Source organism: Halomonas sp. MMSF_3323 (genome assembly GCF_030733595.1).
Classification (GTDB): Bacteria; Pseudomonadota; Gammaproteobacteria; order Pseudomonadales; family Halomonadaceae; genus Halomonas; species Halomonas litopenaei.
The window spans coordinates 1-57,671 of record NZ_JASHIT010000006.1 but is presented as its reverse complement, the minus strand read 5'-3'; the positions used below and the strand labels follow the sequence as shown (position 1 = coordinate 57,671).

General features: G+C 63.9%; 41 protein-coding genes (1 of these 41 running past the window's edge). 19 read left to right on the top strand and 22 right to left on the bottom strand.

Annotation, left to right across the window (positions count from 1 at the left end):
* Window positions 1–2,451, bottom strand: the start of a protein-coding gene (locus RBB39_RS04320; RefSeq protein ID WP_306168852.1) for an Ig-like domain-containing protein. The gene continues 2,505 nt to the left of window position 1, outside the view; the window shows 2,451 of its 4,956 coding nt (coding positions 1–2,451); its start codon is at window positions 2,449–2,451; its stop codon lies off the left edge, out of view.
* A 709-nt stretch (window positions 2,452–3,160) separates the two neighbouring features.
* On the opposite strand from RBB39_RS04320, the gene rraA reads away from it, so the two are divergent.
* Complete coding sequence (rraA, locus tag RBB39_RS04315) at window positions 3,161–3,646, top strand: ribonuclease E activity regulator RraA (RefSeq protein ID WP_045994927.1); 486 nt, start codon at window positions 3,161–3,163, stop codon at window positions 3,644–3,646.
* A 141-nt stretch (window positions 3,647–3,787) separates the two neighbouring features.
* Complete coding sequence (locus tag RBB39_RS04310; protein ID WP_045994926.1) at window positions 3,788–5,662, top strand: glycerophosphodiester phosphodiesterase family protein; 1,875 nt, start codon at window positions 3,788–3,790, stop codon at window positions 5,660–5,662.
* Between the two features lie 70 nt (window positions 5,663–5,732).
* Here the strand turns inward: RBB39_RS04310 and ggt are convergent, their stop codons facing one another.
* From ggt to ppsA, 3 genes are all read right to left on the bottom strand, one after another.
* The gene (ggt, locus tag RBB39_RS04305; protein ID WP_045994925.1) at window positions 5,733–7,571 is read right to left on the bottom strand and encodes a gamma-glutamyltransferase; all 1,839 of its coding nucleotides are present in this window, start codon (window positions 7,569–7,571) and stop codon (window positions 5,733–5,735) included.
* Between the two features lie 142 nt (window positions 7,572–7,713).
* A complete protein-coding gene (locus tag RBB39_RS04300; RefSeq protein WP_157033136.1) occupies window positions 7,714–8,265 on the bottom strand; it encodes a hypothetical protein in 552 nt (183 codons plus the stop codon).
* Between the two features lie 172 nt (window positions 8,266–8,437).
* Entirely contained in the window at window positions 8,438–10,810 is a 2,373-nt protein-coding gene (gene ppsA / locus RBB39_RS04295; protein WP_213230706.1) for a phosphoenolpyruvate synthase, read from the bottom strand.
* A gap of 417 nt (window positions 10,811–11,227) precedes the next feature.
* Here ppsA and RBB39_RS04290 point away from each other — a divergent pair, with 417 nt between their 5' ends.
* The 5 genes from RBB39_RS04290 to RBB39_RS04270 all read left to right on the top strand — a co-directional run bounded on the left by RBB39_RS04290 (window position 11,228) and on the right by RBB39_RS04270 (window position 17,417).
* Window positions 11,228–12,061 carry a pyruvate, water dikinase regulatory protein gene (locus RBB39_RS04290; RefSeq protein ID WP_045994921.1) on the top strand — a complete coding sequence of 278 codons (834 nt, stop codon included), beginning with the start codon at window positions 11,228–11,230 and terminating at the stop codon, window positions 12,059–12,061.
* Window positions 12,062–12,340: 279 nt separating this feature from the next.
* On the top strand, window positions 12,341–13,621 hold the full coding sequence (locus RBB39_RS04285; protein ID WP_045994920.1) for an imelysin family protein: 1,281 nt from the start codon (window positions 12,341–12,343) through the stop codon (window positions 13,619–13,621).
* A 127-nt stretch (window positions 13,622–13,748) separates the two neighbouring features.
* A complete protein-coding gene (locus RBB39_RS04280) occupies window positions 13,749–15,188 on the top strand; it encodes a di-heme oxidoredictase family protein (RefSeq protein WP_306168851.1) in 1,440 nt (479 codons plus the stop codon).
* On the top strand, window positions 15,185–16,303 hold the full coding sequence (locus RBB39_RS04275) for an imelysin family protein (protein WP_306168850.1): 1,119 nt from the start codon (window positions 15,185–15,187) through the stop codon (window positions 16,301–16,303). Before RBB39_RS04280 ends, RBB39_RS04275 begins: the two co-directional genes overlap by 4 nt.
* A gap of 4 nt (window positions 16,304–16,307) precedes the next feature.
* Window positions 16,308–17,417 carry a DUF1513 domain-containing protein gene (locus RBB39_RS04270; RefSeq protein WP_306168849.1) on the top strand — a complete coding sequence of 370 codons (1,110 nt, stop codon included), beginning with the start codon at window positions 16,308–16,310 and terminating at the stop codon, window positions 17,415–17,417.
* 128 nt (window positions 17,418–17,545) lie between these two features.
* On the opposite strand, the gene RBB39_RS04265 is transcribed toward RBB39_RS04270, so the two are convergent.
* The 5 genes from RBB39_RS04265 to RBB39_RS04245 form a co-directional block, all read right to left on the bottom strand.
* Window positions 17,546–18,835, bottom strand: a complete 1,290-nt coding sequence (locus tag RBB39_RS04265) for a CaiB/BaiF CoA-transferase family protein (RefSeq protein WP_306168848.1) — start codon at window positions 18,833–18,835, stop codon at window positions 17,546–17,548.
* On the bottom strand, window positions 18,832–20,013 hold the full coding sequence (locus RBB39_RS04260; RefSeq protein WP_306168847.1) for an acyl-CoA dehydrogenase: 1,182 nt from the start codon (window positions 20,011–20,013) through the stop codon (window positions 18,832–18,834). Before RBB39_RS04260 ends, RBB39_RS04265 begins: the two co-directional genes overlap by 4 nt.
* A 137-nt stretch (window positions 20,014–20,150) precedes the next feature.
* The gene (mmsB, locus tag RBB39_RS04255) at window positions 20,151–21,059 is read right to left on the bottom strand and encodes a 3-hydroxyisobutyrate dehydrogenase (protein WP_045994917.1); all 909 of its coding nucleotides are present in this window, start codon (window positions 21,057–21,059) and stop codon (window positions 20,151–20,153) included.
* Window positions 21,060–21,118: 59 nt separating this feature from the next.
* A complete protein-coding gene (locus RBB39_RS04250; protein ID WP_306168846.1) occupies window positions 21,119–22,246 on the bottom strand; it encodes an enoyl-CoA hydratase/isomerase family protein in 1,128 nt (375 codons plus the stop codon).
* 49 nt (window positions 22,247–22,295) lie between these two features.
* Window positions 22,296–23,462 carry an acyl-CoA dehydrogenase family protein gene (locus RBB39_RS04245; RefSeq protein ID WP_213230695.1) on the bottom strand — a complete coding sequence of 389 codons (1,167 nt, stop codon included), beginning with the start codon at window positions 23,460–23,462 and terminating at the stop codon, window positions 22,296–22,298.
* 317 nt (window positions 23,463–23,779) lie between these two features.
* Between RBB39_RS04245 and RBB39_RS04240 the strand changes: the two genes are divergently transcribed.
* Both RBB39_RS04240 and RBB39_RS04235 read left to right on the top strand, forming a co-directional pair.
* The gene (locus RBB39_RS04240; protein ID WP_083970354.1) at window positions 23,780–24,235 is read left to right on the top strand and encodes a MerR family DNA-binding transcriptional regulator; all 456 of its coding nucleotides are present in this window, start codon (window positions 23,780–23,782) and stop codon (window positions 24,233–24,235) included.
* A 126-nt stretch (window positions 24,236–24,361) separates the two neighbouring features.
* Window positions 24,362–26,098, top strand: a complete 1,737-nt coding sequence (locus RBB39_RS04235) for an AMP-binding protein (RefSeq protein WP_306168845.1) — start codon at window positions 24,362–24,364, stop codon at window positions 26,096–26,098.
* Window positions 26,099–26,357: 259 nt separating this feature from the next.
* Here RBB39_RS04235 and RBB39_RS04230 read toward each other — a convergent pair whose 3' ends face one another.
* Window positions 26,358–26,936 carry a hypoxanthine-guanine phosphoribosyltransferase gene (locus tag RBB39_RS04230; protein ID WP_045992365.1) on the bottom strand — a complete coding sequence of 193 codons (579 nt, stop codon included), beginning with the start codon at window positions 26,934–26,936 and terminating at the stop codon, window positions 26,358–26,360.
* A gap of 22 nt (window positions 26,937–26,958) precedes the next feature.
* Window positions 26,959–27,972 carry a beta-N-acetylhexosaminidase gene (nagZ, locus tag RBB39_RS04225; RefSeq protein ID WP_108133799.1) on the bottom strand — a complete coding sequence of 338 codons (1,014 nt, stop codon included), beginning with the start codon at window positions 27,970–27,972 and terminating at the stop codon, window positions 26,959–26,961.
* Between the two features lie 199 nt (window positions 27,973–28,171).
* Here nagZ and RBB39_RS04220 point away from each other — a divergent pair, with 199 nt between their 5' ends.
* The 4 genes from RBB39_RS04220 to RBB39_RS04205 all read left to right on the top strand — a co-directional run bounded on the left by RBB39_RS04220 (window position 28,172) and on the right by RBB39_RS04205 (window position 30,988).
* Complete coding sequence (locus RBB39_RS04220; RefSeq protein WP_249743029.1) at window positions 28,172–29,029, top strand: A24 family peptidase; 858 nt, start codon at window positions 28,172–28,174, stop codon at window positions 29,027–29,029.
* 179 nt (window positions 29,030–29,208) lie between these two features.
* Entirely contained in the window at window positions 29,209–29,814 is a 606-nt protein-coding gene (coaE, locus tag RBB39_RS04215) for a dephospho-CoA kinase (RefSeq protein ID WP_045992368.1), read from the top strand.
* Window positions 29,815–29,863: 49 nt separating this feature from the next.
* Window positions 29,864–30,100: a DNA gyrase inhibitor YacG gene (gene yacG / locus RBB39_RS04210; protein WP_045992369.1), complete on the top strand. Its 237-nt coding sequence runs from the start codon at window positions 29,864–29,866 to the stop codon at window positions 30,098–30,100.
* Between the two features lie 3 nt (window positions 30,101–30,103).
* A complete protein-coding gene (locus RBB39_RS04205) occupies window positions 30,104–30,988 on the top strand; it encodes a DNA replication terminus site-binding protein (RefSeq protein WP_306168844.1) in 885 nt (294 codons plus the stop codon).
* A gap of 291 nt (window positions 30,989–31,279) precedes the next feature.
* On the opposite strand, the gene RBB39_RS04200 is transcribed toward RBB39_RS04205, so the two are convergent.
* Entirely contained in the window at window positions 31,280–31,576 is a 297-nt protein-coding gene (locus tag RBB39_RS04200) for a hypothetical protein (protein ID WP_045992371.1), read from the bottom strand.
* A gap of 361 nt (window positions 31,577–31,937) precedes the next feature.
* On the opposite strand from RBB39_RS04200, the gene RBB39_RS04195 reads away from it, so the two are divergent.
* Entirely contained in the window at window positions 31,938–32,744 is an 807-nt protein-coding gene (locus tag RBB39_RS04195; protein WP_045992373.1) for a helix-turn-helix transcriptional regulator, read from the top strand.
* A 424-nt stretch (window positions 32,745–33,168) separates the two neighbouring features.
* Here RBB39_RS04195 and RBB39_RS04190 read toward each other — a convergent pair whose 3' ends face one another.
* The 8 genes from RBB39_RS04190 to RBB39_RS04155 all read right to left on the bottom strand — a co-directional run bounded on the left by RBB39_RS04190 (window position 33,169) and on the right by RBB39_RS04155 (window position 44,514).
* A complete protein-coding gene (locus RBB39_RS04190; RefSeq protein ID WP_306168843.1) occupies window positions 33,169–33,549 on the bottom strand; it encodes a histone-like nucleoid-structuring protein, MvaT/MvaU family in 381 nt (126 codons plus the stop codon).
* Window positions 33,550–33,892: 343 nt separating this feature from the next.
* Window positions 33,893–35,569 (bottom strand): 30S ribosomal protein S1, encoded by a 1,677-nt coding sequence (gene rpsA, locus RBB39_RS04185; protein WP_253028711.1) that lies wholly within the window; start codon window positions 35,567–35,569, stop codon window positions 33,893–33,895.
* 176 nt (window positions 35,570–35,745) lie between these two features.
* Window positions 35,746–36,447 carry a (d)CMP kinase gene (gene cmk, locus RBB39_RS04180; protein ID WP_306168842.1) on the bottom strand — a complete coding sequence of 234 codons (702 nt, stop codon included), beginning with the start codon at window positions 36,445–36,447 and terminating at the stop codon, window positions 35,746–35,748.
* Window positions 36,444–38,747, bottom strand: coding sequence for a bifunctional prephenate dehydrogenase/3-phosphoshikimate 1-carboxyvinyltransferase (locus tag RBB39_RS04175; protein ID WP_306168854.1), 2,304 nt, complete (start codon window positions 38,745–38,747; stop codon window positions 36,444–36,446). The genes cmk and RBB39_RS04175 overlap by 4 nt, the downstream gene beginning before the upstream one ends.
* A gap of 47 nt (window positions 38,748–38,794) precedes the next feature.
* On the bottom strand, window positions 38,795–39,889 hold the full coding sequence (pheA, locus tag RBB39_RS04170) for a prephenate dehydratase (protein ID WP_045994814.1): 1,095 nt from the start codon (window positions 39,887–39,889) through the stop codon (window positions 38,795–38,797).
* Window positions 39,890–39,991: 102 nt separating this feature from the next.
* On the bottom strand, window positions 39,992–41,095 hold the full coding sequence (serC, locus tag RBB39_RS04165; RefSeq protein ID WP_306168841.1) for a 3-phosphoserine/phosphohydroxythreonine transaminase: 1,104 nt from the start codon (window positions 41,093–41,095) through the stop codon (window positions 39,992–39,994).
* A 103-nt stretch (window positions 41,096–41,198) separates the two neighbouring features.
* Window positions 41,199–43,952, bottom strand: a complete 2,754-nt coding sequence (gyrA, locus tag RBB39_RS04160; protein ID WP_222569874.1) for a DNA gyrase subunit A — start codon at window positions 43,950–43,952, stop codon at window positions 41,199–41,201.
* 142 nt (window positions 43,953–44,094) lie between these two features.
* On the bottom strand, window positions 44,095–44,514 hold the full coding sequence (locus tag RBB39_RS04155; RefSeq protein WP_108133793.1) for a thioesterase family protein: 420 nt from the start codon (window positions 44,512–44,514) through the stop codon (window positions 44,095–44,097).
* Between the two features lie 208 nt (window positions 44,515–44,722).
* Here RBB39_RS04155 and RBB39_RS04150 point away from each other — a divergent pair, with 208 nt between their 5' ends.
* From RBB39_RS04150 to RBB39_RS04130, 5 genes are read left to right on the top strand one after another with little or no spacing between them, the layout of a single operon-like run.
* Window positions 44,723–45,673: a recombination-associated protein RdgC gene (locus tag RBB39_RS04150; protein WP_108133792.1), complete on the top strand. Its 951-nt coding sequence runs from the start codon at window positions 44,723–44,725 to the stop codon at window positions 45,671–45,673.
* Window positions 45,670–46,839, top strand: coding sequence for a 1-acyl-sn-glycerol-3-phosphate acyltransferase (locus tag RBB39_RS04145; protein WP_045994810.1), 1,170 nt, complete (start codon window positions 45,670–45,672; stop codon window positions 46,837–46,839). Before RBB39_RS04150 ends, RBB39_RS04145 begins: the two co-directional genes overlap by 4 nt.
* Window positions 46,836–48,011, top strand: a complete 1,176-nt coding sequence (locus RBB39_RS04140) for a cation diffusion facilitator family transporter (RefSeq protein WP_108133790.1) — start codon at window positions 46,836–46,838, stop codon at window positions 48,009–48,011. The genes RBB39_RS04145 and RBB39_RS04140 overlap by 4 nt, the downstream gene beginning before the upstream one ends.
* A 24-nt stretch (window positions 48,012–48,035) precedes the next feature.
* Window positions 48,036–48,746, top strand: coding sequence for a transglutaminase-like cysteine peptidase (locus tag RBB39_RS04135; RefSeq protein WP_213230663.1), 711 nt, complete (start codon window positions 48,036–48,038; stop codon window positions 48,744–48,746).
* A gap of 33 nt (window positions 48,747–48,779) precedes the next feature.
* Window positions 48,780–50,708, top strand: coding sequence for a LapD/MoxY N-terminal periplasmic domain-containing protein (locus tag RBB39_RS04130; protein WP_287164447.1), 1,929 nt, complete (start codon window positions 48,780–48,782; stop codon window positions 50,706–50,708).
* A 103-nt stretch (window positions 50,709–50,811) separates the two neighbouring features.
* On the opposite strand, the gene RBB39_RS04125 is transcribed toward RBB39_RS04130, so the two are convergent.
* The gene (locus tag RBB39_RS04125) at window positions 50,812–51,141 is read right to left on the bottom strand and encodes a hypothetical protein (RefSeq protein ID WP_045994806.1); all 330 of its coding nucleotides are present in this window, start codon (window positions 51,139–51,141) and stop codon (window positions 50,812–50,814) included.
* A gap of 123 nt (window positions 51,142–51,264) precedes the next feature.
* A partial coding sequence (locus tag RBB39_RS04120; protein WP_306168840.1) for an Ig-like domain-containing protein occupies window positions 51,265–57,671 on the bottom strand: 6,407 nt, incomplete at its 5' end.

The following is a 57,671-nucleotide window of genomic DNA, read 5'->3' as shown; positions in this document are numbered from 1 at the left end:
GACCGGCATGCCCCCGGAGGTCAGCCCACTCGGACTCGGGGCCAACCAGCGGAAGTCGCCGGCGCCGTCCGTGCCGGCATCGTAGCCAAGCACTCCGGCCACCTGAGTCGCTTCACCCGCGACATCGTCGATACCCCCCGCGATACCTCCCGCCAGGCCATCCTCATCGACCACTGCCACGGGCACGTCATCACCACTCGGCGTCGTCGGGGTACCGTCGGCGTCCACGATGATTGTCCACTCGGCAAAGCGAGGGTCGCCATCGCCGTCGGTCAGGGTGTAACGCACGGTGGCCACACCACTCTGGCCGGGGTCGGGGGTAAAGGTCAGGGTGCCGTCCTGGTTGAGCACTACCGAGCCGGTAACCTCGCTGTCTCCCACCACATTGGCGGCTGTCACGCGGCCACCGTCGGCGCCGACGGCATCATTGGCCAGCACGTCCAGGGTCACCGCAGCACCATTGTCGGATACCGAGCTGTCATCCTCGGTCTCTGCGGTGTCGTCATCGATGAGCAGCTCGAGCTGCCCCTGAGCGGTGTCACCGTCGGCGTCGGTGACCGTGTAGGACAGACCAAGGAAGATATTGTCCTCGCTGAACGGCCGCAGATGATCGATGGGTCGATGCAGAACGGCGCGAGCCACGTCCGAGCCGTCTTCCAGACTCACCGTAATGACACTCTCGCCTGCCTCGTTGCGGCCGATCAGGCCACGCCCCCCATCGACCACCTCAAAGCTCACCTCGCTACCCTGGGAGGTGAGGCCATCGAGATCACTGCGAGGATTGTCGTCGGTAGGGCTCTGGGGGCCTGCGGTCAGCGCGATGTCCGCACTCCAGGCGAAGCCGCCTCCCGCCGCCGGTCCATCGGCACCAAAGTCAATCTGGAGGTCCCTCACGGCGCTGAACGGCTCACCGACCACGTCGCCATTGCCGCCGGCATTACCCCCTGGCAATCCATCCTCATCGAGCACGATGCGATGCACATCACTGGTCACCGGCTTGCCATCGGTGTCCTCGACCTTGACGGTCCAGTGGCCGACCATCGGGTCTCCGTCGCAGTCCAGCACCTTGTACTTGATGCGGGCGGTGCCGCTGAAATCATCAGCGGGGGTGAAGGTCAGCGTCTGGTCGTCATTGATCACCACCTGCCCCTGGCCCGATACCACTTCGGCACTGACCAGGTGCCCCAGATCTGCGCCCGGGCTGTCATTGGCCAGCACATCCGCGTTCACCGACTCGCCGGACCCGGCGCTGGAATAGTCGTCGACGACCACTGGGGTGTCGTCGTCGACGGTGACCGCCAGATAGCCCTTGGCCTCGCTGCCATCGGCATCCTTCACCACGTAGCCGAAAGACAGATCGATGTCGTCCTCGGTGCCGGTGGCGAAGTGATCCAGCGGGCGCAGCAGGGACACCGTTACCAGATCCGAGTCATCTGCGCGCACCACCGTGAACACGGCCTCGCCGCTCACCTCGTCACGGCCGGTCAGGCTGAGGCCGTCGGCCGACACCTCGTAGACGACGGCGCTGCCCTGGCTCTGCAGATTGGTCGGCAGGCCGTCCGTGGTCCAGTAGAAGGCCCCGCTGGCGGCAGGTCCATCGGCACCAAAGTCATAGCCAAGCCGCGCGCTGGCGCTGGTGGCCTCACCGGCCACGTCCTCAGGGCCTCCGGGGTTGCCCCCAGCCAGGCCGTCCTCGTCGACCACCACCGAGGGAGACCGGGTGTAGGGGTCATCATCGCTCGTTGGCGTCGTGGGGACATTGGCGTCGGTGATCTCTACCGTGACCTTCGCCCGTCCGCGGTCCCCATCGTTATCGATGGGCCTGAGGGTGAACTCGAGCTCCGGATGGGTGGTCTGGTCGAGCCCGTCCCTGGCCTCGAACTCCCAGCTACCGTCGGAGTTCACGATCAGGGTGCCCACCGACAACTCGATGGGTGTGTCCAGACGGTAGAAGCCGATCTCCTCCGACACGTAGACGCGCATTTCACGCAGACCATCGGCGCCAGCATTGACCGACCAGGTACCGCGCGCCACCTCCCCTTCGGCCACCGAGCTCGGTGCCGTGGCGGTGGCATCGGGCACGTCATCCTTGACGAAAATCCGCAGATTGTCGGTCTGCACCCCTTGGCTTCCGCCGTTCACTTCCACCTTGAACGGATCGTTGATGCCCTCGTCGCCGCGCCCCTGGGAACGGTGATCGTCAGAGTTGTCGGTCAACTGGTAGTCCCAGCGATAGTTGCCCTGGGCGTCCACCGCCACCGTCAGGGTGCCAAAGGCACCGCTGAGGCTGCCGCCACCGGTCAGGTCGACACCGTTGACGACAAAGCCCTCGATCTGTCCTCCGGGCGGCCGCTCATAGACGCCCCCTACCGAGGTCGCAACGGATCCCGCCCGGGTGCCGTCATCCAGCCCCGCCTCATCCACCCTGAAATCACTGCTCTGGTTCGCCATGACGCCATCCCCTGTGTCGATGCCAAGAAGGAAAGACGCCGGGTCCGCGGCTTGCACGATCAACGCACGACTGGAGCTTGGCCGAGTGACGCCTTTCACCTGGCCAAAGATATGCGGACGGCTGGCATTGCGACGACCGAACTTGGTCATCGCCGATGGCTTATGCGGAAATCGGCAATGACCTCAAGATCCCCTTATCCGCAACGGATCTTTGGATTCAAGGGGCGAGTCTGGCGACACCGCTCTCGCGCTGGCATCTCCGGCTTCCCCCGCGGCTTACAGCGCTGCATAGTACCGGCCTTGCACGACCGACCCTCGGCCCGGCCCGCTATCGATTCGCCAGCATCACGAAAGATCAGCGCCGGTCTGATGCCGGAATCATGAGAGCAACTCACCACCAACGAATGGAGGCCAACGACATGCACTCGCACTCGGGTGCCAGGCAAGTCATCGTACCTTCAGTGGAAAAAGGATCAGGCGGATTGCCAGGGCGCTTCGCCAAGGCATCGATCACATCTCTGGGCTGAACGTGGACAAGCCGGTGAAACGACGCCACTTTTCAACGACCGATTTGACGACTCGCGCACAATTTATCAGAGATCACCGAAATCCATTCCCACGCTCGACCTCCTCAGCCCGTCATCCCCCGGGGGCTGGATAACATCGACACCTGTGGCATCATGCCAGGACTAGCCACGGAGACGCTCCAATGACCCAGATTGTCACGCCCGATATCTGCGACGCCTACCCAGAGGTGGCGGTGTGCGACCCGATCTTCGTCAACTACGGGGGCCAGGAGGCCTTCTTCGGCCCGGTGAAAACGGTCAAGTGCTTCGAAGACAACTCGCTGGTCAAGCAGGCGGTCGCCGAACCAGGAGACGGCGCAGTGCTGGTGGTGGACGCAGGCGGGTCAACCCGCTGCGCCATGCTCGGCGACATGCTCGCGGAACAGGCGGCCGGCAATGGCTGGGCCGGGGTGATCATGTATGGCTGCGTGCGCGACGTGGACATCCTGGCGGAGACCGATCTGGGCATCCAGGCCCTCGGCGCCCACCCACGCAAGAGCGAGAAGCGCGGCGAAGGCCAGCGTGATGTTCCCGTCGCCTTCGCCGGTGTCGACTTCGCACCGGGCCAATGGGTCTACGCCGACAACAACGGCATTCTGGTCGCCGAGTCCCGCCTCGAACTCGATTGACGGGCCATCGCTCTTCCTTGGTCCACCGACCGCCGGGGGTCCTGTGACCCCCACCACTGACGCCATTGCTCACTCGGTGGGTCCTCGGCGCGCAGCGCCCCCTGCTCCTGCTACCCACGTCCAACGGCACACTTTAGACTCATGACGCTTGCCAGGGATGTCTACACCAGCCTGCATGATCACCTGCGTCCTCTGCTGGCCTACCATCTGCTGTTCACGCTGTTCGCCTCGGCTGCACTGCTGCCGGCCATGGGCTGGCTGCTGGCCGGCTGGCTTTCCCGGGTTGGCCGCCCCCTGGTCACCACGGTGGATGCGGTCGAGCTGCTGCTGTCCCCACTGGGCTTCAGCTGGATCCTCGCCTTTGCCGTCATCCTGCTGACGCTGCTTTACCTGCAGCAGGCCGGGATGATGCTGGTGGCGGTGGAGCGCCAGGGCTCCCACGCGCGCCAGGCCTTGATCGCCCTGTGGCAGAGCCTGCATCGTCTTCCCAGGCTGTTGGGCCTCGCCAGCCTGCAGGTGTCGATTCACCTGCTGGCCCTGACCCTCGTCGCCGCCTGTGCCAGCCTGGTCCACGATTCCCTGCTCGGTCACCTGGATCCCTACTATGTGCGGCGGGTGCGCCCACCGGCCTTCTGGCTCTACACCTCGACCCTGCTTCCGCTGGTCGGACTCTGGGCAGCGCTGGCGGCGCGACTCTACATCCGATGGTGGCTGGCGCTGCCCTGCGTGGTACTGGAGGGTCTCTCGCCTGTCGCAGCGATGCGCCGCAGCTACCAGTTGACCCGGCACCGCCAGGGGGGACTTGCGCGGGTCATCTTTTCGATGCTGGCGGTACTGCTGGTGCTGCCGTCGGCGGTGTCGATCGCCTTCAGCGCCTGGGTCGCCCCCCTCTTGTCGACACTGCCCGAGATCGGCGCGGTGGTCATCACAACCATGCTGCTGGTGGTCACCGCCGCGACCCTGCTGACGCTCAGTGTCGCCTTCGCGGTGATCGTGCTCAACGCCCTGCTGGCGACCTGCCTGTACCTGCGCCGCGCCCATCGACTGCCGCGCCCCGATCCCCCACCGGCTGACGCCCACCCGGGGCGGTTGGCCTGGGCGGTGGAGGTTGGCATCCTGGTATTCGCCGTCTCCCAGGCGTGGCTGATGGTGGAGCGACAGGAGCTCAATGACGAGGTCGAGGTGATCGCCCACCGGGGTAGTTCGGAGGTAGCGCCGGAAAACAGCCTGTCGGCCATCCGCCAGGCCCTGGAAGACGGCGCCGATCAGATCGAAATCGATGTGCGTCTGAGTGCCGACGGCAACGTGGTGCTGAGCCACGATGCCACGCTGCAGCGTCTTGCGGGAGACCCGCGGCGGGTCACCGACCTGAACTGGCAGGAGTTGGCAACGCTGGATGTCGGATCAGGCTTCGGTCATGCCTTCGCCGGCGAACGCCTGGCCAGGCTCGACCAGGCTTTGGCTGCGGTGCGTGGCCGCGCCGACCTGATCATCGAGCTCAAGCCGAGCCGTGGCAAGGAACAGGCGCTGATCGAGGCGGTCGTGGCAGAGCTCGACGCCGAACGCCGCTGGCGCCTGCACTGCCGAGACCAGGCAGAAGACCGCCTGGCGCGCATGATCTGTGGCGATCCCAGGCTATTCGAGACCACTTGGCTTGCGTCCTTGTCGTACCGTCAGATCCACCTGATCGACGCCCAGGAGCCTCGCGCCAGGACACTGCTGCTGGCAGAGTGGGCCCTGCCCGGCAGCCTGCCGCAGCGTCGCTTCGACGGGCTCGGCCTGCGCAACAGCCAGATCGACGATGATCAACTGCGACGCGCCCACCTCAACCAGACGCCGCTCTACGCCTGGACGGTCAACGATCCTGGCCGCATGGCCAGACTTATCGACATGGGCGTGGACGGCATCATCACCGACCGCCCTGAAAGACTCAGCGCGCTGCTGCGCGAACGACGCAGGATGAGCGACGCCGAGCTACTGCTGACCAAGCTGCGCCACTGGCTGGCCGACGACTGAACGAAGAACCCCCGCCCCGGCGGTAGCCGGGAGCGGGGGCAACATCAGTCCGCGGAGCGAATGGCGCGCTTCAATCGCCCATCACGACGCCTTCACGGCGGGGGTCAGCACCCCCATAGAAGCCGTCTTCGGTGACCTTCAGCGCCTGCAGACCGCTGGTCAACTCGCGGGTCTCGACCTCGTGACCAAGTCCCCGCAGATCGCTCAGCGTGGCCTCGGGGAAGCGCCCCTGCTCCAGATAGACGGTGCCACCGGTGGTGATCGCATGGGGCAGATCGAGCGCCTGCTGGGCGTCCACACCACGCGTAAGCATGGCATCCAGCGTCTGGGCGGTGTAGTGGATGATCGCGGCGCCTCCGGGAGACCCGAGGCTCGCTACCAGCTCGCCGCTCTCACGCTCGAACACCAGCGTCGGACTCATGCTCGAACGCGGCCGCTTGCCGGGCTGCACCCGGTTGGCGATCGGTGTGCCCTGCTCATCCGTCGGCGTGAAGGAAAAGTCGGTCAACTCATTGTTGAGCAGATAGCCGCCATCAAGCTCGCCGCCACCGTTGGCCATGATGCGCGAACCAAACGCCTGCTCGATGCTCGAGGTCATGGCGACCGCCTGACCCCGGGGGTCGACGATGCTGATATGGCTGGTGCCGTGCTCGGGCTGCTGGGGCTGAGAGGCGTAGGCGGTCTCCAGCGAACCGGGGTTGCCGGGGCGCGCCTCGCCGCTTCCCATGCTCTGCTGCTTGATCAGCTCGGCGCGCTTGGCCAGATAGTCCGGTGCCAGCAGCGTGTTCCAGTCACCGCCGGGGGGTTCGACGAAATCGCTGTCACCGATATAGCGGCCGCGATCGGCAAAGGCCAGGCGCGAGGCCTCGAGAAACGGATGCAGCCAATCCACCGTGGGCACACCCTCGTGGATGGCGGTCTCGATCTCCGGCAAGGCCTCCATCATGCCGAGTATCTGCATCACGGTCAGGTGTCCCGATGAGGGTGGCGGGAAACCGCAGACCTCCCAGTCACGCCAGGGGGTGCACAGCGGCTCACGCTCGAGTGCTGCGTAACCCGCCATGTCCTCGAGACTCAGGGTACCGGGCAGCTCCGGGTGATTCCGCACCCGGGACACCAGATCCTCGGCAAACTCGCCGGTGTGCAACGCAGAGCTGCCCTCCTCGGCCACCTTGGTCAGAATCGCCGCCAGGGCGGGATTGCGCAGGGTCGCTCCCACCTCAAGCGGCTCGCCCTGGTCATCGAAGAAGTAGGCCCCGGCGATCTCGTCCTCGGCAAGGCTTGGAGTCGACTCCAGGCTCTGATGCAGACGCGGGCTGATCTCGAAACCCTCCGTGGCCAGAGTGATGGCCGGCGCAAACAGTGACTTCCACGGCAGCTCGCCGTATTCGTCGTGCGCCAGCTCCAGCATCCTCAAGGTACCGGGCACCCCCACCGAACGCCCGCTCTCGACCGCGGTCATGAAGTCGATCGGATCGCCGTCGGCATTCAGAAACAGGGACTCGTCGGCGCCCAACGGGGCCTTTTCACGGCCATCGAAGGCGTGGACATCTTCCCCGTCGAACAGCATCAGAAAGGAACCACCGCCGATGCCGCTGGACTGGGGTTCCACCAGCGTCAGCACCATCTGCACCGCGATGGCGGCATCGATGGCCGAGCCTCCGGCCTTGATCACCTGATAGCCGGCGTCGGTGGCCAGAGGGTTCGCGGCCGCCACCGCAAAGGACGAGGTCGACCAGCCGGGCTTCTCCTGATAGCCGGAACTCGATTCCGGCGAGATGTCCGGATGAGCGTATTCAAACCCCTCCTGGGCAAGTGCCGGTGTCGTCAGCAGGCCGGCCAGCAGCAGATTGCCGCAAACGATGGAAGACGCCAGACGCGCCAACCGTGGCGAAGTACGCGATGTCATCACCGCTCCTTTTGTGATGAGTAATACGGGAGAGTCTTTATTGCTTGATTCAGCATAGGCCCTGAGCGTCGAGACGGCACGCAGGCTCGCTGTCATGTGCGTGTTTCACCGGCATCGTGTACCACCGACGAGCAGCGCTAATTTATTGCCGGCGCTCGTAGCGATCGACACGCCAGCGGCAGAACCGCGAGACCAGTGCCAGCGCCAGCAGCGCCACGGCGGTCACACCGAGCACCGACACCAACTGGTGATAGCCCTCAGGGGTGCTTTCGGCCCTGGCCGCCATGCCCTTCTCGGCCAGGCGTACCACACCGTATATCAACGCCATCAGCAGGCCCAGCGGCAGCGCCGAGCCAAAGCGTGACAGGCCCCGAGTCAATGCCCAGGGAGGCGTAGGCTCCTTGTTCTTGACCGCCTTTGACGAAGCAGCCTTGCCCCGTGAGGCCCTGGGCTCCTGGCTGGGTTCTGACTTGGCCTGGGCCTTGTTCGCGGCCTTGCTCGAGGCCTTGGTCGGGGAATCGCTGCGACTGCGGGCCCTGGGTCCTGGCTTCGCCTTTTGTGTTGCCGTGCCCGATGACTGACGCCCCCCTGGCAGCAGCCGCCCGAGAGCCCAGCGCCCCAGCGACCAGCAGGCCCAGCCCAGGCACACCCCGATGGACAGCAGCACGCTGCCCATGACCAACAGATACGCCATCACAAGATCCTGAAAAGAAAAGCTTCCCATGGTGCCAAGTTAGCGGGCACTTGGGGAGCCCCTCGAGGCGATTGAGCGAGTTTCGCACACCCGCACAACGCAACGACGCCGCGGAAGGTCCGCGGCGTCGACAGGCGGGCGATCGCGTCGCCGTCTCACAGCATGGTGATGCTCAGCCGATGGTCTCGCCGGCCAGCATGAACCAGGTCTCCAGCACCGCGTCCGGGTTCAGTGACACCGAGTCGATGCCCTGTTCCATCAGCCACTTGGCCAGTTCCGGATGGTCAGACGGCCCCTGGCCGCAGATCCCGACGTACTTGCCCTTGGCCTTGCAGGCCTGGATCGCCATGGCCAGCAGCTTCTTGACCGCCGGGTTCCGCTCATCGAACAGGTGCGCGACGATACCGGAATCGCGATCGAGACCGAGGGTCAACTGGGTCAGATCGTTGGAGCCAATGGAGAAGCCGTCGAAGTACTCGAGGAACTCATCGGCTAGCAGGGCGTTGGCCGGCAGCTCGCACATCATGATGACCTTGAGCCCGTTATCGCCTCGCTTGAGGCCATTGGCCGCCAGCAGGTCGACCACTTCACTGGCTTCTTCGGTGGTACGCACGAAGGGAATCATCAGCTCGACGTTGTCGAGGCCCATCTCGTCGCGCACCCGCTTCATCGCCCGACACTCAAGCTCGAAGCACGGCCGGAAGTTCTCGGAGATGTAGCGCGAGGCGCCGCGGAAACCGAGCATCGGGTTCTCTTCACCGGGCTCGTAGAGCTTGCCGCCGATCAGGTTCTCGTACTCGTTGGACTTGAAGTCCGACATTCGCACGATGACCCGCTCCGGATAGAAGGCCGCCGCCAGGGTCGAGATACCCTCCACCAGCTTGTCGACGTAGAAGCTGACCGGATCATCGTAGCCGGCGATACGCAGATCGATGGTCTGCTGCAGTTCGCTGGGCAGGGTGTCGTATTCCAGCAGCGCCTTGGGGTGAACGCCGATCATGCGGTTGATGATGAACTCCAGACGCGCCAGGCCGACACCGGCGTTGGGCAGGGTGGAGAAGCTGAAGGCGCGATCCGGGTTGCCCACGTTCATCATGATCTTGAACGGGATGTCCGGCATGGCATCGACGCTGGTGACGTTGCGGTCGAACTCCAGCAGACCATCGTAGACGTGGCCGGCATCGCCCTCGGCGCAGGACACGGTGACTTCACGGCCATCGCGCAGCACGTCGGTGGCGTCACCACAGCCCACCACCGCCGGGATACCCAGTTCGCGGGCGATGATCGCCGCGTGACAGGTGCGCCCGCCACGGTTGGTGACGATGGCAGAAGCGCGCTTCATGATCGGTTCCCAGTCCGGGTCGGTCATGTCGGTGACCAGCACGTCCCCGGCGTTGACCTTGTCCATCTCGTCCGGGCTGAGGATGACCTTGACCGCACCGCGACCGATGCGCTGACCGATGGCGCGACCGGTGACCAGGGTGCGCCCCTTCTCCTTGAGCTGGAAGCGCTCCAGCGAGCCGCCCTCCTGCTGGGACACCACGGTCTCGGGACGCGCCTGAACGATGTAGAGCTGTTGATCGTCACCGTCCAGCGCCCACTCGATGTCCATGGGACGGCCGTAGTGCTCTTCGATGGTCATCGCCTGACGCGCCAGCGCCATCACCTGTTCGTCGTTGATGCTGAAACGGCCACGATCGGACAGCGGCACATCCACGGTCTCCACCGACTTGCCGGCGCTGGCATCACCGGTGTAGACCATCTTGATCAGCTTGGAGCCGAGGTTACGCCGCAGCACCGCCGGGCGGCCTGCCGCCAGGGTGGTCTTGTGGACGTAGAACTCGTCAGGGTTCACCGCGCCCTGCACCACGGTCTCGCCGAGGCCCCACGACGAGGTCACGAATACGGCATCACGGAAGCCGGACTCGGTGTCCAGGGTGAACATCACGCCGCTGGCCCCGGTCTCGGAGCGCACCATCTTCTGCACGCCGGCGGACAGCGCCACGTTCTCGTGGGCATAGCCACGGTGCACCCGGTAGGAAATCGCGCGGTCGTTGAACAAGGAGGCGAACACCTCGTGCACCGCCCGCTTGATGTTGTCGTAGCCTTCGATATTGAGGAAGGTTTCCTGCTGGCCGGCGAAGGACGCGTCGGGAAGATCCTCGGCGGTAGCGGAGCTGCGCACCGCCACCTTGAGGTTGGGATGCTTGCCGAGCATCAGCTCGTAGGCTTCACGCAGGGCGGCCTCGAAGGCCGGCGGCAGCGGGGTATCGATGACCCACTGGCGAATCTTGCTGCCGGCCTCGGCAAGGGCATTGACGTCATCGACGTCGAGACGCGCAAGCTCCTGGTTGATTCGATCGTTGAGCCCCTCGTGGGAGAGGAACTCGCGATAGGCCTCGGCGGTGGTGGCGAAACCGCCAGGCACCGTGACGCCGGCGCCGGACAGGTTGGAAATCATCTCGCCCAGGGAAGCATTCTTGCCCCCGACTCGCTCGACGTCGTTCATGCCCAGCTGATCAAACCACAGAATGTACTTGTCCACGTGACCCCCTTGGATGTCGACGACCTCGTCCGTGACGCGCCGTCATGACTGGATGCTGGCGACTCTATCAGCGCCTCGCCATATTCGCCATTGGTCTAAGAGCGAAGTCACTGGAGGATTTTTACAACACCCGGGGGAAATCGACGATTCCTGTAGTCAGCGCCCTGACGCCGCTATCGAGGTCTCCGCCAGGGCGTGCAAATCATGACGTCGGATGCTGGCGTCAAAGTATCTGAAAGGCGCGCGAATGCTTGGCTCGGCCCCGCCGCCAGGACTTTTTTCAGAGGCTGATCGAAAGCCAGCCTATCTTGTAGTCGGGCACGCCTGTGCCGCCTTAGGTTTACTTTGGAACAGCGACAACTTGTCTCACCGCAGCGGTAAACGGACAATGCCATCACTGTCTTCAAGGGAATCGTCATGACCCGAACCGCCTTCTTCATTTCCGACGGCACCGGCATCACCGCCGAGAGCCTGGGCCGCAGCCTGCTGGCCCAGTTCGAGAACGTCGACATCCGCAAGCTGACCAAGCCCTACATCGACACCATCGAGAAGGCGCGCTCGCTGGTCAGCATCATCGAGGCCACCGCCGTGCGCGACGGCGTGCAGCCGATCATCATCGACACCATCGTCGACGAGAAGATCCGCGCGGTGATTCGCCAGGCACCGGGCTTCAAGGTCGACATATTCTCCACCTTCCTCGAGCCGCTGGAGCGCGAGCTGGACACCCACTCCTCCTACAGCGTCGGGCGTACCCACGCCATCTCCAGCGACGATGTCTATATGGACCGCATCCACTCGGTACACTTCGCCCTCGACAACGACGACGGCGCCCGTACCCACCAGTACGACCAGGCGGATGTCATCCTGGTCGGGGTGTCACGCTGCGGCAAGACGCCGACCTCGCTGTACCTGGCGCTGCAGTTCGGGGTGCGCGCGGCCAACTATCCGCTGACCGAAGACGACCAGGACGACAGCGGCACCCTGAAGCTGCCGCCGGTACTGGCCAAGCAGCGCCACAAGCTGTTCGGCCTGACCATCGACCCGCGCAGGCTTGCCGCCATCCGCCACGAACGTCGCCCCAACAGCCGCTACAGCAGCATGGACCAGTGCATGCAGGAGGTCGCCCAGGCCGAATCCATGTTCCGCCAGCTGCATATCCCCTTTATCGATGCCACCCGCTTCTCGGTGGAGGAAATCTCCACCCGCATGATCGCCGAGACCGGCATCAACCGCCGCTTCTCACCGCGCTGACACCCGCCTGCGTCCGCCGGTCCATGGCGGGAAGGTGCCTCCTTTCCGCCATCTCCCTGTCGGCTCGCTGCCCCCTGCTCGGCTGCATCACAGCGCAGGGTCCGTGGGCTTGGGCATAGGGCTGAGTCACCAGGCTCCGGACCGTTCCAGCGCACCCAGCGACTTGCAATGATAGTCAATCTCGTTACTATTTCTTTCCGTAGTGGACTCCCCGGCGCAGCCATCCCTTACCTGTCGTCGCCGCGCAAGAATAACCGCCCTGAGAAAAGGTAACGCCCCATGATCTCCCGTCTCGTCCGCCGTCCCCTGGCGCTTGCCATTGCCGCCAGTGCCCTTGTCGTGTCTAGCCACGTCGCCGCCGAAGACGTTACCGCCAAGGCGGTGGTGAGCCACTACACCGATCTCGCCCACACCACCTATAGCGACGCACTGAAGACGGCCAAGGCGCTGGACGAGGCCATCGACAGCCTGCTGGCCGCGCCGACCCCCGAGACCCTGGCCGCGGCCAAGAAGGCCTGGCGCGAGGCGCGGGTGCCCTACCAGCAGAGTGAAGTCTTCCGCTTCGGCAACGCCATCGTCGACGACTGGGAAGGCCAGCTCAACGCCTGGCCGCTGGACGAAGGCATGATCGACTACGTCGCTCAGGACGGCTACCAGCACGAGCTGGGCAACGCCGGCGCTACCGCCAACATCATTGCCTCCGAGCGCATCAACGTCGGCGGCGAAGAGATCGACGTCAGTACCCTGAGCCCGGAGCTGCTGGCCGAGCTCAACGAGATCGGCGGCTCCGAGGCCAACGTGGCCACCGGCTACCACGCCATCGAGTTTCTGCTGTGGGGCCAGGATCAGCACGGCTACGAGGCCGGCGCCGGCGAGCGCCCCGCCAGCGACTTCGCCCAGGGCGAAGACTGCAGCAACGGCCACTGCGACCGCCGTCGGGCCTATCTGAAGGCAGCCAGTCAGCTATTGATCAACGACCTGGAATGGATGGTCGCCCAGTGGGCGCCGGTAGACGGCGACAACTACCGCAGCGAACTGACCGCGCAACCGGCTGAAGAAGGCCTGCGCCGCATCCTCTTCGGCATGGGCTCACTGTCACTGGGGGAGCTCGCCGGTGAGCGCATGAAGGTCGCGCTGGAGGCCAACTCCTACGAGGACGAGCACGACTGCTTCAGCGACAACACTCATAACTCGCACTACTACAACGGTCAGGGCATCCAGAACGTCTACACCGGCAGCTACCAGCGCATCGACGGCACCACCCTGGAAGGACCGGGCGTGGAAGCCCTGCTGGCCCAGCGCGACAGCGAGCTGGCCCAGACCCTGGAGCAGCAGATCGAGGCCTCCATGGACGCGCTCGGCACCCTCAAGGAGACCGCCGAGCGCAGCGACTCGCCGATGACCTTCGACATGATGATCGCACCGAGCAATGACCAGGGCGCCGCCATCGTCAACGATGCCATCCTGGCGCTGGTCACCCAGACCGGCTCCATCGAGCAGGCCGCAGGCGAACTGGGCGTCACCTCGCTGCAGCCCGACGACGCCGGTCATACTTTCTGACCCCGTCACTGGACCCCGCTTGATCCAGATCAGGTGATAACGCCTTGGCGGATGATGCAATGAGAGTCATTCGCCCCAAGAAGCCGCACCGCCCGCGTGCGGCTCACCTGTTTCAAGGAAACGCCTGATGCGTCAATTTCCGTCGCTCCCCCCTGCCCTGTCAGCGTTGCTGGCGGCCCTCGTCATCGGCGCGCCGGTCAGCGCAAACGACGCGCCAGTCAGCGCAAACGACAGTCCGCCCATCCAGAACGACCCACGCTCGGGTGGCGAAGGCTCGGTCAGCCAGTTCGACCACAACGCCTACTCGCTGCCCCTTGGCAACATGAGCATGACCAAGCGCCTGGACTTCAGCGTCGGCAACAGCTTTTTTCGCAACCCCTGGGTGGTGGCACCGGCCAGCACCGATGCCCGTGACGGCCTCGGACCGCTGATCAACACCAACAGCTGCCAGGGCTGCCATATCAAGGACGGCCGCGGTCACCCTCCGGCCCCTGGCGAGGCGCCGGTGTCCCTGTTCCTGCGCCTGTCGCTGCCCGCTGAAAGCGACGAGGATCATGACATCGTAAGGCGCACCGGCGCCGTTCCGGTGCCCCACTACGGGCGCCAGCTTCAGACTGCGGCGATTCCCGGCGCCACGCCGGAAGCCGACATGGTACGCACCCTCGAGGATCGCGAGATCAGCTTCGACGACGGACACCACGTGGTGCTCGCGGCGCCCGTCTATTCCATCGAGAACCCCGCTTACGGGGAGCTGCCCGAGAATCTGCTGACGTCCCCCCGGGTCGCCCCGCCGATGATCGGCCTGGGCCTGCTCGAGGTGGTCGACGAGGCGCAGATCCTGGCCTGGGCGGATGAGCAGGACGCCGACGGCGATGGCATCTCGGGCCGGCCAAACCGAGTGTGGGACGTGCGCCAGCAGACCACCGTGCTGGGACGGTTCGGCTGGAAGGCCGGTGAGCCCACGGTGGAGCAGCAGAGCCTGCACGCCTTTGCCGGTGACATGGGCCTGACCTCGCGCCTGACCGCGAGCACCGACTGTATGCCGGGCCAGGGCTGCGAGAACTTCCCCGATGGCGGCGATCCCGAAGTCAGTGACGAGGTCGCCGACTTCATCACCTTCTACGCCTCGAGCCTGGCCGTACCCGAGCGGCGCGACATGGATTCGCCAGACGTCCAGGCCGGCGCCCGTCACTTCAACACCCTGGGTTGCGCCAGCTGTCATCGCCCGTCGCTGACCACGCCGGAAGACACCGAGCGCGCCGAATTGGCCGGACAGACCCTGTGGGCCTACACCGACATGCTGCTGCACGACATGGGCGAAGGCCTCGCCGACGGTCGCCCCGAGTACCAGGCCGACGGCAATGAGTGGCGCACCCCGCCACTGTGGGGGCTAGGCCTGGCCCAGAGCGTCAATCCCCAGGCTGGCTTCCTGCACGACGGACGGGCTCGCACCTTGGAAGAGGCGATCCTGTGGCACGCCGGTGAAGCCGAATCTTCACGAAATGCCTACAAGGCGCTTGAGGCCCACGAGCGCCAACAACTACTGGACTTCCTGAACTCCCTATGACGACTTTTCCACGACACTCGGGTAGCGCCCTGGCAGCCGCCCTGCTGCTGGCGACCGCCGGCTTGACGCTGGGCGGGCCCGGGACGGCCCTGGCCCAGGGGTCCTCTGACGCCAGCGCTGACACCGCGCACGATGCAGAGAACGAAAGCACCCCGCGCAGCGTCTGGCATCACGATATCGGGCTTGGCTATCGGCAACTGGCGAGCCGGACTCAGGCACTGGCCGAACGCCTGAAGGCGAGCTGCGGCGAGGCCGGGGTCGACCGCCCGGCGCTGCGCAGTGAGTGGCTTGCGGCCTACCAGGCCTGGCAAGCGGTGCGCTTTGTCGACTTCGGGCCGATCGAGGTGGACAGCCGTGCCTGGCAGCTCCAGTTCTGGCCCGACGCCAAGAATCTTGTGGGTACCCGCGTTGGCGCCAGGCTACGCCAGGACGCCCCCGTCGGCGCCGACGACATCGCCGAGGCCGGCGTCGCCGAGCAGGGCTTCCCGGCGCTGGAAGTACTGCTCTACGACGACGTCATGGCCAGCCGCTCGCTGGGCGACCCCCTGCCCTGCGCCCTGGCTGGGGCCATCGGCAGCCACCTGGTCGCCGTCAGCGACGCCGTGGTTGCCGACTGGCAGGCCTTTGCGCCGCACTACCTGGCCACCGACAGCTACAACGAGGCGACCCTGCACGGTGCGATGCAGTCTCTCGAGATTCTGGAGGACAAGCGCCTCGGCGAGCCGCTCGGCTTGATGGGCGCCGCGCCCAATGCCTATCGCGCAGAGGCCTGGCGCAGTGGCCAGTCGGTGGCCCTGGCGGCCGCCAGCCTGGCGGGCCTGCAGCAGTACTTCCAGCCGGGCCTTGCGACCTGGCTGGATCAGGCCGGCCATGCCGAGCTGGGCGACGCCTTTGCTCGCCAGCTGGAGGACACGCTCGATCAGGCCGAGGCGATCGATACCGGTATCGTCGATGCGTTGGACGAACATTCAGATGGCGATGCCAGCTCCCCGGCAGCACAACAAGAACTGGCGACCCTCTACCTGGAGGTGGCCCAGCTGCGGGCGCTGCTCGATGATCAGATCGCCCCCGCCCTGGGGGTGGTCAAGGGCTTCAATTCCAGCGACGGAGACTGACCCGGTGCCGTCACTTCCTTCTCTGTCCCGGCGGCGCCTGCTCAAGGCGTCGCTGCTGGGACTCGCCGCCACCGGCCTGCCGGCCAGTCTGTGGGCGCTGGACGATGGTGGCCGCCGGCAGTGGTACTTCAGCGCGGTGGACGACAGCGACGGTGGACACCACCTGGCAGGGCTGCGCCGCGACGGCGCTGGTCACTTTCTGCTGCCGAGCCCGGAGCGCTGCCACGGCGGCTGCCTCAGACCGGGCCGGGACGAGGTGGTACTGTTCGCTCGACGGCCAGGCCAACGCTTCCATGTGCTCGACGCCAGGCGCCAGGCATCGACACTCGAGATCAGCGCAGGACAGGGCCGGCACTTCTACGGCCACGGCGTGTTCGACCCGAGCGGTCGCTGGCTCTACGTCACCGCCAATCGCATCGGCGACGCCATGGGGCTGGTTCAGGTGCACGACGCCGAGCAAGGCTACCGGCATGTGGGTGACCACCTTCTCGACGGCATCGGTCCCCACGAGGTCGGCCTGATGCCCGATGGCGAGACCCTGGTGGTGGCGCTGGGCGGTATCCACACCCATCCCGACAGCGGGCGGGCCAAGCTCAACCTCTCGGACATGGACCCCGCCCTGCTGCTGCTCGATCGCCATAGCGGCAAGATCCTGGAACGCCATCGGCCATCCCACCACCAGCTGAGCTGTCGCCATCTGGACATCGCCCCCGACGGCACCGTCGTCGCCGGCTACCAGTTCCAGGGCCCCGAGTGGGAGACCGACCACCCGCTGATCGCCAGGCGCGCACCGGACGGCAGCTTCAGCGAGCAGGTGCTGCCTTCGCCCCTGCAAGGGCGTATGGCCCAGTACACCGCCAGCGTGGCGGCCAGCCAGGTGCGCCCGAGTGCGGCGATTTCCGCCCCACGAGGCAACAAGGTGCTGGTGCTGGGCAGGACCAGCGGCGAGCTGCTGGCACAGTTCGATATCGAGGACGCGGCAGGCGTTCGCTGCGACGGCGCCGGAGGCTATCTGGTCACCACCGGCGGTGGCGAGGTCCACCGAATAGACGATGGCGGCCGCCATTACCAGCTGGCCGCCTTGCCGCTGCGCTGGGACAACCACCTGACCTGATCACCACCAGCGGGTTATCGGCCATCGGGCCGTCGACTAGGGCATCGACCCTGGCATCGACGACCGCGCCAAAAAAAAGCCAGGCCCCATGGGCCTGGCCGTTGTGCACTCAAGCACCGCTGACGGTCTTAGCGGATGATGCCTTCCCGTCGTAGACGTTCAATATCGGACGCCGACAGCCCCATCTCGGTCAGCACCCTGTCGCTGTGCTCGCCAAGGCGTGGTGGTGCGGACACGGCGGTGGCACTGGCCCCATCGAAGCGCAGCGGGTTGGCGACCTGGGGCACGCCGTCGATCTCCCGGGCCATGCCACGGTGACGCACCTGAGGATCGGCGAACACTTCCGGCAAGGTGTGGATGGGCCCCGCCGGTATCCCCCGGGCCTCGCATTCGGCGAGCCAGTGATCGCGCTCGCCGCCGCTCAGAATGCCCTGGATCAAGGCCACCAGATCCTGGCGATGGGCGACCCGTCCTTCGTTGGTGGCGTAGTCGCCTTCGGCCCATTCGGGGTGCCCGAGCAACTCAGCCAGGCGGGCGAACTGGGCGTCGTTGCCCACGGTGAGCACCAGATGACCATCGCGGCAGGCGAACGCCTGGTAGGGCACGATATTCGGATGAGCATTGCCGAAGCGCTGCGGTGCCACACCGCTGACCAGGGTGTTGAGCGCCTGGTTGGCCAGGGTCGCCACCTGAACGTCGAGCAGCGCCAGGTCCACGTGACTGCCCTCACCGGTCTCGCGCCGGCGATGCAATGCCGCCAGCACCCCCACGGTGGCGTAAAGCCCGGTCATCACGTCGGTGATCGCCACTCCGGTCTTCATCGGCATGCCGTCGGCGTCGCCGGTCAGACTCATCAAGCCGCCCATGGCCTGAATCATGAAGTCGTAGCCTGCCCGGTGGGCGTAGGGGCCGGTCTGGCCAAAGCCGGTAATGGAACACACCACCAGCGCCGGATTGATCTCTCGCAGCGAGGCAGCGTCTAGGCCATAGCGAGCGAGCCCACCGACCTTGAAATTCTCGAGCACGATGTCGGCGCCCTTGGCCAACGCCTTGATCAGGCGCTGGCCATCCGCGCTTGCGATGTCCACCGCCAGCGACTGCTTGGCACGATTGGCACAGAGGTAATAGGCGGCCTGGCGTTCGACCGCATCACCGTCGATCGGCTCGCCCTGATGCCAGGGCGGCCCCCAGCCGCGGGTGTCATCGCCACGACCGGGGTGCTCGATCTTGATCACCCGAGCGCCGAGGTCGCCGAGTAGCTGGCCGCACCAGGGGCCGGCCAGCACCCGCGACATGTCCAGCACGGTAACCCCCTCGAGCGGCCTGGCGGCGCTGGCAGCTTGCGCGCTCTCGCCTGCCGTATTGCCGGCGCCGGTCTCCGCTGAGCTGTCTGCCTGGTGCATGGCGGTGTCACTCACCCGGTGAAGGCCTGCAGGCCGGTCTGGGCACGCCCGAGGATCAGGGCATGCACATCGTGGGTGCCTTCGTAGGTGTTGACCGCCTCGAGGTTCATGACGTGACGGATGACGTGGTACTCGTCGCTGATGCCGTTGCCGCCGTGCATGTCCCGGGCGACCCGGGCGATATCCAGCGCCTTGCCACAGTTGTTGCGCTTGATCAGCGAAATCGCCTCGGGCACCAGTTGGCCGTCGTCGATCATCCGCCCCACCCGCAGCGACGCCTGCAGGCCCAGGGCGATCTCGGTCTGCATGTCGGCGAGCTTCTTCTGGATCAGCTGATTGGCGGCCAGCGGACGGCCGAACTGCTTGCGCTCCATGGTGTAGTCACGTGCGGCGTGCCAGCAGGCCTCGGCGGCGCCCATGGCACCCCAGCTGATGCCGTAGCGGGCGCGGTTGAGACAGGAGAAAGGCCCCTTCAGGCCCTGCACCCCAGGCAGACGCTGGTCGTCGGAAACCTCGACGTCCTGGATCGCGATCTGGCCGGTGGTGGAGGCGCGCAGGCTGAACTTGCCCTCGATCTTGGGCGCGCTGAGACCAGGCATGCCCTTCTCGAGCACGAAGCCGCGGACCACCCCCTCCTCGTCCCGCGCCCAGACCACGAAGACGTCGGCGATCGGCGAGTTGGTGATCCAGGTCTTGGTGCCGTTCAGGCGCCAGCCGGAGTCGGTGCGATAGGCCCGGGTCGACATGCTGCCGGGATCGGAGCCATGGTCCGGCTCGGTCAGGCCGAAGCAGCCCACCCACTCACCGCTGGCAAGCTTCGGCAGGTAGCGATCGCGCTGAGCGTCGCTGCCGAAGGCGTGGATCGGGTACATGACCAGGCTCGACTGCACGCTCATGGCGCTGCGATAGCCGGAATCGACCCGCTCGACCTCACGGGCGATCAGACCGTAGCTGACGTAGTTCATGCCAGCACAGCCGTAGCCATCGATGGTGGCGCCGAGCAGTCCAAGCTCCCCCATCTCGTTCATGATCTCGCGATCGAAGCGCTCGTGACGGTTGGCCTCGAGCACCCGGGGAAGCAGCTTTTCCTGGCAGTAGTCGTGGGCGGTCTGCTGGACCATACGCTCTTCCTCGTCGAGTTGATCGACGAGGCGGAAGGGATCTTCCCAGGTAACGGGGGTGATGCTGGTCATGGCGGGGGCTCCAGAATTTCTACATTTTCACCAAATGTAGACCTAATGGTCGGTCTTGCCAACCCCCACCTTGGTCGAGCGATGACGAATCACGGACCTCGACGTCGAACGACGAGGCCCGAACGTCGTCAGCCCGGCTATTGGCCGGACGACTCGCCGGCCCGGTACAGCGACTGGATGCTGGAAAAATCCAGACCGCCGTTGCCCTGGGCGCTGTGCAGCGCGAACAGGTTGCGCGCCTGGGAACCCATCGGCACGCTGGCGCGGGACTCAAGCGCCAGCTCCCAGGCAAGCCCCAGGTCCTTGGCCATCAGGTCGGTCAAGAAGCCGCCCTGATAGTCACGTGAGGCGGCGGAACCCTCCATCACCCCGGGCCAGGGGTTGTAGACGTTCAATGCCCAGTTGCCGCCGCTGCTCTGCTTCATGATCTCCGACAGCACGGCCGGATCCATGCCGTTCTTGACCCCCAGAGACAGCGCCTCGGCGGTACCGCTCATCAGGATGCCAAGCAGCATGTTGTTGCAGATCTTGGCCACCTGGCCGCTGCCACTGGGGCCTGCGTGGAACAGGTTCTTGCCCATGGCCTCGAGTACCGGACGGGCCTGCTCGTAGGCGTCGGCGTCGCCACCGACGATGAAGGTCAGGGTGCCGGCCTTGGCGCCCCCGATGCCGCCAGACACCGGCGCATCGAGATAGGCCAGACCACGCTTGGCGGCCTCGCCCGCCACCAGCCGGGCATCGTCCGGCGAAATGGTGGAGGCATCGAGCAGCAAGGGCCGCGACGAGAGCTGGTCAAGCAGTCCCTCGGCACCGTCACGGCCGAGGTACAGCGCCTTGACGTGCGCCCCCGCCGGCAGCATCGAGACCACCACCTCGGCGCCTTCGGCGGCCTCCAGGGCGGAACTCGCCCGACTCGCGCCCTGCTCTTCAAGCGTCGCCATGGCCGATTCGACCAGGTCGAAGACCCGCACCTGGTGGCCCGCGCCGACCAGGTTGGCGGCCATCGGCGCGCCCATGTTGCCAAGGCCGATAAAGGCGATTTGCATAAGATGTCTCCTGGCTATCTAACGAATTGTGATTGTTGTACTGGCGCGTCAAGCGGCGATCAAAGGTCGTCCAGTGGCCCGGGACCGTTGCCCCAGGGGGCACCGAACATCGCCGCCAGATCGGCGCTGCCTACGCTTGCGACGTCTCGATGCCGCCACTGCGGTGACTTGTCCTTGTCGATCAACAGCGCGCGCACTCCCTCGGCGAAGTCGCCCAGCACGTTGCACTGGATCGACACCACCAGTTCGTCGCGGAAGGCGTCGGCCAGCGAGGAGTGGCGATGTCGCTCGAGCATCCGCCAGGCCAGGTGCGCGGTCAGTGGGCAGCCCTTCTCGAGTCGTGCGCGATTGGCCGAAAGCCAGTCATCGTCGCGATCATCGCCCAGGATGGCAGCCACGGCGTCCTCCACGCGGCCCTTGAGGGTCAGCGAGGTGATGTGATCCAGATGGAGCCAGACCTGCGCCTCGGGGGCCTTCTTCGGCGCCTCGAATTCACCGAGTACGTCGCACACCAGCGCTTCGGCGTCATCCACGTGGCCGGGGGCGAAGTGGCAGTCGCAGAGCCGCGCGAGCAGCTCGTCGCGCCGCTCGCGCGGCACGAAGCGATCCGCCATACCCAGGTCAAGGGCGTCCCTGGCGTTGATGCTGGCACCGGTGAGGCCCAGGTAGAGCCCGACCCCCGGCGGCATCTTGTTGAGAAACCAGCTGGCCCCGATATCCGGATACAGACCGATGGTGATCTCCGGCATGGCGATCCGAGTGGTCTCGGTCACCAGACGATGCCGGCCACCAGCGGTCAGACCGAGCCCACCGCCCATGACGATGCCGTCCGCCCACACCAGCAACGGCTTGGGATAGGTATGCAGCCGATAGTCGAGGCGATACTCGGCAGAAAAGTAGTGGCTGGCATAGCTGCCGACACCGCGCCCGGCCTCCTGCTCGCGCTTGAGCTCTCGCACCAGCGCCACCACATCGCCACCGGCGCAGAAGGCCTTGTCCCCCTCACCGTCAAGCCATACCGCGTGAACATCGGGGTCCTGGGCCCACTCCTCGAGTTTTTCGTCGAGCAGCTCGATCATCTCGAGCGACAAGGCGTTCAAGGCCTTGGGCGCATTCAGGGTGGCGATACCGATGCAACCGCCGCCAGCCGCCGGGCGGCGTTCGAATCTGACCAGGTCGTGACTCATTGTTTGGCTCCTTGCACTCTTTTCCATGCGCTGTCTGTTCAACCCAACGTCACTGCAGCGATTCGACCACGCCGTCGGCGAGCAGGCGACGACCGACGATCAGGCGCATGATCTCGTTGGTCCCCTCGAGAATCTGGTGCACCCGGGTATCGCGGACCAGGCGCTCCAGCGGGTACTCACGAATGTAACCGTAGCCCCCGTGGAGTTGCAGTGCCTCGTTGCAGACCTTGAAGCCGATGTCCGTGGCAAAGCGCTTGGCCATGGCGCAGTGGGCGGTCGCCTCGGGATCGCCCTGATCCAGTCGCCAGGCGGCCTGGCGCACCATCAGACGGGCCGCCATCAATTCCGTGGCCATGTCGGCGAGACGGAACTGCAGCGCCTGAAAGGACGACAGCTCGCGACCGAACTGCTTGCGCTCACCGAGGTAGTCGCGCGCCAGGGTCAGCGCATGCTGGGCCGCCCCCAGCGAACAGCTGGCGATATTGAGACGGCCACCGTCCAGCCCCTTCATGGCAAACCGGAAACCCTCGCCCTCTTCACCCAGACGATGATCGGCGGCCACCCGCACACCATCGAAGCTGACCAGCCGAGTCGGCTGGCTCTTCCAGCCCATCTTGTCCTCGTTCTTGCCATAGCTGACGCCCTCGGCGTCCGCCGGTACCACAAAGGCCGAGACGCCACGAGCGCCGCTGTCCGGCTCACCGGTGCGCGCCATCACCACCAGCACCTCGGTGGAACCGGCACCGGAGATGAACATCTTGGCCCCATCGATGACATAATCATCACCGTCTCGCACGGCCTTGGTACGCAGATTGGCGGCATCCGAACCGGCACCGGGTTCGGTCAGGCAATAGGAACCGAGCCACTCACCACTGACCATGGCCTCGACGTAGCGATCACGGACGCCGTCGGTGGCCCAGTTGGCAATCATCCAGGTGACCATGTTGTGGATGGTCAGGTAGGCGGTAGTGGCGATACAGCCCTGCGACAGCTGCTCGAAGATGAGCGACGCATCCAGGCGCGAGAGCCCCAGACCGCCGTGTTCTTCCGGGGTATAGATCCCCAGAAAGCCCGCTTCGCCGGCACGCCGGATGACGTCCAGCGGAAAGTGCGACGTGGCGTCCCACTCGGCGGCGTGATCCTTGAGTTCGACTCGGGCAAAGTCGGCGGCGGCGTCGACCAGGGCCTTCTGATCGTCGGTAAGGGAAAAGTCCATGGTGGCATCCTCATGTTCAAGACGTCGATGGCGAGCCAGACAGCGAGTCGGACAGCGAGTCGGACAGCGAACCGTTCGACTGGCCATTCAGCCGGCCGGGCGGCTTCCCCGCCATGCAATGGGACCCAACCTAGCACTTGCTCGGTTTTCGACCTATCAACCCATAGTCGTACACGGCGCTGCGGCCCTGAATACCGGGGCGCCTTGCCCGGGCGAGGGTCAATTTCGCCACATCCACTTTACGTTAACGTAAACTTTGACTAGTGTCTTTTCCAAGGACCCCGCCGCGTCGGGTCCTCCCAACAGGACAGAGCATCATGAGCAAAACCGCCAGCGCCAACCGCGCCTCAGGCTCCTCCAGCGAAGCTCGCCAGCCCACCGCGATCTCCCGCACCTACAGTATCGGAGAGCTGGCCAAGATGTTCGAGGTGACGCCTCGGACTATCCGCTTCTATGAGCAGGAGGGGCTGTTGGCGCCCCGACGCCAGGGTCAGAAGCGCATCTATCGCGAGAAGGATCGGGTGCGCCTGAAACTGACGCTCAGAGGCAAGCGGCTCGGATTCTCGCTGGCCGAGATACGCGAGGTGGTGATGATGTACGACGCCATGCCGGACGGAAACGCCCGCCAGCTCAAGCGTCTACTCGAGATCATCGCCGAGAAGCGTGCCGAGCTAGACCGCCAGCTCGAGGATATCCGCCTGATGCGCCTCGAGATGGACGATGTCGACCGGCGAGCCCGGGACGCCCTGGGACAGCTCGGCGAGAAGGGCTAGCTCCCGTCCTCCACGACTGGCTCTGGTCCCTCGCCTGCTGCGACACCCTGACTGCCAATGCTCTGCCCCGAACAATGACAACACCCTGCCCCACGGCAATCACCAGACGACAAGACGAGAGCCACGATGACACGCCAGTCTGCTTCCTCTCCCGATCTCGCTCCCTCGACCGCGCCCTCACCCTCGAGCGTGAGCTACGTCAGCGGCATCAGTGACCTGCCCCTGAAGGGCCAGACCATCGGTGACTGCTTCGACGAAACGGTATCCCGCTTCCCCGACCAGGACGCCTTGATCAGCCGCCACCAGGGGCTACGCTATCGCTGGCGCGAGCTCCAGGACGAGGTGAACCAGGCGGCCCGCGCGCTGCTGGCCATGGGCGTCAAGAAAGGCGACCGGGTGGGCATCTGGTCACCCAACTGCGCTGAATGGACGATCACCCAGTTCGCCACCGCCAAGATCGGCGCCATCCTGGTCAACATCAATCCGAGTTACCGCACCCATGAGCTCGACTACGCGCTCAAGCAGTCGGGCACCTCGACGCTGATACTTCAGGGCAGCTTCAAGACCTCGGACTACGTGGCCACCCTGGCCGAGCTTGCCCCGGCGCTCAACGACGTCCAGGGGGCTGGCCCGCTCAAACTGGCCGGACTGCCCGAGCTCAAGCGTGTCATCTGCCTCGACTCGACCAGGACCCTGCCAGGCATGCTGGCCTGGGAGCGCATCTTCGAGCGCAGCGACGAAGTCAGCGCCGAGGAATTGGCCGAGGTGCAGTCAGGTCTGCAGTTCGACGAACCGATCAACATCCAGTACACCTCCGGCACCACCGGTGCGCCCAAGGGCGCCACCCTGTCCCACCACAACATCCTCAACAACGGCATGTTCGTGGCCAGAGCGATGAACCTGACCGATCAGGACCGCATGGTGATTCCGGTACCGCTTTACCATTGCTTCGGCATGGTGATGGGCAACCTGGGCTGCGTGACCCACGGCGCCACCATGATCTACCCCGCCGACGGCTTCGACCCCGAGACCACCCTGGCGGCGGTGGCGGAAGAAAAGGCCACCACGCTGTACGGTGTCCCCACCATGTTCATCGCAGAGCTCGAGCATCCGGACTTCGAACGCTACGACCTGTCGTCGCTACGTACCGGGATCATGGCAGGCTCCATCTGCCCGATCGAGGTGATGCGACGGGTCATCGACCAGATGAACATGCAGGACGTGACCATCTGCTACGGCATGACCGAAACCAGCCCGGTCAGCTTCCAGACCACCACCGATGCCCCGCTGGACAAGCGCGTCACCACGGTGGGCACCATCCACCCGCATCTGGAGGTCAAGCTGGTGCATCCGGAAAGCGGCGCGGTGGTCCCGAAGGGCGAGACCGGCGAGCTGTGCACCCGTGGCTACAGCGTGATGCTCGGCTACTGGAACAACGAGGAAGCCACCGCCAAGGCCATCGACAACGCCGGCTGGATGCATACCGGCGATCTGGCGACCATGGACGATGAAGGCTATGTGGCCATCGTCGGGCGTATCAAGGACATGATCATTCGCGGTGGCGAGAACATCTACCCCCGCGAGATCGAGGACTTCCTCTACACCCATCCCGCCATCTCCGACGTTCAGGTCATCGGTGTACCCGACCAGAAGTACGGTGAGGAGGTCATGGCCTGGGTCAAGCTCAGCGAAGGCGAACAGCTCGACGAGGAAGGACTCAAGGCCTTCTGCAAGGGCAAGATCGCGCACTACAAGGTGCCGCGCTACGTCAAGTTCGTCGACGAGTTCCCGATGACCGTCACCGGCAAGGTGCAGAAGTTCAAGATGCGAGAGGAAGCCACCCACGAACTTGGACTGGCCTGAGTCCTGAATAGCAGGACCTGAAAGCCAAGGTCCTGAAAGCCAAGCTCCTGGCTTACCTGGCACCCCAAAACAGAAGCGCCCCGGAGGCTATCCCCGGGGCGCTTCTTGTATTGCTGACGCCGGACACTGGCGGTCGGTCTTGCCCTAACCTTTTTACATCCCCTTCGGCGCGAAGATGCCGGGGGCGTTTCGCCAGTAACCTTTACCGACCATATATCAGCATACCGAAACCAAAGACGTAGTGGTCGGCCTTACCTTTTCACATCCCCTTGGGGGCAAAGATCCCCGGGGCGTTGCGCCAATAGCCTTTAATGTCCATCCCGAAACCAAAGACATAGCGGTCGGCGACCTCCAGGCTGCAGTAATCGGCCTTGAGGCCAGGCACTGCCTTGCGGTCGTGATTCTTGTCCACCAGTACCGCGGTGGAGATGCTCTTGGCGCCGGCCTCGCGGCAATAGTCGAGGATGGCCGCCAGGGTGGCACCTTCGTCGAGGATATCGTCGACGATCACCACATGACGTCCGGCCATGGGAATCTCCGGCGAGACACGCCAGAACAGCTCGCCCCCTCGGGTCTTGCCGCGATAGCGAGTGGCGTGCAGGTAGTCCACCTCCAGCGGAAAGCCCAGACGCGGCAGCAGGTGACCGGTCGTGATCAAGCCACCGTTCATTACGCAGTAGAACACCGGCAGTTCATCGCCGAGATCCCGGGTAATCTCCTCGGCCATGCGATCGAGCGCACGCTCGACTTCATCATGGCTGATCAGGCAATCCGCGGTGTCCATCACCTCACGCATATCGTCACGTGAAGCGCTATGGGCAGGGTCCAGTTTCGGCATAACAGTCAACTCGTTTCAAACATCAATCGGAAGTCATCGCCTCGAGGCGAGCGTGTACCCGGCGCCAGCGAGACAGGGCCGGCAAGGCGTCCAGGTCAGGACGAGCGCGGCCATAGCGCAAGCGTGAAGCCCGGCGAACGGTACGCTCGGCGCAGGCATCGAGCACCGCCTTGGCAGCGGCTCGGTCATTGCACACCAGCACCATGTCACAGCCGGCGTCGAGGGCCGCCTGGGCGCGCTCCACCGGCCCACCGGCGACCTGAGCGCCGGCCATGGTCAGGTCATCGGAAAAGATCAGGCCCTTGAAACCCAGGCTCTCACGCAGCATGCCAAGCCAGGGGCGCGAGAATCCTGCAGGCCTTGGGTCAAAGGCCGGATACACCACATGAGCCGGCATCATGCCATCGAGCTTGGGTGCCAGAGACTGAAACGGCACCAGGTCGTGCTGTCGGAGTTCGTCGAGGCTACGTTCGTCACGCGCGACTTCATGGTGGGTATCGGCCTTCACCCCCCCATGCCCCGGAAAGTGCTTGCCGACCGCCGCCATCCCCGCGTCGTGCAGCCCCTCGACAAAGGCGCCCGCCAGCAGCGCCACGGTCTCGGGGTCACCGGCAAAGCTGCGATCACCGATCACCGATGACAGCCCGACGTCGACATCCAGCACCGGCGCGAAGCTCAGATCGAGGCCACAGGCGGCCATTTCCATACCCAGTAGCCAGCCGGCGTCCTGGCACAGCCGTACGGCCGTCTCGGGTGAGTCCAGGTACTCCTGCCCCAGGCGGGACATCGGCGGCAGCCGGGTGACTCCGTCTTTCAGGCGCTGGACACGCCCTCCTTCCTGGTCGATGCCCAGCAGAAGATCAGGACGCACCTCTCGAATCGACCGGCACAGTTCGCGCACCTGGTGCGCATCTCGAGTGTTGCGTCCAAACAGGATGACACCACCGGTGGCGGGATGCTCGAGCAGCGATCGCTCCTCTGCCGATAGCTCATGGCCATCGAGATCCAGCATCACGGGTCCGAACGTCTGGGTCATGTCGCTTACCTGATCGGAAAAAGGGAACAATTTTAGACTAATGGCTGAGCAGGTGACACCCCAAGGGCGACGCAGGAAGCCCGGCAAGGGACGTCCGGGCCCCTGACATCACCCGCTGCCTTGCCGTATCACCAGACAATCGCCTCTTGCCAACGGTAGAATAGCCTCCTTTGACCGCCCCCGAACCACGGAGCTCCTTTTGCTTTTTTCGGATGTCACTTTCGCTTCTCTTGCTCTTGTTGCTCTGCTGGGGTTATGCCTCGGCAGCTTTCTCAACGTCGTCATCACCCGCCTTCCGGTCATGTTGATGCAACAGTGGCGCACCGAGGCCCGCGCGGCTCTCGAATTGTCAGACGATATCGAGGAGCCACTGTCACTGGCCCACCCACGCTCTCGCTGTCCGCGCTGTCTCACCCCCATCGCCTGGCACGACAACCTGCCGTTGCTGGGATGGCTCAAGCGTCGCGGACGCTGCGCCAACTGCCAGGGACGCATCAGCATCCAGTATCCGCTGGTGGAACTGGCCAGCGCCCTGCTAGCGGTCTGCTTCTGCATCCTCCACGGGCCCACCTGGCCTGCCCTGTGGCTTTACGGCGCCAGCCTGACGCTGCTGGCCCTGGCGGTGATCGATCTGCGCACCCAACTGCTTCCCGACGCCCTTACCCTGCCCCTTTTATGGTGTGGCCTGCTTTACCAGCTGCTGTTCAACCCCGCCAGCCTGGATGATGCGGTGATCGGGGCCACCGCCGGCTACGCCGTGCTGTGGGCCATCGGCAAGGCCTTTCACGTCCTCACCGGACGCGACGGCATGGGGCTTGGTGACGTCAAGCTGATTGCCGCACTCGGCGCCTGGCTCGGCTGGCAACTGTTGCCACTGGTGATATTGATCGCCGCCTTGCTAGGTGCAATTTCGGGTCTGCTGATACAGTGGAGGTCCCGACACCTGAAGGGCCAGCCCTTGCCGTTCGGTCCTTCGCTGGTATTGGCCGGCGGTCTCGGCCTGCTCGCCGGCAATGAACTGCTCACCGGATATCAGGCGCTGTCGGGACTGACATGAAGACGGCTGCGCTCGGTGACACGGGGTGAATGGCGTCTCGAAATGCAGGGTTGCACCTCGTAAACTGCGTTCTCTCAGCGCTGCAACCTTTGATCGTCGCTTGCCGACGTTGCACTCAAGGCCCAGGCTACTGCACCACACAAGCACTACGCTGAACACACGAAGGGAGTACGGGTGGCATGATAATTGGACTGACTGGTGGCATCGCCTCAGGCAAATCGACGGTGGCCCGTCTGTTTGGCGATCACGGCGCTCGCTGGGTCGATGCCGACGATATCGCGCGAGAGGTGGTCGCCCCGGGCGAGCCGGCCCTCAAGGCCATCGTCGACCGATATGGAGATGCCATACTGACCAGGGAAGGTCGCCTCGACCGTGCTGCTCTGCGCGCCCTCGTCTTCGCCGACGAAAAGGAACGCCGCTGGCTTGAAGCGACCACCCATCCACGCGTGCGCGAACGGCTGGTCACGAGACTGTCGCTGCTGCGGCAGCAAGACGCCCCCTATGTGCTGCTGGTTTCCCCGTTGCTGTTCGAATCCGGGCAGGTGGACATGGTCCAGCGCACCCTGGTGGTGGACGTACCAGAAGCGCTGCAGATCGAACGCACTACCCAGCGCGATGATGTCGACCTGGCCCAGGCCAAGGCTATCGTGGCCTCGCAGATGGGTCGTGACGAGCGGGTGTCACTGGCCGACGATGTCATCACCAATGACGGTGATCTAGCGGCGCTCTCCGAGGCCGTCAAGGCACTGGATGCCACCTATCGCAGACTCGCCGCCAAGGCCTGAGCCTGCCTCTTCCGCTATCGACGTTTACGTCTTGCATCAGGAGCCCCACATGTCACACAGCACTCGTCAGGGCACCTTGAAGGTTGCCTGCCCACAATGTCGCAAGGAAGTACTCTGGACGCCCGAGAACAGCTATCGCCCCTTCTGCAGCAAGCGCTGTCGTCTTATTGACCTGGGGGCCTGGGCCGATGGCAGCCATCGCATTGCCGGCGAACCCGCCATGGACGAAACCAGCATCGATGAGTGGGTCGCCAGAGCCGAACGCGACCTGCATAACCAGGACTGAACGATGGACCGGCCAGGCAATGCCAGCGCCCCGTCACGGCCCGCCTACCAGCTATTGGCAGAGCTCGACGCAGGGTTCGATCGGATCATCGCGTGCGCCAGAGAGGTCGTCGACCGCTGGCAGGCATCACGCCTTCCTGCCTGGTCCTTCGATCGCGAGACAGCCGATGCGGACTGGCTGCGCCAGGCGTTACTGGATCTGTGGTATGCCGACGGCCAGGACGGCCGTGTCACCCGCAGCTATATCGGACTGGTGGCCGCGGACCCGGTTACCTGCGAGGCGGCTCTGGCGCTGAACCAGGCCAAGGCTGAGTTTTCTGAACGGCTGAGCGACATTCGCCAGCAATCGCCCCAACTGATACCCGAGATCAAGGCCAGGCTGCCGATACGCCACCCGGAACTCAATGATCACCTGGGGGGCGCCGGCCTCGCCCGCCTCCATCTGAAACAGACCTGGCGCGTCCTGCCCATCGCCGAGGCGCCGGTGGAGCGGGTTCGTCTGGCCTGGTACGCCAGCGGACGCTCCATCACCCGCTTGAGCGTGGCCGAAGTCGAGCGCAAGCTGATGGCCTTCGACACCGAGTCACCGCACATTCGCATTCAACTCGAGCGCCTCGCCGGCATTCCTTCCAGCGAGCCCCTGGCCCAGGTGCAACGACAGGCACCGCTGATGCGAGCCAACCTCTTTTACCGGGCACCTCTGCCGGACGGTCGCCTCAGACGTGCCATGAATGCGGCTCTGCCCCTGCTTGTGCCCCAGGCGCAGCTCCCCCATCACAACCTTCCGCCGGCACAACCGCCAGCCGAACGCCAACGCGCCCGGAGAAGCGACGAACGCCTCGAGGACACCCCCTTCCTGCCAAGCTTGAGAGTCTTTCGCTACCGCTGAAAGGCCCGGTGCGTCGCACACCAGCGCGCCCGCTCAACGAGGCTTGCCCCTGACCTGCCAATGCACCTGCACCCCACCTCAGGCGCCTGCGTTCCGGCAACCGCCATAAGCAGCGCGCGCCTGTCGGCAAGCGCTGACATCAGCAATTGCTGACATCATTTTGCAGTATTTGCGCAAAGACGCCACGGCCTTTACCCACAGAGCCGTCGGAAAATCCCTGTCAAAATCGCACAGGTTGAAGTCCGGCAAGACCCATCTCGATGACCCCTGACAAAGGCAGAGGTCATGCGGTCAGGCGATGCGCCCCATCGATTGCAGCGTGGCGACCAATTCCCGCACCGATTCAGGGGTCTGGGCATATTCCTGGATCAAGCCCAGCAGCCGCCGCTCGAAGTCCTCTTCCTTACGACGCTGCTCTTCTTCTTCCAGGCTGTCGATGGAGCGGACCGGAGGGCCGGTGGGGATCTCGGCGGCCTTGTTCGGGTTGTCCAGGCTGCGCAGCGCTTCCGCGAAGGCGTCATCCAATTCACGAAAGCGGCGAAGCTTCTCGCGTTCATCCATAGGCTTTTGGGAACTCTGAGATTTCATTTGTTACCAGTCGTTAACGTCGATGGAGGTGCGACAGATTCAGTATCCTGCGGCACCACCTTATCAAGAAAGGCTCGAAAATAACGCCTTTTTTACTTTCACAACAGCATGTTAGATATGCAATCCATCACTGACGTTTTGTGCACAAACGATCAAAACGGCACATTGCACTTGCCAGACAGGCGCGCTAGACTGCATAACTACGTAACAGGATGTATCCTAACGCTACAAACCTACACCATCATACCTCGGGACAGGCGGATGTTCCGACTACAACGACCAGCGATACGGACGCTCGGATTCGCTCTCCGAGGACCCAGGGAGGGTCGGGTCCGCGCCGATGGTTCAGGGAGGCAAGACCATGTTCAACGAGATGATGCGCGCCGAAATCTGGCTCCAGGAAACCCTGGACAGTCAGCTGAGTATCGAAGATCTTGCCACGCGTATGGGGTACTCCTCATCCCAGGTGCGTCGGCGCTTCCGCCAGTCGTTCGGCATTTCGCCAAGTGCCTACCGCGACATGCTGCGGCTCGAGAAGGCCGCCAGGCTGCTGATCCATACGCCCCACGGCGTACATGATATCGCCAAACGCTGCGGCTATCGCAATCACTCGGCGTTCACCCGCGCCTTCCAGCGCCGCTACCGTGTCGCTCCCCGGGAGTACCGCCAGAACCAGCGCCTGGAACTCTATCGCCAGCGCCACAATCTGCCCCACTTCTCGGTGAAGATGGCCGACCTGCCGCTGCGGCGTGCCGCGGTCACCCGCCTCTATCAGCCGCCCGAAATCATCGAGAACCTGGACAACTGGCAGCGTAATGCCGAAGGCGCCTACGATCTCCCGGCACGCCTCACCAATGCGGCACCGATCGCTATTCTTCACGATCACCCGCTGGCCAGCGAGGCGCCCCGTATCGACCTGGGTGTCCACGTCGACGAGGAACACGCACACCGCCTGGCGCTGCCACTGCCGTTCCGCCTGGTCATGCTGCCGGCCCAGCGACACGCCTGCATCACCCTCGAGGACAGCTCACACCTGACCAGCGCCATGCTGTTCATGGCCTGTCGCGGCCTGTCCGAACACGGCGTCTACCTGAGCGGCGAAGCGCCTCAGCTGGTCAAAGGCAAGTATGGGCTGGAACTGCGACTGCCGCTACTCGAAGAGGACTGATCGCTTAGCCTCTCCGAGCCCGCAAGCCTCCCTTCTGGTGGCCACTTCGGTGGCCACCTTTTGCGTTCCATCATACCAGAATTCAAGCAGAGTACCGGCAACGGCAAGGCCACAGCCCCGCCTCGCCTGGATCACACTGTTCCTGCATCACACTGTTGCAGTGGGAGGCCACGCTTCGCCCCCTCCCCGGAAACCAGAAACATCGCAAGGGGCAGTCGAAGCTACGGGCTTCGGGCTTCGCCTCCAACGAGACGCAGCCGATCAAGGAATACCGTGCAAAAAGAAACCGTCCCGAACAATACGACGACGTCACTGTCATGTCGATGGTTCAAGACGGCTTCTGGCACCGCAAGCCTGAAGATCGAAACAGTGCCGGACCGATGCAACGTCCAAGGCACTCCCTCGTCTGCGGCTCAAACAATCATCAGTCTTCTACACGTACCAGCCAGGACTCGACGGTGTCATTACCGTGCTCTTCCTTCCAGGCCTTCAACGTCTTCTGATTGCCACCACGAGTTTCGACGACTTCGCCGGTATTCGGGTTCTTGTAGATCTTGAGCTTGCGCTTGCGACGACCGCCAGCGGCCGGGGCAGCGGCCTTTGCCGGGGAAGCAGCGGCCTTCGGATCCAGGATGGAGATGACGTCAGATGCGCTCTTGTCGAACTCTTTCATCAGCTCTTCGAGCTTTCCCTTGAACTCGAGTTCGGACTTGAGACGGTCATCGTTCTGGAGCTGACCAAGTCTTTCCTGCAGTTGCTGGAGCTGCTGCTCCATCTGCATATAGTCATTCAAAAGTGAAGACATTAAGGTACGCCTATAGTAGTTGCTTTCGGATGCAGAGGCATTATCACTCCTGCATGAGTATATGACAACCAGCCAAACGACGTTATTCAAACGTTATTGGCCAAAGGCAAAGTCAAAATCCTGTCAAACAAACGGTAGATGCTTACAACAAGGGCATCAACCCCAAAACACGTCCCCTCAAGCATATGCGGTAAAAACTCGCCCCACTCACCAATAATACTGAGGCAGCGCCGCCACGAGGGGCATTCAAGCCCTCTACAATTTCTTACATATAAAAAAAGAGCGCTCCCCGGAGGAAGCGCTCTTGACCATTACCAGTCCCGAACAGTGTCGGGGGTCCGGCTTAGTCCTGACCCATCTGCTGCTTGATCAGGTCGCCGATGGTGGTCGGGCCACCGGTCTCGACTTCCTGGTCGCGCAGCTTGCTCATGTTGCGACGGGTGTCGTCCTGGTCCTTGGCCTTGACGGACAGGGCGATCTGACGGTTCTTGCGATCGACGCCGACGATACGGGCCTCGACGCTGTCGCCTTCGTTCAGCACGTTGCGCGCGTCTTCGACACGGTCAGCGCTGATCTCGGACGCCTTGAGCACGGCAACGACGTCAGTCGCCAGCTCGACGTGAGCTTCCTTGGCGTCAACCTCGACGACACGACCGGTAACGATGGTGCCCTTGTCGTTGACAGCCAGGAACTCGGCAACCGGGTCGGTATCGAGCTGCTTGATACCCAGGGAGATGCGCTCACGCTCCGGATCGATGGACAGGATGACGGCTTCGGCCTCATCGCCCTTCTTGAAGGAACGCACGGCTTCTTCGCCAGTCTCGGTCCAGGAGATGTCGGACAGGTGAACCAGGCCGTCGATGCCGCCGTCCAGACCGATGAAGATACCGAAGTCGGTGATGGACTTGATGGTACCGGCAACGCGGTCGCCCTTGTTGAACTGGGCGTTGAAGGTTTCCCACGGGTTGGCGGTGCACTGCTTGATACCCAGGGAGATACGACGACGCTCTTCGTCGATATCCAGCACCATGACGTCAACATCGTCACCGACCTGAACCACCTTGGACGGATGGATGTTCTTGTTGGTCCAGTCCATTTCGGAGACGTGAACCAGACCCTCGACACCCTCTTCCAGCTCGGCGAAGCAGCCGTAGTCGGTGAGGTTGGTGACACGGGCGTGCACCTTGGTGCCTTCCGGGTAACGATCCTTGATGTTGACCCACGGATCTTCGCCCAGCTGCTTCAGACCCAGGGAGACGCGGTTGCGCTCGCGGTCGAACTTCAGCACCTTGACGGTGATCTCGTCGCCGACGGCCACGATCTCGCTCGGATGCTTGATGCGCTTCCAGGCCATATCGGTGATGTGGAGCAGGCCGTCAACGCCGCCCAGATCAACGAAGGCACCGTAGTCGGTCAGGTTCTTGACGATACCGATGATCTGCTGGCCTTCCTGCAGGGTGGCGAGCAGCGCTTCACGCTCGGCGCTGTTCTCGGCTTCGAGAACGGCACGACGGGAAACGACAACGTTGTTGCGCTTCGGATCGAGCTTGATGACCTTGAAGTCGAGCTCTTTGTTCTCCAGGTGCGTGGTGTCGCGCACCGGACGAACGTCGACCAGAGAGCCGGGCAGGAAGGCACGGATGGAGTCGACGTCGACAGTGAAGCCGCCCTTGACCTTGCCGTTGATCACGCCCTTGACGATCTCTTCCTTCTCGAAGGCAGCTTCCAGCACCTTCCACGCTTCGGCACGCTTGGCCTTCTCGCGGGACAGGCGGGTTTCGCCGAAGCCGTCTTCCACAGCTTCGAGGGCCACGTGGACCTCGTCACCGACGGCAATGGTCAGTTCGCCGCTGTCGTCGCGGAATTGCGCGGCAGGGATCTGACCTTCGGACTTCAGGCCGGCATTGACGGTGACCCAGTCACCTTCGATGTCGACGACAGTAGCCGCGACGATCGCGCCCGGCTCCATGTTGATGTCCTGGAGAGACTGTTCAAACAGTTCAGCAAAGCTTTCGCTCATGATGTTCCTACGTGATCAACGTTGAGTGCGGCAGGGCCGCTTCTCCGCACCACCAGCAAGTGCGGGCCATATTCAAAAACCCCCGGGGATGTTGGCACTGGTTGGACCTGACCGAGTTTTCCGTTTCCTGTACTCGGGCACGTCGTGACATCTGGCCGGGGACGCCGCAAGGGAGTTCAGGTGCCGGACAGGAGCCCCTTTCGGGACAACAGTTCGGACAGCCGATCAACCACTTCCGGTATGCTCAGGCGGGTCGTGTCGAGCTCGATGGCATCATCGGCCGGCACCAACGGCGCCACGCTACGCTGCGTATCGCGGTCGTCGCGCGCCTGAATCTCCTTCAAAAGACTCGATAGACTAGCATCCACCCCGGCCTCCCGCAACTGCAGGTGACGCCGGCGCGCCCTTTCCTCGGCGCTGGCGGTCAGAAATATTTTCAAGGGCGCATCGACGAACACCACGGTGCCCATGTCACGGCCATCGGCGACCAGGCCGGGCGCCTGGCGGAAGTCCCGCTGACGCTCGAGCAGCGCCTGGCGCACCGCCGGCAACGCCGCCACCAGAGAGGCACTGTTGCCCACCTGCTCGGTGCGAATCTCGCGAGTCACGTCACGCCCTTCGAGCTCGACCACCGCCTCGCCGTTCTCGGAGCGAAACACCACATCGAGGGCCGAGGCCAGCGCCGCCAGCGCCGGCTCATCGTCCAGCGCGATGCCCTTGCCGATAGCCGACAGCGCGGTCAGTCGGTAGAGGCTGCCGCTATCCAGCAGATGCCAGCCCAGTCGCTCGGCAATCAGCCGGCTGATGGTGCCCTTGCCGGCGCCGCCGGGGCCATCGATGGTCAGCACCGGGGCCGAATGGTCGTCATGATCGCTCATGCCTGCTCCTCGCGTACCTCTTCGAGTTCAAGGCCGACACCTCGTGCCAGCTCGACAAAGCCGGGGAAGGACGTAGCCACGTTGGCGCAGTCGTTGACCTCGATCGGGCTCGAGGCTCGCAGGGCCGCGATGGTGAAGGCCATGGCGATGCGATGATCCTCATGACTGTCCACGCGCCCGCCGCCATAGTTGGCGCCGTCGCAGCCCTTGCCGACGATGTCGATGCCATCGTCATAAAGGGTGTTGTCGATACCCAGCACGCTCATGCCGTCGGCCATGGACTGCAGGCGGTCGGACTCCTTGACCCGGAGCTCCTCGGCGCCGCGCAGTCGCGTGGTGCCTTCGGCGTTGGCAGCGGCAATGAACAGCGCCGGGAACTCGTCGATGGCCAGCGGCACCTGGTCCTCGGGAATGTCGATGCCCTTTAGCGGCCGGTAGCGGATATGCAGATCGGCGACCGGCTCACCTCCTACCTCTCGCTCGTTCTCGAGGCGCAGATCCGCCCCCATGGCGGTCAGGATATTGATCACACCGATCCGGGTCGGATTGATGCCGACGTGCTCCAGCACCAGATCCGACCCCGGGGTGATCGCCGCCGCCACCAGGAAGAAGGTCGCCGAGGAGATATCCGAGGGCACATCGATCGGACCAGCGGCCAGCTTGCCGCCGCCCTGCAGCCAGCAGGTATCGCCCTCGCGCTCGACGGCGTAGCCAAAGCCATTGAGCATGCGCTCGGTGTGATCGCGGGTCGGTGCGGGTTCACGCACTCGGGTCTCGCCCTCGGCAAACATCCCCGCCAGCAGCAGACAGGACTTCACCTGGGCGCTGGCCATGGGCATATCGTAGTGGATGCCCTTCAGCGCCTGGCCGCCCTTGATCCTGAGCGGAGGACGCCCGCCTTCGGCGGTGTCGATCACCGCACCCATCTGGCGCAGCGGATCGGCCACCCGCCCCATGGGACGACGTGTCAGCGAGGTATCACCGGTCAACTCAGTGTCGAAGGCCTGCCCCGCCAACAGCCCGGCAAACAGCCGCATGGCGGTGCCAGCATTGCCGACGTAGAGCGGACCTGCCGGCTTCTTCAGGCCGTGCATGCCGACCCCGTGGATGGTCACGCGGCCCTGGTGCGGACCCTCGATGGCGACCCCCATCTCGCGGAAGGCCTGGAGCGTGGCGAGGCTGTCCTCGCCCTCGAGGAATCCGGACACCTCGGTAACGCCCTCGGACAGCGCGCCGAGCATGATCGAGCGATGGGAAACCGACTTGTCACCGGGGACCCGAATGCGACCGGTGACGCTTCCGCCCGGGGCCACCCGGTAGCGCAGCATGGCTGATTCTTGCATCTGATATTCCGCCTGATAGCTGGTCTGATTCAACAGAGTATCGAAATAGTGGCGCGCATGACTGGCGCGGTCGAAGGTGGCCAGCAGACCGTCGCCATCACCACGGTTCACCGCGTCCCTGAGTCGGGCCAGACCTGACTCGAAGTCATCCAGGGCTTCGAGCACGGCGCCCCGGTTGGCCTGAAAGATGTCTCGCCACATCACCGGATCACTACCGGCGATGCGGGTGAAGTCGCGAAAGCCGCCGGCGGCGTAGCGGAAGATCTCGAGGCGCTCATCCTGGCGCGCCAGGGTATCCACCAGCGAGAAAGCCAGCAGATGCGGCAGATGGCTGGTGCGCGCCAGCACCTGATCGTGGCGAGCCACGTCCATCTCCAGCACCTCGGCACCGGTCAACTGCCACAGGGCCCGCACACGCTCAAGCGCCTCGGGGTCGGTAGCGCAGGTCGGCGTCAGAATCACCTTGTGGGCCTGGTACAGCTCCGGATTGGCCGCCGCCACGCCGCTCTTTTCCGACCCGGCGATGGGATGCCCCAGCACAAAGCGCGCGGGAAGCTCACCGAAGGCCTCGATGGCGGCCGCCTCGATCGCTGCCTTGGTGCTGCCGACGTCGGTGATAACCAGATCGCCGGCGGCGCGGCCACGCAACGCGCCTAGATCGCCCATGACCTGGCCCATGGCCAGCACCGGTACCGCCAGCACCACCAGGGTAGCACCCTCGATAACCTCGGAGAGTTGTGTCGACCCCGCGTCGATCAACCCCATGCGACGTCCGCACTCGAGCTCCTTCGGGTCTGGGTCACAGGCCAGGATGAGACTGTCATCCCCCTGCCCCACCCCCGCCTTGCGCAAGGCAGCGGCCAGCGACCCTCCGATCAAGCCGAGTCCAACGATGACGATGCGTGAAGCCCGAGGCAAGGATGCGGGTACTGCGCCACGCGTTGCGACTTCCTGCATTGCGACGTCCTGCATTCCTTCTTGCTGCATTCCTTCTTCCTGCATTACTACAGGACTCCCTGGGGGTAGGAACCCAGCACCTTGACCTCGGAGACACGCAGGCGCACCTCCTCGAGCAGCGCCGACACCCGCGGCTCCTCGACGTGGCCACAGAAGTCGATGAAGAACACATAGTTCCAGGCACCGGTGCGCGAGGGTCGCGTCTCCAGACGCGTCAAGTCGATCTGGTGGCGGTGGAACGGCTCGAGCAGGTCGTGCAAGGCACCCGGCTGGTTGCGGGTCGCCACCACCAGCGACGTCTTGTCGACCCCGGACATGGGCACGTCCTGGTTGCCGATGATCAGGAAGCGCGTGGAGTTGTCCGGGCGATCCTCGATCTTCTCCGCCACGTGGCTAAGGCCATACAGCTTGGCCGCCATGTCGCCGGCGATGGCCGCACTGTGCCACTCGCTCTTGACCAGCCTGGCCGCCTCGGCGTTGGACGACACCGGCACCCGCTCGGCGTGGGGGAAGTGGGCATCGAGCCATTTGCGACACTGGGCGAAGGACTGGGGATGCGAGTAGATACGCGACACCTTGTCCTTGAGGGTAGTGTCGGCCACCAGCAGGTGATGGTGGATGCGCAGCACCACCTCTCCGCTGATGCGCAGCCCCGAATCGATGAAGGAATCCAGGGTATGGTTGATCACGCCTTCGGTGGAGTTCTCCACCGGCACCACGCCGTAGTTCACCGCGCCGGCCTCGACCTCACGGAAGACCTCGTCGATGGCCGCCATGGGCAGGCTGATGGCGCTGTCGCCGAAGTGCTTGAGCGCAGCCTGCTGGGTAAAGGTGCCCTCGGGGCCGAGATAGGCCACCTTGATCGGCTGTTCCAGCGCCAGGCAGGCCGACATGATCTCGCGAAACAGCCGTGCCATTTCTTCGCTGTCCAGCGGCCCCTGGTTGAGCTCCATCACCCGGCGCAGCACCTGGGCCTCACGCTCGGGGCGATAGAACACCGCCTGGGGGTCGCTTGCGGTCTTGGTCTCCGCCACCTGGCGCGCACACTCGGCACGCTCGCTGATCAGGCGCAGGATCTCGGTGTCGATATGGTCGATGCGCTGACGCAGCGACGAGAGGTTCGGCTCTTGCGAATCACTCATGGGTTGTCTCCTTGTAACGCCCCGTGACCGGGCGTTGACGCATGGCTGGCGAAACCTGGCCCCGCCACCTCTTTACTGGGTGCGCCAGCTCTCGCACGAACCTCAGCCGCGCCGCTTCTCGAAATCGCCCATGAACGCCACCAGGGCGTCCACCGCGGCCTCAGGCACCGCGTTATAGAGGCTTGCGCGCATACCTCCGACGCTGCGATGGCCCTTGAGATTCAAAAGCCCCGCCGCTTCCGCCTCTTCCAGGAAGGCCTTATCCAGGGCGCTGTCGGCCAGCACGAAGGGCACGTTCATCTTCGAACGATTACGCACCGCGATGGGGTTGGAATAGAAGTCGCTGCGGTCGATGGCCTCGTAGAGCTTGGCCGCCTTGCGGTCATTGATCTCGGCCATCGCCTCGAGACCCCCGACGTCGCACTTGAGCCAGTCGAACACCAGGCCCGCCAGGTACCAGCTGTAGGTAGCCGGCGTGTTGATCATCGATCCTGCCTCGGCCAACTGACGATAACTGAACAATGACGGCATCTCGCTCACCGCCTGGTCGAGCAGATCATCACGCACGATCACCAGCACCAGACCGGCCGGCCCGATGTTCTTCTGGGCGCCAGCGTAGATCACACCGAAGCGCGAGACGTCCAGCGGCTCAGACAGGATGGTCGAGGAAAGATCCGCCACCAGCGGCACCTCGACCCCGTCGCCGCGCCGCGCCACGGGCACAAAGTCCAGTGCCAGACCACCGATGGTCTCGTTGGGGGTCACGTGGAGATAGGCGGCGTCGTCGGACAGCGCGATATCAGCCTGCTGCGGTGCTTCGACATGGCCATTCTCGGCGCTTGAGGCGGCAATGTGGGCGCTGCCGAATAGATGCCGCGCCTCCTTGATCGCCTTGTTGCCCCAGATACCGGTCTCGATGAAGTTGGCCCGGCCGCCGCGGCCAAGCAGGTTCATGGGCACCGCGGCAAACTGCTGGGTGGCACCACCCTGGGTGAACAGCACCCGATAGTTGTCGGGCACTGCGAGCAGTTCACGCAGGTCGGCCTCGGCGCGCTCGGCGATGGCCACGTACTCGCTGGAGCGGTGGCTCATCTCCATCACCGAGAGCCCACGGCCCTGATAGTCCAGCATCTCGCGCTGGGCACGTTCGAGTACTGCGGTAGGCAGCGCGGCGGGCCCCGCGCAGAAATTGTAGTGGCGTGTCATGGTGTCCTGGCGATTGATCGTCAAGGGCAGGCGTCCGGCGACGCCCGCCAGTCACTATATAGGTGGGCCACGGCGTCCATCGCGGACACCGTGGCACCCCGGATCAGTCGTTATTGTCGGTGTTGCTGTCGTCGGCCGCGCTGTCGTCGCCCGGTTCGGCGCTGCCACCCTCGGCGGCGTCATCTGCCGAGTTCTCGACGGCGTCCTCACTACCTTCTTCGCCCTCGGCATCGAGCTCGTCGTCGCCTTCAAGCTCCTGGATACGCACGGTCTTGACCAGCGCCTCGGCCTCGCCGAGGCGGATCAGGGTGACGCCCTGGGTGTTGCGCGAACTGATCGAGACTTCCTCGACCCGGGTGCGCACCAGGGTGCCGCGATCGGTGATCAGCATCATCTCGTCGCTGGAACAGACCTGCATCGCCGCCACCATGGCGCCATTGCGGGCGCTGGTCTGCATCGCGATCACGCCCTGGCCGCCACGACCGCGCAGCGGGAACTCCTCGAGACGGGTACGCTTGCCGTAGCCGTTTTCGCTGCCGGTGAGGATGTAGATCTGGCCGTCGTCACCGCTGGCGTCGACATCACCGGCCTCGCCACGCTCACCGCCCTCGGCGTCGGCATCGATCTCGAGGCTCTGCGGGATGATCAGGCTGATCACCTCGGCGCCATCGAGCAGCCGCATGCCGCGCACACCGCGCGCGGTACGGCCCATGGCACGGACCTGGGACTCCTCGAAGCGGATCGCCTTGCCGTTGGACGACAGCAGCATGGCGTGGTCGCTGCCGGAAGTAATGGCGGCGCCCACCAGGCGATCGCCCTCCTCCAGGTCGATGGCGATCAGGCCAACGCTGCGCGGACGCGAGAACTGCTCGAGGCTGGTGCGCTTGACCGTGCCCCGGGCGGTGGCAAAGAAGATATAGCAGTCCGGATCATAGTCCTTGACCGGCATGATGGCGTTGATCGACTCGCCTTCTTCCAGCGGCAGCAGGTTGACCAGCGGCTTGCCACGGGACCCGCGACTGGCCGCAGGCATCTCGTAGACCTTGAGCCAGTAGACCTTGCCGCGATTGGAGAACAGCAGCACGGTGTCGTGGGTCGAGGCCACCAACAGGTGCTCGATGACATCCTCATCCTTCATCGCGGTGGCCGACTTGCCACGACCACCACGACGCTGGGCCTGATAGTCCGACAACGGCTGGGTCTTGGCGTAACCCGAGCGGGACACCGTGACCACCATGTCTTCCTCGGCGATCAGGTCCTCGATGGACAGGTCCAGGTGGCTTGCCTGAATGTCGGTACGACGCTCGTCGGCGAACTGATCGCGCACCGCGATCAGCTCTTCGCGAATCACCTCGAGCAAGCGATCGGCGGAGGCCAGGATGGCCATCAGCTCAGCGATCTTCTCGAGGATCGACAGATACTCGTCGAGCAGCTTCTCGGTCTCGAGGCCGGTCAAGCGGTGCAGGCGCAGCTCGAGGATGGCCTGGGCCTGGGCCGGCGACAGACGGTACTCGCCTCCGGCCTGGTCCAGACCAAAGCCTTCTTCCAGGTCTTCGGGCTTGCACGAGGTGGCGCCGGCGCGCTCCAGCATGCCGGTGACCTGACCGGGCTGCCAGGACTTGGCCAACAGCTTTTCCTTGGCTTCGGCAGCATTCGGCGAGGCCTTGATCAGTTCGATCACCTCGTCGATGTTGGAGATCGCCACCGCCAGGCCTTCGAGGATGTGGCCGCGCTCACGCGCCTTCTTCAGCTCGAACAGGGTGCGCCGGGTGACCACCTCGCGACGGTGGCGAATGAAGGCCTCGAGCACCTGCTTGAGGTTCATGGTCTTCGGTTCGCCGTCTTCCAGCGCCACCATATTGATGCCGAAGACATTCTGCAGCTGGGTCTGGGCGAACAGGTTGTTCACCACCACCTCGCCGCTCTCGCCGCGCTTGACCTCGATCACCACCCGCAGACCGTCCTTGTCGGACTCGTCGCGCAGCTCGGCGATTCCCTCGATCTTCTTGTCCTTGACCAGCTCGGCGATCTTCTCGATCAGCCGCGCCTTGTTCACCTGGTAAGGCAGCTCGGTGACGATGATGTGGTCACGGCCGGACTTGTCGTCGTGTTCGATGGTGTGCTTGGCGCGAATATAGATGCGCCCGCGGCCGGTACGATAGGCCTCGAGAATGCCCGCGCGGCCGTTGATGATACCGCCGGTGGGGAAGTCGGGCCCCGGCACATGCTCCATCAGATCATCGACGCTCAGGGTGTAGTCGTCGACCAGCGCCAGGCAGGCGTTGATGATCTCGTTCATGTTGTGGGGCGGGATATTGGTCGCCATGCCCACGGCGATGCCCGAGGAGCCGTTGACCAGCAGGTTCGGCACCTTGGTCGGCAGCACGTCGGGGATCCGCTCGGTACCGTCGTAGTTGTCGACCCAGTCGACAGTATCCTTCTCGAGATCGGCCAGCAGCTCGTGGGCCAGGCGCGCCATGCGCACCTCGGTGTAACGCATGGCGGCGGCGTTGTCGCCGTCGATGGAGCCGAAGTTGCCCTGGCCATCGACCAGCACGTGGCGCATCGAGAAGTCCTGGGCCATACGCACGATGGTGTCGTACACCGCACTGTCGCCGTGGGGGTGGTACTTACCGATCACGTCACCCACCACACGGGCGGACTTCTTGTATGGCTTGTTCCAGTCGTTACCCAGCTCGTGCATCGCAAACAGCACACGCCGATGAACCGGCTTCAGGCCATCGCGCACGTCCGGCAGCGCTCGGCCGATGATCACGCTCATCGCGTAATCGAGGTACGACTGCTTCAGCTCGTCCTCGATATTGACTGGCAGAATCTCTCTGGCGATGTCACCCATGGGTCGTCAAGTCCTTTGCACAGCAACAGGTAGGCGCGTCACGCAGCCGTGACAAGGCGCACAAATACAGCGACCTAGCATACCACCCTTGGGGCCTTCCGCGCAGCGTCTGTCGTTGTGTGCGGCGCCTTGACCGCTGCCGTCATGACACCACCAGCGGCGCCAGGGCATCACGCAGCTCACCCTCGATCGCCACCGCACTGTTGCTGGCCACGTCCAGCAGCACGAAGGTCAACTCGGCGCGAGCCACCAGAGCTCCATCGCGGCGGCGCAGGATCTCGTGGCGCATCTTGGCGCTGCGCCCGCCCAGGGCCGACAGACGGGTGGAAATGTCCAGCTCGTCACCGGCCACCGCCGCCTGGCGATAGTCGATATTGAGATTGACCGCGACGAAAGCGACATCTCCCTTTCCCAGGCGAGACATCAGCGCCGGATGCTTGTCGAAATAGTCCCAGCGCCCTTCCTCCATGAACTCCAGGTAACGGGCGTGATTGACGTGGCCATAACCGTCCAGGTGGTAGCCACGAACCTTCAGCGAAGTGGTGCTGATAGCGTCTTCCATATCATTGCTCCTCATTTAAACTACTGTTTGATTCTGACCTCGAGCAGGCAAAGTGGCAACACTGTCACCAAAGAGGGACGGGCGCGGGCGACGCAGCCTGCTAGGCTTGCCGCAACCCTGTTCAATCGACCATTGCGATGGCTGGCAACTGGCACCCGAAGGGACCATTCGCCATAATGTGCCTCCTTTTTGACCCGAGAATTGCTCCATGTGGTTCAAGCACTTGCACCTCTACCGTCTGCACGACGCCAGCACCCTGGACAGCGAGCAGCTGGAGACGGCCCTCGCCGAACAGGCTTTCCGCCCGCTCGGTGGCACCGAAGCCCGCCGCATCGGCTGGACGACGCCTGCCGGACGGGGTAGCGATCGCTATCTCCACGAGCTGCAGGGCCAGCGCCTGATGACCGCCCTGCGCCAGGAGCGCATCCTGCCCGCTTCGGTGGTCCGCGAAGAAGTCGACGAGCGCGTCGAGGTCATCGAGACCCAGGAAAGCCGCAAGCTACGCCGCCAGGAAAAGCAGGCAATCAAGGAGCAGGTCTACGAGGAACTGTTGCCCAGGGCCTTCGTACGCAGCCAGAAGACTGACCTCTGGTGGGATACCCGGCGAAACTTGATCGCCGTCAACAGCTCCAGCCGAAAGCGCGCCGAAGAGCTGCTGGATCTGTTGCGCGAGTCCCTGGGAAGCCTCAAGGTAACGCCGCTCTCGGCCCAGACACTGCCGATTCGCGCCATGACCACCTGGCTCAACGACGCCTCCTCGCGCCCCGCCGACATGCTGCTCGGCGACCAGGTCGAACTCAAGGCCAAGGGCGACGACGGCGTGCTCAAGGCACGTCAGGTGGACCTCGACGGCGACGACATTCAGCAACTGCTCGAAAGCGGCCGACAGGCCAGCAAGCTGGCGCTGGGCATGGAGGGGCGCCTGCGTTTCGTGCTCCACGACGACCTGGCGGTCAAGTCACTGGCCTTCGATGACGCCCTGATCGACGAAGCCAACCAGGCAGATGACGGCGACGATGCCGTGCTGCGCATGGAAACCGACTTCATTCTGATGGCCCAGACCCTGGGTGAAAGCGTCGACCGCCTGATCGACTGGCTGGGCGGCGAAGCCCAGAGTTCTTCTGTTTCGGCTACTGACCTCACTGCGACGACACCATGACTTCGACATCCGATGCCCCGCAGGATCCCTGGCACGATATTCGCCCCTATCAGGACGACGAGGTGGCGACGACCCTGACTCGCCTGGCAGAGGACCCGGAGCTGTTGAGCGCCCTGACCCGCTACCGGCTGCCGCGCCTTTCCCGCATGATGCCCCGCCTGTCACGCACGCTGGCCAGCTGGGCGATCAAGCGCGAGACCCGCGACGTCACCAGCGTGACGGCGTTTCAGCAACGCATCGCGGCCTACATGCAGCGCATGCTGAAGACCTCCACCGACGACTTTCGCGTCGACGGCCTCGATCGTCTGGACCCCGATACCGCCTACCTGTTTATCGGCAACCATCGCGATATCTCGCTGGATCCGGCCTTCGTCAACTATGCGCTGTACCTCGCCGGCCGCAACACCGTGCGCATTGCCATCGGTGACAACCTGCTCAAGAAGCCCTACGTCACCGATCTGATGCGGCTCAACAAGAGCTTCATCGTGCCGCGCAGTGCTCGCGGCAAGCGCGCCATGCTGCAGGCCTACCACAAGCTGTCGAGCTACATCCGCCACTCCATTCAGGACGACAATCACTCGATCTGGATGGCCCAGCGCGAAGGCCGGGCCAAGGACGGCATCGATCGTACCGACCCCGCGATCATCAAGATGATGACCATGGCCCACCGTGCCGACAACCGTCATGCGCCGCTCGGGGAAGGCATTGAAGCCCTGCGCCTGGTACCGGTATCGATCAGCTACGAGTACGATCCCTGCGACGTGCAGAAGGCCAGGGAGCTGAAAGCCGTCAGTGAAGACGGCAGCTACAACAAGAGCGAGTTCGAGGACATCAGCTCCATCGTCGCCGGCATCACCGGCCACAAGGGGCGTGTTCATCTGCGCTTCGGCACGCCGATCGATCGCAGCTTCGATACGCCGGAAGCGGTCGCTGCCGAGATCGACCGCCAGGTGCTGAGCGGCTATCACCTCTTTCCCAGCCACCATCTGGCGCTGGAGGCCCTGGGCAGCCATCCTGAGCTGGTAGACCTGTCCGAGGTGTCAGAGGCCGACCGCGATCGGTTCGCGCAACGGCTTTCCGAAGTCCCGGAAGACCTCAGATCCTGGTGGCTGGCCCAGTACGCCAACCCTGTCATCAACTGCGCGCGGAGCGAGCCTTCGTCGTGAGCCAGAAAAGCCAGCCGGGGCGCTCCAGACACGCCTTTGCCTGGACGGCCCAGGGCGTCACCCTGATCGGCGCCGGCGTGGACCTTGTCGTCGGCGTGCTCAAACTGGTGACCGGTGTGATCGTCGGGTCGGCTGCCCTGATTGCCGACGGCATCCACTCCTTTTCGGATATCGTCACCGACGCCTTCGTGCTGGCGGCCACCCACTACGGCCGCCAGGAACCCGACCGCGACCATCCCTACGGCCACGGCCGAATCGAGACCCTGGCGACACTGTGGCTCGGCAGTGTGCTGATCTTCGTCGCTGGTGCCATCGCCTGGTCGAGTGTCGAGCGCCTGCTCGATCGGTCTTCGAGCGCCGCACCCGGCCTCGTTGCCATCGCCGTGGCCGTGGTCTCGCTGCTGGCCAAAGAGGCGATCTACCACTACACCTTGCGCGCCGCCCGCCGCTTCGACTCACCGCTGCTCGAGGCCAACGCCTGGCACTCGCGTACCGATGCCATGTCCACCCTGGTGGTGCTGGTCGGCCTGGTGGCGGGGCAGTTCGGCGTCGGCTGGATGGACGCGGTGGCCGCCATCGTGGTCGGTCTGATGGTGGGTTGGGTCGGCGGACGGCTGATGTGGCAGTCTTCGCGGGAGCTGATCGACACCGCCCTGCCGGTCGAAGAGCAGCGTGCGATGCGCCGACTGGCGGAGTCGGTCCCGGGCGTCAAGAGCGTGCACGATCTGCGCACCCGCCAGCTCGGAAGCGACGTCGTGCTCGATCTGCATATCGTGGTCGCTCCCAGGGTCACGGTGTCCGAAGCCCACGAGATCGGTAATGCGGTCAGTCGACAACTACGCGAAGCGCACACCCGCCTGAAGGATGTCACCTTCCACATCGACCCCGAGGACGACGAAGGACAGACCGAACACAGCCTGCGCCCGGGCTTGCCGCTGCGCGAGGAGATCGAGCAACTGCTGGATGAACGCTGGTCGCATCAGCGTGCCTGGCAACACCGTACGGCGCTGAATCTGCACTATTTGGATGACCGCATCGACATTTCGTTGTACGTTGACTCTGATATCCATCATGGGGATCTCGATGACTTGGCTCATCAATTGTGCCGAGACCTCGACACCCTGCCCTGGGTAGGCCAACTGAAGCTGTGGCAAGGGCCCGGCAAGGCCTGACCTCCGCCCGGCTTGGAACTCGCCATGAGCCCAGATGCCGTCTTGTCTCGCCCGTCTCGCCGCCGCCCCCCTTCCTGGCTCGCCTGGGGGTCTGCGAGCCTGTTGGGCGCCTTCCTGGCGCTGGCACCCGCACCGGTGGACGCGACGCTCGACCATGCGCGGATGCGCGCGGCCATGAGCGCCGAGTACGGCAGTCAGGGGGTAAGAGCCCTGGACGAATGGCTCAACCTGATCGATCGCCTGAGAGGCGCCGACCTTCGTACTCAGCTGCGCGACGTCAACGACTTCTTCAATCGCAAGATGCAGTGGCTCGAGGATCGCACCATCTGGCGCCAGAGCGACTACTGGGCTACTCCCATCGAATCGCTGGGACGCGGCGCAGGCGACTGCGAGGACTACTCCATCGCCAAGTACGTGACCCTCAAGGAGCTCGGCATTCCCATCAGCAAGTTGCGCATGATCTATGTGCGTGCTCGACTGGGACGTAGCCAGATCACCCAGGCCCATATGGTGCTCGGCTACTACGAGACGCCAGGCGCCGAGCCCCTGATTCTCGACAACATTGCCGCCGGCATTTCCCGTGCCAGCCTGCGCACCGATCTGGACCCGCTATTCAGCTTCAACAGCAGTGGCCTGTGGGCGGGTGGCACCACCCAATCGCGGGCGGATCCTCTGGCGCGCCTGTCGCGCTGGCGAAACGCGCTGGATCGCATGCGCCAACAGGGAATCCAGTGACATCATGCCAATCCTTCATCTAGAGACGCCGCCATGTCGTTGATCAAACAACTCTGGCTCGCCATCATTGCCATCCTGCTGATTGCCCTGATCGGCAGCCTGGTGGTGGCCGTATCGGGCAGCCGCGCCTACATCGAACAGGAAATACTGATCAAGAACGCGGACAACGCCAATGCCCTGGCGCTGAGCATGAGCCAGATGCCTGACAAGGATGAAGTGACGCTGGAGCTTTTGATCTCGGCGCAGTTCGACACCGGCCACTACCGCAAGATCCAGCTGCTGGACACCCAGGACAGACCGATCATTCGTCGCGTCTCTTCAGCCCCCGAGGATACCGGCGTGCCGGGATGGTTCCGTGAGCTGGTCGCCTTCGAGGTCCCCGCCGGCACTGCGGTCATCCAGGATGGCTGGCAGCAGCTTGGCACCTTGCAACTCGAAAGCGCACATGGCTTCGCCTACCAGTCGCTGTGGCAGAGCACCCTGCGCATGGCCGCCTGGTTCGTGGCAGCAGGTGCCCTCAGCCTGCTGATTGCCTACCTGCTGGTGCGCCAGATCCGCACCCCGCTGAAGACCCTGACGCGCCAGGCCAACGATATCGGCCAGCGTCGCTTCACCGTCGCCCCGCTGCCCCGCACACTGGAACTGCGCGAAGTATCCGACGCCATGAACCGGCTGTCGGAAAGCGTGCGCGAGATGCTCCAGCGCGAGAGCGAGCAGATCGACCGGCTTCGCCGCCAGTTGCTGCATGACACGGTGACCGGGGCCTTGACCCGGGAAGCCTTTATCGACCGCCTCAACTACAGCCTCGAGCAACAGGGTGAATCCAGCTACGGCGTGGTGGCGATGATCCGCGCCACCGACCTGGCCGCGCTCAACGAACGCCGCGGCCACTTGCACACCAACGGCGTGCTCAGCGACCTTTGCCAACGCCTGACCGCCATCGCCGAGGCCCATGGCGAAGGCTATGTGGGTCGCCTCAACGGCAGTGACTTCGCCCTGATGCTGTGCGGCAACGTCGACGAAAGCTGGGCCCGCGAACGGCTGGACGACAATCTGTCGACCCTGGCCGCACAGAACGCTCCGGTACTGCGGCTCCCCGCTGCCCTGGCGGTCTACCACCACGGCCAGGAGCGCACCACCCTGATGGCCGCACTGGATGGCGCCCTGTCGCTGGCCGAGAGCCGTCCTGGACAGGCGATCGAGTCCTGCCACAACGTGGAACAGGAGACGCTCTACCGTAGCCGCGCCGAGTGGCGCTCATCGCTGGTCGAGGCGATGGAGCACGGCGTGCTGCTGGGGCAGTATCCGGTGCTGGATCGGCGCGGACAGTTGCTGCATCACGAGGCCCCTGCACGGCTAAACATCAAGGGCGAATGGCGTCAGGCGGGTGTCTTCATGCCCTGGATCGCCCGTCTGCGCCTCCACGACAGCCTGGATATCAAGGTGATCGATGCCGCCCTCGACACCATCCATCACCACCGGCAGCCGCTGGGCATCAACCTGTCCCATGCAGCGATTACCCAGCCGAATGTCGTGATCGCCCTGCAACAACGCCTCAGCGCCCGCCCGGACTCGGCCCCCTTCCTGTGGATCGAGGTGCCGGAGTCGATCGCCCGAAGCGATCTCGAGAGCTTCCGATATCTGTGTCAGTCGCTGGCCCCCTTCGGCTGTCATCTGGGCATGGAACACGTCGGTGCGGCCTTCCGCCAGCTGGGAGATCTGCAGGATCTTGGGCTGTCCTACATCAAGATCGACGCCACCCTGTGTCGTGGCGTGTCGGAGCGGCCGGAGCAGCAGACCATTCTCAGGGGCATGGCGACCCTGTGCCATTCGCTGGCGATCCAGGCCATCGCCGAGGGCATCGACGAGGATCGCGATATCGACACCCTGTTCGAGCTGGGCCTGGACGGTGTCACCGGCCCTGCTGTGTCCGCCAGGATGGAAACCGACAGGCACTCGTGAGCGTCGATGACATGAGGGGTACACAACAAAGGGCCACCCGAAGGTGGCCCTTTGTCTTGCCCAAGTCGACGCATGCGACTTGAGAGGTGCAGATGCTCAGCGCTTAGATGAGGGGGTCGTCGTCCCCTACCAGATCCACATCATTGTAGCGACGACGCAATGACTGGCGGTCCATGATCTTGCGGCGGGCCGCGTCAGGCAGATCGGTGAAGCTGATCACGCCCTTGTCCATCAGCAGATCAAGCACGTCCTCGAGCACCCGCACAAAGGCCAGGTCGGAGGCATGGAACTGGGACTGTTCGTTGCGCTCGTTACCGTCTGACAGGAAGAACAACAGCTCCTGATCATCCGGCGCCATGAATTCGTCGCAGGTCGCTGTAGGCTCCCGGCTGACACAGACAAGCTTTCCTTCCCCGTCACGCTGGACGTACATGTCACGTTCTCCGCAATCTTTGTTGGTCGAGCATATATCAAGTTTCCCTTGATCAGTAGCCCTCGGCGTTTACCGCCGAGGGCCTTGCCCGTTTCGCGCTATACGTCTGGACCGAGCGCTTGCCTACACATCCAGCTGGCCCTGGTTGAGCAACTGCGTCAGGAAATCATCGGGGCTTGGGGCCGCGTTGGCCACGCCTTCCAGGGTAATGACCTGATCAGCGTTGCCATTGTCGTCCGCCAGATTTCCGTCACTCTTGACGTACAGCACAATATCATCCCCTTCCTGTTCGGCGTGGATATAGTCATTCAGTGACTGCTGGTCGTCGTCCTTGTCGTAGCCTTGCAGCAACTCGCTGAGATCCAGCACATCGGCCTCTGGGTCCTGGCTGGCGTCGACACCGGCAGGCGCGACGTGGAAGTCGGTGATGACGTCGTCGGCGGGATCTCCGACCACTCCCTCATCACCCAGCACCCAGGCGAAGGTATCCGCACCGAGTCCTCCGGCCAGGGTGTCGTCGCCGGCACCACCGAGCAGCAGGTCATCGCCTTCCTCACCATATAGCGTGTCGCTACCACCGCCGCCGATCAGGGTGTCGTCACCGTCACCGCCCTTGAGGGTGTCGGCGCCGCCATCCTTGCGCTCGGTGTCCAGGAGTTCGCGATAATGATCACGAATATAGTTCAGCACCTCATCCTTGCCAGGCGCCTCACCCGAAGGCTTTCCGGCAATAGGCGGCTCACCGGTTTCAGCCAGGCTGCCGTCATCCTGCAGGCGCACATCCGAAGTCCCCCATGTCAGGAACTCGTAGAGGCCCTGGTAGCCAAGACCGTCATGCTCACCGGCGTCGAAGCGCTCACCGGTATCGCCATTGACCCAGCTCAAATGGTCACTATTGACGGTATCTCCGAATATCAGGTCATCACGAGAAGTCCCGTCGATGGTGTCACTTCCCAGCGTCTGGAGACCGGTAAAGGTATCACTGCCATCCAGCACCGCGTTCAGCTCATCGGCCGAATTGACGATATTGACTTCGCCCTTCTTGGCCTCGCTGGTTCCAAGGTTGACGTAAATGTCGGAAATAGCGAGTGCAGTATTGGAGACATCAGCATTGGTCACGCCAAACTCGAGGCGGTAAGTCCCGGCCTCCTTGAGCAAGGAAGTCCCTTCCAGCGCCCAGTTAGATGTGCTTGAGGCAAGCGTTTCTGTTTCCACATCGACCCAGTCGCCGGAGCCATCAAGACGCTGCAGCGTAAAGCGCGCACTCTCACCGGCACGGTAGGTGGAGTTGGCATAGACAAACTGAATCTGGGCGTAGTTGCTGAATCCATCGAGGACAAAACTATCGCTCGTTGCCACTGCTTCGCCAGGTACGCTCCCCGTTTCCAGACGAAGATAGTCCACCCTGCCGGAAGTCGCCTCGCTGAGATTACCAGTCGCGACCCCGGAGTACGTCCAGGAATCTTCGACGTCATCGAGAAGATGAGACGCCTTGCCATCGGGGCTATCGAAGTCCGCCAGGCGATACTGGAGTGCCACCTCTCCGGACACCACCGGGATGTCGCTTTGCTCAACCACATTGGTGTTGTCAAACAGCCTCAACAACTCTTCATTGATGCCATTGCCAATGCCGATCGCCTTGACCTGGCTGATATCGGACAGACCTTCGTAGGCCTCCAGAGCACGGGTCACGTCTATTTGGTTAGTGGTCCCTCCCGAACTGGTACTTGTCCCATAGACGGTAGGATTGCCATCGGTCACGAAGTAGCTGACATTCTCATAGTCATTGTCCTGATTGAGGAACCAGCTACGTGTGGCGTCGAATGCCACCTCGTAATTGGTGGCACCAGTGGCGTTAAGATCATTGACGTAGTCGATCAGTTGCTGAACCTCATTGGGGTTCAGTCCGAGATCGTTGACATCTTCCAGGTCGGCATCAAACGCAAAGGGAATGATCGCAATATTGACAACCCCTTCGTACTCGGCCAACTGATTGATCAGTCTTTCGATGGCCTCCTTGGCCACCGAAATGCGCGTGCTTCCGTCCTCCACCTTGCCTGACTTCATGCTTCCGGAGACATCCAGCATGATCGCGACGTTATAGTTGGTCGCCGGCTCTATCTCCGTGTAGATACCGCCCTTGTCACCAACGATCACATCGTCACCGGAAGACCCGGTATGAGTATCACCGTCGTTGGTACCGACAAAGAGCTGCGACGGAGGCGCTCCCGAGACAACGAGGGAGCCCGCGACGCTGTCGCCATCACCATCGGTGCCGGTCAAGGCAAGCTCAACATCGAAGCCCGAGCTGCTGTCACCGAGACGATAGTCCATATCACCCAGGGTAAAGGGCGTATTGCTACCGCCCACCACCTCGATACCCTCAAACCCGCCATCCGGACTGAGTTCAAACGACCATCCATCCTTCATGCCATCCAGGATCAGGCGGCCTGCCCCGTCGACGCTGATGGATACCGCGTTGGTAACATCGGTGCCGGTCTGATCGAGAATGCGGACATCATCGGCCGTCAGACGAATATCGTTGTCTACCGTCTGGCTGGGAGATCCAGAACCCGGAACATCACTTGCGTAGTTGAAAGCAGCTACCGTCACTACGGCAGAGGCATCAACACCCTCCACATGGATGGTCTGGGTTACCTCGGACACCCCTTCATGCCCCTGCCAGCTTGGCTCTCCGGTACCGGAAAAGGTCAGGCTGTCGAGGAAGCTGATGCGGATGACCTCGTTAAGCTCGATACCGGGACTTGCACCACCGAAGACGCCGAGTGTGCCGTCCAGCGGCACCATGCCAACGCCATTGGGCGTCGAGTAGAGAACGTCGTTGTCACCCTCATCGTCCTGGTAGTTAATACCGTGGTACTGCACGACACCATCGAGACTCAGATCCGAAATATCGGCGCGCTCGACTCGAGTAGTGCTGACCTCGCCAGCGGCAACCTCGATGCTGTAGCTGTCGCCTGCCGGGTCCAGCGTTACGCTGAAGCCGACGGTGCCATCTGCGGTCACCGCCTCAAGTTGGTGGCCATCGCCAGACAACTGGTAGCTCAGCGGCTCGCCATTGAAATACAGCGTATTGCCATCGCTATCCGTCGCAGCCTGCCCCTGCTGGTCGGCAAAGGTCACGTCCTTGACGCCATCGGCCCCGGAGACAGCCGCAAAGTTCAACTGTCCGCTCTGGCCGCCGGCTAGATCGACAGAATCGGCCGTGAAGGCCTCCGGGCTGTCGTCGTTGACTAGCACCTGCAACTGACCACTGGCCGGGCTGCCATCGGAATCGACGATGGTGTAGCCGACATTGAACGTCAGAGAGTCCTCCGTACCCTGCTCACCATGGTCCAGCGGCTGGTGCAGTGTCACCTTGTAGGCGCCGTTCGCCACCCCGGTCAGGGCAACGGTCAACACCAGTGCGTTGGAGGCGTCACGCCCCGTGACCGTGCGGCCGTCGTCGCTCAACGTGTAGGACACCGCCTGGCCACTGGCCGTTACCGTGGGCAGACCATCAAGACTCCAGCTGAAGGCGTTTGAGCTCGCCGCCCCATCGTTGCCAAAGGAATAGCCAAGTGTCCCGGTGACGACGGTCGCCTCACCAGCCGCATCACCCGGGCCACCGGCATTGCCACCCGACAGGCCATCTTCGTCCACGCGAGCGACACCATTGGCGGCCTCCGGCGTGGAGTCAGCCGCCACATTGACAGTCAAGGTGGCGTTGCTGGTGTCGCCGTCGGCATCGACGATGGTGTAGTCGATGACCGCGGCGCCCTCGAAGCCCGCCGCCGGAGTGAAGGTCACCTCACCGCTGTCGCTATCGATGGTTACCCTGCCAGCACTCTCGTAGCCCGACGCCATGCTCGCCGACACCAGAGTGGCGCCATCGGCTCCGCCCTCGTCGTTGGCCAGTACGTCGACGGTGACCTCAGTGTCCTCGGCGGTGCTCACCGCATCATCGACCGCTGTTGGCACGTCATCGACAATATTGATGCTGATGCTGGCAGTCGAGCTATTGCCGTGGGCATCGGTCACGGTATAGCTGAACACGTCCTGGCCATTCAGGGTGTTCGGACCGTTATCCGCCTCGGCGCCGGTCACGGCGGTATCGAGGGTATAGGTGTAGGACCCATTCTCCTCGATGACCAGAGTGCCGTAGCTGCCGCGCAGGGTCGTGGCGGTGAACGTCAGTGCGTCGCCCTGGGCATCGCTTGCCTGAAGCTGGCCTTCCGCCACTTCGCTATTGCTGGCGGCATCGCTGCCCGTGACAAGCCCGGCCTCGCTGACGGTAGCCGCGGTGGCATTGGCCGTAGGCGAGCCGTCATTCACCACAAACTTGATGTTGGCCTGGCTGGTATCACCGTCGGCGTCCCTGATGGTGTAGCGCACCACCTCTTCATAACTGCCATTGGCGTCGGCGGTGTAGGTGTAACTGCCGTCGGCGTTCCAGCTGAGCTGACCACGCATCCCGCTGGTATCGACGGAGATGACCGTGGCCCCGTCCGCACCCTGGACGTCATTGGCCAGCATTCCATTGCCCGCTGTGGTGGTCAACGAGGTACCGGACTGCAGCGCGGCGGGGGTGTCATTGACGGCCTGAGGCACGTCATCGATGACATCGACGGTAATGGTGCCGGTGGCAGAATTGCCGTGGCTGTCGGTCACCGTATAGACAAAGCTCTCGGCGTCATCGACGGGGTTATCCGACGAGTTGACCGGTTTAGTCAGGGTGTAGGTGAAGGAACCATCGGCGCGGATGTCGATCTCGCCATAGCTGCCCTTGATGGTCTCCGCCTTGAAGGTCAAGTCGTCGCCCTGGGCATCGGTCGCCACCAATTGCCCTTTCACTTGCTCTGAATTGGTCGCCGACTGGGAACCCTCGTCAAGCCCGGCCTCGTTGACCTGCACGTTGGTCGGCTGGGTCGTCGGCGTACCGTTTTCGACATTGATGGTCAGGGTGGCCTGACTGGTATCACCGTCGGCGTCGGTGATGGTGTAGTTGACCACCTCGGTGTAGCTGGCGTTGTCCTTGGCCGTATAGTCAAAGCTGCCATCGGCGTTCCACGTCAGGGAACCCTGCAGGGAAGACTCGTCGACGAAGGTCACGGTGGCGCCGTCGGCGCCCTGGGTGTCATTGGCCAGCAGACCAACATCGGCACCCTTGCTGATCACCTGCGAAGACTGCACGCCATCGAGCTGATCATTCACCGCCTCCGGCGCGTCATCGACCACCGAAACCTTGACGGTAGCCGTCGCACTATCCCCATCAGCCTGGCTCGCCACCACACTCACGCCCTCGATAGACAGTGAGTTCTTCAGCGTCGCTGCCACCTCATGGGGCAGACTGTCACTCAGCGTGGCCGTGACACTGACATCACCACTGTTCTGAGCCGCCACCGAGGCCGGCGCCTGCAGGCTCAGGGTCAGCACCAGGTCGTCGCTGCCAGCGAGTCGAGCCTCCAGTTCACCCTCGTCGTTTGCGCTCCAGACCAAGGACTCACCAGCCGCCAGACCCTGGACGCTGATGCCGGTGACGCTGTCATCAGCACCGATATTGCCAAAGCCGAAGTTCACCAGGCTGTCGCTACCCGCGTTAAACGTCAGTACGCCACTGTCCTGATCCGCAGAGACTCCGGTGTCGGCGTCCTGCAGTGTCAGATCCAGCGCCTCGGTAGTAGCATCATCGTCGCCTTCCTTGATGCTGACACTCGGGCCGGTGCCGTCGGTGATGGTGACGGTATGGCTATCGGTGGCGGTATCGCCATCGCTGTCTTCGGTGGTGATGGTGAAGTCGATCGACGGATTGCCGGTGCTGTTCTGCACCTGGTTGTCGTTGGCCTCGAAGGTCCAGTTGCCGTCGCCAGTGACGGTTAGCGTGCCTTCATCAAGATTGAAGGTCACGGTATTGGTAGCACCGTCGCCCAGCGGCTTGGTTTCACCTGCCGCTGTCACACTGACGGTGGCGCCATCGGCACCGGCGTCGGTGGTCCAGGTGCCGTCTACACTCTCGCCTTCGACCACGGTCTCGGCGGTATCGGCAATCTCGAGGGTCGGCTGATCGTCGGCCACGCTGACCGAGACACCCGCTTCGGTACTGGTACCGTCGGTGTCGGTGCCGACCACACTGATGCCCGTGATCGACAGGCTATCGGCGTCGACCGCGTGGGCCAGGCTCTCGGCCAGGGTCGCGGTCACGGTGACCACCTGCTGAGTGCCGGCAGCGATCGGGTTATTCGCGTCAACCGCCGGACTCAGCGTCAGGGTCAGGACGGCGTCACCGCCGGCCTCGGTGCGCCCTTCTAGCTCACCGGCGTTGTTTGTGCGCCAGATCAGCTCGCCATCCAGGCCGGTGACCTGAATACCGTCGGTGTCACCAAAACCGATCGAGGTGATGGCGTCGCTACCGGCGGTAAAGGTCAGGCTGGCTACATCGGTATCCGAGGCGGTGCCTTCGGTGTCGGCATCCTGCAGGGAAACGGACGCATTGCTGCTGGCCGGATCGCTGCCGGTGACCGAAACACTCG

What these genes read in the sequence shown, in the direction of transcription:
- RBB39_RS04280 (WP_306168851.1), top strand. Translation starts at nt 13,749, where the DNA reads ATGCGTCAATTTCCGTCGCTCCCCCCTGCCCTGTCAGCGTTGCTGGCG.
- RBB39_RS04235 (WP_306168845.1), top strand. Translation starts at nt 24,362, where the DNA reads ATGACACGCCAGTCTGCTTCCTCTCCCGATCTCGCTCCCTCGACCGCG.
- RBB39_RS04230 (WP_045992365.1), bottom strand. Translation starts at nt 26,936, where the DNA reads ATGCCGAAACTGGACCCTGCCCATAGCGCTTCACGTGACGATATGCGT.
- RBB39_RS04175 (WP_306168854.1), bottom strand. Translation starts at nt 38,747, where the DNA reads ATGCAGGAAGTCGCAACGCGTGGCGCAGTACCCGCATCCTTGCCTCGG.
- RBB39_RS04310 (WP_045994926.1), top strand. Translation starts at nt 3,788, where the DNA reads ATGACGCTTGCCAGGGATGTCTACACCAGCCTGCATGATCACCTGCGT.
- RBB39_RS04275 (WP_306168850.1), top strand. Translation starts at nt 15,185, where the DNA reads ATGACGACTTTTCCACGACACTCGGGTAGCGCCCTGGCAGCCGCCCTG.
- mmsB (WP_045994917.1), bottom strand. Translation starts at nt 21,059, where the DNA reads ATGCAAATCGCCTTTATCGGCCTTGGCAACATGGGCGCGCCGATGGCC.
- cmk (WP_306168842.1), bottom strand. Translation starts at nt 36,447, where the DNA reads ATGAGCGATCATGACGACCATTCGGCCCCGGTGCTGACCATCGATGGC.
- RBB39_RS04300 (WP_157033136.1), bottom strand. Translation starts at nt 8,265, where the DNA reads ATGGCGTATCTGTTGGTCATGGGCAGCGTGCTGCTGTCCATCGGGGTG.
- nagZ (WP_108133799.1), bottom strand. Translation starts at nt 27,972, where the DNA reads ATGACCCAGACGTTCGGACCCGTGATGCTGGATCTCGATGGCCATGAG.
- yacG (WP_045992369.1), top strand. Translation starts at nt 29,864, where the DNA reads ATGTCACACAGCACTCGTCAGGGCACCTTGAAGGTTGCCTGCCCACAA.
- gyrA (WP_222569874.1), bottom strand. Translation starts at nt 43,952, where the DNA reads ATGGGTGACATCGCCAGAGAGATTCTGCCAGTCAATATCGAGGACGAG.
- RBB39_RS04150 (WP_108133792.1), top strand. Translation starts at nt 44,723, where the DNA reads ATGTGGTTCAAGCACTTGCACCTCTACCGTCTGCACGACGCCAGCACC.
- RBB39_RS04190 (WP_306168843.1), bottom strand. Translation starts at nt 33,549, where the DNA reads ATGTCTTCACTTTTGAATGACTATATGCAGATGGAGCAGCAGCTCCAG.
- coaE (WP_045992368.1), top strand. Translation starts at nt 29,209, where the DNA reads ATGATAATTGGACTGACTGGTGGCATCGCCTCAGGCAAATCGACGGTG.
- rpsA (WP_253028711.1), bottom strand. Translation starts at nt 35,569, where the DNA reads ATGAGCGAAAGCTTTGCTGAACTGTTTGAACAGTCTCTCCAGGACATC.
- RBB39_RS04260 (WP_306168847.1), bottom strand. Translation starts at nt 20,013, where the DNA reads ATGACCAGCATCACCCCCGTTACCTGGGAAGATCCCTTCCGCCTCGTC.
- RBB39_RS04125 (WP_045994806.1), bottom strand. Translation starts at nt 51,141, where the DNA reads ATGTACGTCCAGCGTGACGGGGAAGGAAAGCTTGTCTGTGTCAGCCGG.
- ggt (WP_045994925.1), bottom strand. Translation starts at nt 7,571, where the DNA reads ATGACATCGCGTACTTCGCCACGGTTGGCGCGTCTGGCGTCTTCCATC.
- RBB39_RS04250 (WP_306168846.1), bottom strand. Translation starts at nt 22,246, where the DNA reads ATGAGTCACGACCTGGTCAGATTCGAACGCCGCCCGGCGGCTGGCGGC.
- RBB39_RS04245 (WP_213230695.1), bottom strand. Translation starts at nt 23,462, where the DNA reads ATGGACTTTTCCCTTACCGACGATCAGAAGGCCCTGGTCGACGCCGCC.
- RBB39_RS04145 (WP_045994810.1), top strand. Translation starts at nt 45,670, where the DNA reads ATGACTTCGACATCCGATGCCCCGCAGGATCCCTGGCACGATATTCGC.
- RBB39_RS04285 (WP_045994920.1), top strand. Translation starts at nt 12,341, where the DNA reads ATGATCTCCCGTCTCGTCCGCCGTCCCCTGGCGCTTGCCATTGCCGCC.
- rraA (WP_045994927.1), top strand. Translation starts at nt 3,161, where the DNA reads ATGACCCAGATTGTCACGCCCGATATCTGCGACGCCTACCCAGAGGTG.
- RBB39_RS04205 (WP_306168844.1), top strand. Translation starts at nt 30,104, where the DNA reads ATGGACCGGCCAGGCAATGCCAGCGCCCCGTCACGGCCCGCCTACCAG.
- RBB39_RS04135 (WP_213230663.1), top strand. Translation starts at nt 48,036, where the DNA reads ATGAGCCCAGATGCCGTCTTGTCTCGCCCGTCTCGCCGCCGCCCCCCT.
- RBB39_RS04155 (WP_108133793.1), bottom strand. Translation starts at nt 44,514, where the DNA reads ATGGAAGACGCTATCAGCACCACTTCGCTGAAGGTTCGTGGCTACCAC.
- RBB39_RS04200 (WP_045992371.1), bottom strand. Translation starts at nt 31,576, where the DNA reads ATGAAATCTCAGAGTTCCCAAAAGCCTATGGATGAACGCGAGAAGCTT.
- pheA (WP_045994814.1), bottom strand. Translation starts at nt 39,889, where the DNA reads ATGAGTGATTCGCAAGAGCCGAACCTCTCGTCGCTGCGTCAGCGCATC.
- RBB39_RS04195 (WP_045992373.1), top strand. Translation starts at nt 31,938, where the DNA reads ATGTTCAACGAGATGATGCGCGCCGAAATCTGGCTCCAGGAAACCCTG.
- serC (WP_306168841.1), bottom strand. Translation starts at nt 41,095, where the DNA reads ATGACACGCCACTACAATTTCTGCGCGGGGCCCGCCGCGCTGCCTACC.
- RBB39_RS04290 (WP_045994921.1), top strand. Translation starts at nt 11,228, where the DNA reads ATGACCCGAACCGCCTTCTTCATTTCCGACGGCACCGGCATCACCGCC.
- RBB39_RS04240 (WP_083970354.1), top strand. Translation starts at nt 23,780, where the DNA reads ATGAGCAAAACCGCCAGCGCCAACCGCGCCTCAGGCTCCTCCAGCGAA.
- RBB39_RS04130 (WP_287164447.1), top strand. Translation starts at nt 48,780, where the DNA reads ATGTCGTTGATCAAACAACTCTGGCTCGCCATCATTGCCATCCTGCTG.